Below are 56,269 nucleotides of genomic sequence, written 5' to 3'. Positions count from 1 at the left end.
CCCGGGCACCACGACGACCACGAGCGTCTGGTTCCCGCCGGGCAATGACTGGACCGACTACTTCACCGGCAAGACCTACCGGGGCGGCACCACCGCGCAGATCACCACCGGTCTGGACACGATGCCGGTGTTCCTGCGCTCCGGCGGAATCATGGTCACCCGCAGCGGAAACGTCGCCGGTGATGCGCATGATCCGCTTACCGCCGCGACGGCCACGGTGGCGGGCGGCCACAACGGTGCCTTCACTCTCTCCGAGCAGGGCAGCACGACTTCCTTGCGCTACACCGAAAACGCCCACTCATCGATGCTCTCGATTGGCAGCACGCAGCGGGCGTGGACCGTCCGGTTCACCAACGCGACCGCACCGTCTGCGGTGTACGTGGACGGTCGTCGCAGCGGAGCCTGGACCTGGGACGCCGCGAGCCGGACGGTAACCGTGCAGGCACCGCCGACGCCGCACCCGCTGAACGTGCGGCTCGTGCGGTAGGCGGCCTCGTGAGTGTTGATCACGGTTCTAACCGCGATCAACACTCACGAGAGCCTCAGTCCAGCGGACGCGCGCCGAGGTGGTCGGAGAGGAGTTTGCGCGCGATCTGCTCCGGGTCCTCCTCCGCGGGCGGCGGCGGAGGCGGCGGGACCGGGCTGGAGTCCTCGGAGTAGATGTCGTCGTCCTCGTCCGAGGGTTCGGGCGGGAGCGGGATGTCCGGCTCGCTCGTCGTGACGCGGGGACGGCTCGGCGCTTCCGCCGCGGGCTTCGGCGGGGCCGGAGGCGCAGCGGCGGCCGCCGGGGGCTGCGCGGACGCGGACGGACGGGTGAACGACCGTTCCGGAGCCGGTGCCGCCGGTTGCTGCCGGGGAGCCTGCCGAGCCGGAGCGGCGGCCGGGGCCGCGCCGTGCACGCAGCGGACCTGCCATTCGCCGCCGAGCACCTCGCTCAGCCCGGCCGCGATCTTGCTCGCGTTGCCCTGATCGCTCAGCCGCCGGGCGAGCGGTTCGGACTTGTGCGTCAACGTGACCGCGGAACCGTCGACCTCGGCGACCGCGGCCTGCGTGAGCATGGCTTCGAGCGCGCGACCGCCGGTGAACTTCCGCAGCGACGCCAGCAGTTGCGGCCATTTCTCGCGCACCTTGGCCGCGTCGATCCCACCCGCCGCCGGGGCTTCCTCAGGAGCAGCCGGAGCGGTCGGGGCCTCCGGCTCGGGAGCAGGCGCGGCAGCAGCCGGAGCAGGCGTTTCCACGGGAGCCGGACGGCTGACCTCCGGCCGAGCCGGGCGCGCGGGTTCCTCCGCAGCCGGACGGGCCGGTGCCGGGGTCGGTGCGGCGGGAGCTTCCTGAGCCGGACGCTGCGAAGGCCGCTGGAACCGAGCCGGAGCCTCCGCCGGGGCAGCGGAAGCAGCCGGAGCGGACGCGGGACCGGCATTCGGTGCGGGAGCAGGCCCAGGAGCAACAGCGGGACCAGCCGGAGCGGGCGCACCAGCCGGACGCCGCTCGAGCCGTTCGATCCGCGCCAGCAAGGCTTTCTCCGCCTCGGTGACCGACGGCAGCAGCATCCGCGCGCAGAGCAGTTCGAGCACGAGCCGCGGCGACGTCGCGCCGCGCATCTCGAGAAGTCCACTGTGGACAATGTCGGCGTAGCGGGACAGCGTGGCCGGGCCGAGCTTCTCGGCCTGCTCGGTCATCCGCTTCAGCTCGTCGTCCGGCGCGGCGACCAGTCCGCGGTCGGCCGCTTCCGGGACCGCGCGCATCAGCAGCAGGTCGCGCAGCCGGTCGAGGAGGTCAGTGGCGAAGCGGCGCGGGTCGTGTCCGGCGTCGGCGAGTTTCTCGACGGTGCCGAACACTTCGGCGGGGTTATCGTTCGCGAGCCCGTCGACCACCGCGTCGATCAGCGCGGTGTCCGTGACGCCGAGCAGCGACACCGCACGCGGGTACGTGACGCCTTCCGGACCGGCACCGGCGAGCAGCTGGTCCAGCACCGATTGCGTGTCGCGCGCGGAACCGCCGCCGGCGCGGATCACCAGCGGGTACACCGCCGGTTCGACCGTCGCGCCCTCGGCGGCGACGTTGCGCTCCAGCAGTTCCCGCATCGAGCTCGGCGGGATCAGCCGGAACGGGTAGTGGTGCGTCCGCGAGCGGATGGTGGTGAGCACCTTGTCCGGCTCGGTGGTCGCGAAGATGAAGATGAGGTGCTCTGGCGGTTCCTCGACGATCTTCAGCAGGGCGTTGAAGCCCTGCGTGGTGACCATGTGCGCCTCGTCGATGATGAACACGCGGTAGCGCGATTCGGCGGGCGCGTAGAACGCCTTGTCCCGCAGTTCGCGGGCGTCGTCCACGCCGCCGTGGCTGGCCGCGTCGAGTTCGGTGACGTCGACGCTGCCGGGGCCTTCCGGCGCGAGCGCGCGGCACGAGTTGCACTCGCCGCACGGATCCGGGGTCGGGCCTTGGGCGCAGTTGAGCGAGCGGGCCATGATCCGCGCGCTCGACGTCTTGCCGCAGCCGCGCGGCCCGGAGAACAGGTACGCGTGGTTGATGCGCCCGGCGGCCAGCGCCGTGCGCAGCGGTTCGGTCACATGCTCCTGGCCGACGACCTCGGCGAAGGTCGCCGGACGGTACTTCCGGTACAGCGCGAGAGCCACGTGCCCGAGACTACAGTGAGCACGGTGAGCCCCTCCCGTTCCGGTCGCGGCCGTGCGCCGAGCGGCCCGCGACCGGGCAGTTACCCGGTGCGGTTCGGGACCGCCGAGCTGCTGCGCGACGCCGATCGGCCCAACGCCTGGATGCTTTCGGTGGACGGGGTGGCGCAGTCTTACGTCGATCTGGACGACCCGACGAACCTGGAGTTCGACTATGTACGCCGGCTCGGCGATCTGGTCGACTTCCTTCCGCCCGGACCGCTCGACGCGCTGCACGTCGGCGGCGCGGGCTGTTCCCTGCCGCGCTACGTCGCCGCGACGCGACCGGGTTCGCGACAGCTGGTGTTCGACGCTGACGAGCCCCTGATCAACCTGGTCCGCGAACAACTCGACCTGCGCAGCGTCCCGAAGCTGCGAGTACGGATCGAGGACGGCCGCGCGGGCGTGCGCAGCAGGCACGACGCGACGGCGGACTTGATCGTGATCGACGCCTTCGAACGCGCGACGCTGGCTGGCGGCCTGGCGACCGTCGAATTCGTGACGGACGTCGCCCGCGTGCTGCGACCGGGAGCCACGATGCTGGCGAACATCTCCGACGGGCCTGGGTTGCGGTTCGCGCGCCGGTTCATCGCGACGCTGGCGGAGGTGTTTCCGCACGTCGTCCTGCTCGCCGAACCCAGCGTGCTGCGCGGCCGGCGATTCGGCAATCTCGTGCTGGCCGCCTCGCGGCTCGAACTGCCGACGGCGGATCTGACCCGGCGCGCGGCGTCTTCGCCGTATCCGGCGCGGGTGGTGCACGGGGATGAGCTGCGTCAGCTTAGGGGGAAGGCCGCATCGGTGTCCGACGCGGAAGAGCTGCCCTCGCCGGTGCCGCCGGATGACGTCCTCGGCCTGTTCTAGGCATAAAAAAAGCGGGTTCCCCCCGTACCCGCCAGAGCCCGCTTATCCTTGCTGCCTTCCGGCCCTGGGGAAGTTCACAGGGTGGACGCCACGGGGGGTCCCCGCAGACGACTATAGCGGACTCGGTTGCGGCACCTCCGACCCCCGCGCCACCCCGGCCCCGACGAGGTCGAGCACCTCCCGCACGGACGCCGGGTCGCGGGCGTCGAACGGATGCACCGGGACGCCGTCGCGCACGGTCAGCGCCCAGCGCACGTCGTGCAGCGGCCGGGTGAGCAGGCCGTCGAAGCAGTTCACCCCGACCACGAACGGCAGCCGCATGCCTTCGACCGCGTCGAGCACCGGGTAGGCGTCGGCGATCCGGCGCGGGTCGACCACCACGAGCACGGCATCCGCGCCCCGCAGGAGGTCCGGCCAGCGGAACCAGAACCGGGCCTGCCCGGGGGCGCCGAACAGGTACCGCCGCCGCTCGCCTTCGCCGAGCCTGCCGAAGTCGAGCGCCGCGGTGGTGTCGCCGGCGTCGGTGCGCACCGGCGCGATCTCCGAAACGGCGTGCACCGCTGTCGTTTTCCCGGCTCCGGCCGGGCCAAGCACGAGAATCTTCACGGGTCAGGCGAACGCGGTGTTCTTCAACTCCTCGACCAGCGCGGGGGTAAGGACTTCGGACGCGCGGTTGGCGAACATCGCCATCTCGTAGGCGATCGTGCCGAGGCTGGCCTGCTTGTTGGCCAGCACGCCGAGCGAGCAGCCGATGCTGATGGTGCAGACCACCAGGTAGCCGCGTTCCAGTTCGACCACGACCTTGTCCGGATCGCCGAGCGGATGGCTTTCGGACACGCTCTGGGCCAGCGCGAGCATCGCCGAGCAGGTCGCCGCGAGCCGGTCGGCGTCCGCGCGGTCGAGGTCCTGCGACGCGGCGATCAGCAGCCCGTCCGCGGACACGGCGAGTGCGGCGATCGCGCCCGCGGTGTGCAGCGCGAAGCGGTTGACCAGCCAGTTGAAGTTCTGCGCGGCGGCGGGAACGGTCATGATCCTCCTTGATCGGCCTGCTGAGCGGTGACTTGCTGTGCTTTGGCGACGCCGTCGGAAAACGAGTCGAAGGTGGCCCGTTCGGCGGCCGGATCGCGCAATTCGCGACGCGGCAACGGGGTGCGGACGATCTGCGGCAGTTTGAGCCCGGGGGCCAGCTGGGCACCGGGAACGCGGCGGTAGACGCCGTCTCGGGATTCCGGTGGCACCACGGTGAACTGGTGCGTCGGGGACGGGTCCGCGACGTCCTGCGCTTCCGAAGTGTCCTTTTCGGACTCTTCAGCTTCTTCGGTCTCTTCGGTTTCTTCGGGGAGTTCCAGTGTTCCGGCGCGCGAGGCGAATTCCGGTTCCGCCTCCGGCCATTGCGGCGTCTCGGCCTGCTCCGGCTCTTCGGTTTCGAGTTCCGGCGGGTCGATGAACCACCGGAATCCGGCCGGAGTCGGCGCGGACAGCGCGGCGATCGCGGGCGCGGGCAGCAGCACCGGACGCGGGTCCGGCACCTGTCCCGGTTCGAAAAGCCCTGGCCCGCGACGGAAATCGACGTCGCGGGTGAACAGCGCCTGCGGCACCGAAACCCGGGCCGTCACGCCACCGTCCGGAGTGGACTCCAGCTCGACGCGCAGCGAATGCCGCTGGGCGAGCCGTCCGACCACGGCCAGTCCGAGCTGCTGCCCGGACGCCGCGTCGACCGGTTCGGCGAGCCGCCGGTTCTCCTGCGCCAGCCGGTCCGCGGACAGCCCGACGCCGTGATCGGCGATGCGCACCAGCAGATCGCCGGACGGCTGGAACTCCGTCGAAATCTCCACCGCGGATTCCGGCGGCGAGAAGGCAGCGGCGTTTTCCAGCAGTTCGGCGAACAGCAGCACCAGGTCGATCCCCAGCGACGGCGCGAGCAGCGCCTCCGCCGGTTCGTCGAGCCGGATCCGGGATTCGTCGTCGATTTCCGCAGCGGCCGAGCGCAACGCGGTAGCCAGTTCGATCGGACCGCCGACCCGGGTTTCGTCCCGATTTCCGGTCACCACAAGCAGATCGTCGGCAGTGCGGCGCAGCCGGAGCGCGGCGTGCTCCACGCGGTGCAGCCCGGCGAGCAACACCGGATCGTCCGCGCTGCGCGTCAATTCCTCGACCACCGTGCGCTGGCCCGCGACCAGGTTCTGCGTACGCTTGGCCGCTCCGACGAGCAACTGGACTCCGGCGCGGCGCGCGTTCGCCTGCTCGGTCACCGCATCAACGCCAGCGCTGCGGAGCCGGTTGAACGCGGCGGCCAGCTCGGCCAGTTCACCGCCGGTTCCGGCTTCGAGAGCGGGCAGCGACGGTTGCGGCGGCCCCGATCCCGGCTCGGCGACCTGAACCAATTCAGCGGCAGCCAGGTCGGCGGTCGAGCGCGCTTGCGTGCTCAGCCTGCGCAGCGGCCGGACGACGGATCGTGCGGCCAGCACGGACAAAGCGGCAACGAGTCCGAAAAGGACAATCGCGGCACCGCCGATGATGGACGCCGTCCGGGTCGCGCTGGACGACTGCGCGGAGACAGCGTCGGCGATCGCCCCGGAAAGCCGGGCTTCGACCGCACCGCGCTGATCGGCGAGTTGAGTACCGGCAGTGACCACATCGGACACAAACTGTCGATCTTGCCTCGGCGCGGCAGCCAGCCGGTCGAACTGTTGAGCCGTCGCGCCAGTCTCGACCGCCGCGAGCTGCGCCGCGTCCTGGCTTCCGGCCAGCCGGGCAAACTGTTCTCCGTAGACGGCGGCGCGCTGACCTGCGCGGTCAGGGCCGGTGGACGCGATCAGCGCGGTCGCCCGGGCCGCGCGCTGTTCGTCCGCGCGCAGCAGGGCGTCGAGGGCGTTGAGCTGCCGGGCACCAGTACCGTCCGAAGTGGCCAGTCCCAGTGCGTCGATCACGCCGACGGACAAGGAATCGTAGCCAGACGCCACGTCAGCTACGGAAACCTGACGATTGAGCACGTTCTGCCGCAGTTTCGACAGCGCCCCGCCCGGGCTGATCAGGCTGTCCGCGACGCCGTGCGCAGCGCTGTCCACCGCTTGCCGCTGCCGGACGAGCGCCGTAGTGGTGGCCGACGGGTCGGTGACAAAAGCGGCCGTGAGCAGGCTTTCCTGCTGCAACTGTCCGATCAGGCCGCCCGCTCGCTGCGCCCGGGCCGCGGCGTCCGAAGCGGTCGCGGCCGTCGACACGGCTGTGACCTGGGCAAAGACGAGCGGAACCGCCGCCGCTACGACCAGGACCAGCGGAGCTACGACCAACACGGTCACTCGCGCTTGCACAGTGCGGAGTCCGAGGCGGTCGAGCAGCCGCGCAGCGGATTCAGGCGACCGGGCCGAGCCGTCGCGCATCCACGTCACCTTCCGTTCCCGAGGAGTCCCGACGAGACCGAGGCGTGGAGTGCACCGAACGGGGACACCCGCAGAAAGCTACTACTCTCAGTAGTACTCGTCGCGGTACGCACATGGTCGGACACCCCACGTCTGCGCAGAGCTTAGCGAGATCCGCAAGATCTAGACAATGCCCTCTTGTACCGTGTCGCGCCCTGACACGCTGGGGTTTTCCCGGCGAGCGGCACGCACGCGAGTACGCCAGGGAGGAGAATGGCCGATATGCGCACCCCGCCTGTCGCCGCCGACGTCGCCGCTGCCCATCTCCGCCTCCGGCCACACGTCCGGTGGACGCCGCTGTTACGCACCGAAATCGACGGGCGTCCGCTCGTCCTCAAGCTGGAGCACCTCCAGCGGTCTGGTTCGTTCAAGCTCCGCGGCGCGGTAAACGCCCTGCTCACCGGCGCTAAGCCGAAGCGAGTGGTCACGGCGTCGGGTGGCAATCACGGCCTCGGCGTCGCCACCGCCGCGCAGGCGCTGGGCATTCCCGCCGTCGTCTACGTGCCGGAGTCCGTGCCCGAAGCGAAGGCCGCGGGCATCGAAGCGGCGGGCGCGAAGCTCATCCGGCATGGCACGGCCTACGCCGAAGCCGCGGCAGCCGCGCTGGCGGTCGCCGCGGAACCTGGCACCCGCTATCTGCACGCGTACGACGACGCCGACGTGATCGCCGGCCAAGGGACCGCGACCGCGGAGATCGTGGCCGACGCACCGGACGTCGACGCCGTCGCCGTCGCGGTGGGCGGCGGCGGGCTGGCGTCCGGTGCGACGCTGGCGTCCGGCGGCCGTCAGGTGTTCGCGGTGGAGCCGGAGCACTGCCAAGCGCTGCATGCCGCCCTCGCCGCGGGCGAGCCGGTGGACGTCACCATCGACTCGGTCGCCGCTTCCGCGCTCGGCGCGACCCGCGTCAGCGAGCTGGCGTTCGGCATCCTCAACTCGCCGTCGGTCACCTCCGTGCTGGTCTCCGACGCCGAGATCCTCGCCGCGCGCGACCTGCTGTGGCGCGACTTCCGGCTCGCCGTCGAACCCGCCGCCGCGGCACCGCTGGCCGCCTGGCTCGCCGGGCGCATCCCGGCCGAGCTGCCGTGTTTTGTCTTGTGCGGAGCCAATATCTCGGTCAGCTTTGCGTGAGGTCGTACACCTTCGCGCCGCCGACCGTGGTGGCGGGGAAGTGCTGCTCGACCCAGCTCGTGATCTTCCCCGAGGTGCCGCGGCTGCCGCCAAAGCCGCCAGGGCCGCCACGGCCGTTGCGCGCGGCCACGACGAAGTAGTGGATGTCGCCGCTTGCCACGTACTGCTGGAATTGCGCGAGCGTCGGCGCGGGGTCGCTGCCGCTGAAGCCGCCGACCGCGAGCACCGGTTTGCCGCTGTTCAACGCCAGGCCAGCGGCCTGCATCGCACCGGTTTCGGCGGCGGCCCACTTCGTTGTCGTGGTCTCCAGCAGCCGGTTAAGCTCCACATTGGACTGTTGCGGCCCGCCGAAACTGACGCGGCCCTTGCGCTCACTTTGCGGCCCGGATGCCGGACTTCCACCGGTATGCGCCGTCGCAGCGGTAGCCACGGTGAAAGACGCCATCCCCAGCAACGCAGCCACGATCGCCAGCCCCGCGACGACTCGGCGCGCAGTCCCGATCAGCAACGCGACCACGCCTAGGACGCCGAGCACCAGCACGGTGTACCGCACCCACGGCTGCCAGTTCGGCGTCCGGTGCAGCAGCACGAAAGTCCACGCGACGGTCGCCGCCAGCATCACCGCAAGCACCACTCGCGGGGCCAGGTAAGCGCGGCCGCGCCACAGTTCGGTCGCGGAAATCGCTACTGTGGCGGCGATTCCCGGCGCGAGCGCGACCGTGTAGTACGGGTGGATGATCCCGCTCATGTAGCTGAACACAAGAGCGCTGACCACCGTCCAGGCACCCCAGAGCAGCAATGCTGCCCGCGTGCGATCAGTGCGCGGCGCTCGGCGGCTGAACCACAGCCCGGCCACGAGCCCGATCAAGGCGGCGGGCAACAGCCAGGACGCCTCGCCGCCGAATTGCTGAGTGAACAACCGAGTCAAGCCAGCTTGGCCGCCAAAGCCATGCTCAGCGCCGGGAAACTCCGGCAATTTGGGTCGCGCGTCCCCACCGTGCGACTGGCCGAAAATCCGGCCGAGTCCGTTGTACCCGAAGGCCAATTCCAGCACGCTGTTGTTCGTCGACCCGCTGATGTACGGCCGGTCGGCCACCGGCCACAACGCCACCGCGAGCACCCACCAGCCCGCGGAAACCACCACCGCACCGGCAGCGGCGAGCAGTTGCCACACCCGCCGTCCCAGCGAAGTCGGCGCAGCCACCGCGTACGCGAGCACGAAGGCGGGCAACACCAGGAACGCCTGCAGCATCTTGTCGAGGAATCCGAAGCCGATCGCGACGCCCGCCAGCAGCAACCACTTCGTGCTCGCGTTTTCCAGCGCTCGCACCAGGAAATACCCGCCAGCCACCAGGAGCAGCACGAGGAACGCGTCCGGATTGTTGAACCGGAACATCAACGCGGCCACCGGAGTGAGCGCGAGCAACGCCCCGGCCAGTAGCCCGGCCACAGGACTGGAAAGCCGCCGCACCGCCAAATACAGCAGCCCGACCGAGCCGACGCCCGCCAGCGCGTCCGGCACCAGCATGCTCCAGTTGGAGAATCCGAAGATCCGCCCGGACAATCCCATCATCCACAGGGAAAGCGGCGGTTTGTCGACGGTGACCACGTTGCCCGGATCGAGCGAGCCGAAGAACCACGCTTTCCAGTCCCACGTGCCCGCCTGCACGGCCATCGCGTAGAAATCGTTGCCCCAACCGGAAATCGCGATATTGGTGAGGTACAGCGCGGCAGTGCCGAGCAGCAACACCGCGACCGCGGGCCGGACCCAGCGTGGCGTGCCCACCAGGACGGGCGCGTCGACAGTCGTCATGCCCGCAATTCTCACGGCCCGTGCTGTGCGCGGGCTGTGAATCACTCACGAAGGAGTGTTGCCACCGTCACGCAATTGCGGGAACGCGGCAACGAATTCGGTCCGCCCCGGCCCGCTGGTGACCATCACCCGTCCGGAATGCGCGGCTACGACCGCGGCGACAATCGCCAGCCCAAGCCCGGTACTCCCAGCGGCGCGCGAACGAGAATTGTCGCCACGGGCGAACCGCTCGAATACCTCGGGCAGGATTTCCGGCGGAATTCCCGGCCCATCGTCCACAACGGACAAAGTGACCCATCCGTCTCGTGTGGACAGTGCGGTCGTGACCGTGGTGCCCGCGGGCGTGTGCGTTCGGGCGTTGCCGAGGAGGTTCAGCACCACCTGGTGCAGTTGCCCGGAATCGCCCAGCACCGCGATGGGTTCGCCCGGAAGCTCTAGCAGCCACTTGTGGTCCGGTCCGGCGACGTGTGAATCGGCGACCGCGTCCGCGACCAGCCGGGACAAATCGACCGGCTGGTGCACCACCGGACGTCCGGAGTCGAGCCGGGCGAGCAGCAGCAGGTCTTCCACGAGCGTCGTCATCCGCGCCGATTCGGATTCCACCCGGCTCATCGCGAACGCGATGTCCGGCGGCACCTGTTCGCCGCTGCGCCGGGTCAATTCCGCGTACCCGCGAATCGCGGCGAGCGGAGTGCGCAATTCGTGGCTCGCGTCCGCGACGAACCGCCGCACCCGGCTTTCGCTGGCTTGGCGGGCGGCGAGCGCCTCAGCGATGTGGCCCAGCATCCGGTTGATCGCCGAGCCGACCTTGCCGACCTCGGTTCGCGGATCAGTGTCCACTTCGGGCACTCGCTCGGACAGCGCGACCTCGCCGCGGTCCAGCGGCAGTTCGGAAACCCGGGAAGCGGTGGCGGCGAGCCGGTCGAGCGGAGCCATCGTGCGCCGGATCGTGACCGCACCGGCGAATCCGGCAACGAGAATGCCGCCGAGCGCGACGCCGCCGAAGATGAATCCCAGCCGCCACAACGTTTCCGCGACCCGGCTCATCGGCAAGCCGATCACGGTGAACTCGCCGCGCGGCGAATACGTCGACACCACCCGGTATTTTCCGAGGTTCCCGGGCATCTCGACCGTGCGACGCTGGCCGTTCGGCGCGAGCACGAGCAGGACCCGTTCCTGCTCCGACGACAGCGGGACGAGACCGAACGGACCGATCACCTGTCCGTTGACCGCTCCATTGTGGACGACCAGGCTGAGCGTCCCCTCGGGCTGGCCGAGCACGCGCAACGGATCCGGCGGCGCCTTGCCGGTGCCGTTGATGGGCGGCCGCGGCACACCGTGCCGGAACCCGCGGTCGCTCGCCGCCGCCAGCTGCTGATCGAGCTGCCCGACGAGAAAGCTGTTCAACGCGAGTTCGGTGACCACGCCGACCACGACGCAGACCAGCGCGAGCAGCGCCGCCAGCTGCATGATCAGCCGGCGGCGCAACGACCACGGACGGCGGCGCTCAGCCCGCGGCGGGTTTGAGGACATACCCGGCGCCGCGCATGGTGTGGATCATCGGTTCCCGATCGGCGTCGATTTTCTTGCGGAGATAGGAAATGTACAGCTCGACGATATTGGCCTGGCCGCCGAAATCGTAGCTCCACACGCGGTCGAGGATCTGCGCCTTCGACAGCACCCGGCGCGGATTGCGCATCAGGTAGCGCAGCAATTCGAACTCGGTCGCGGTGAGCGGCACCAGATCGCCGCCGCGGTGCACCTCGCGGCTGTCCTCGTCCAGCGTCAAATCGCCGACCACCAGCTGCGATCCGGTCGAACCGGAAACGCCGCCCGCCCGGCGCAGCAGCGCGCGCAGCCGCAACGCCACCTCTTCGAGACTGAACGGCTTGGTCACGTAATCGTCGCCGCCCGCGGTGAGCCCGGCGATCCGGTCTTCCACCGCGTCTTTCGCGGTCAGGAAAAGAACGGGCAGATAAGGCGTTTCGGCGCGCATCCGGCGCAGCACCTCGAGCCCGTCGAAATCGGGCAGCATCACGTCGAGCACCACGGCGTCCGGCCGGAAATCGCGGCCGACGCGCACCGCCTCGGCTCCGGTGCCCGCGCTGCGCACCTCCCAGCCCTCCATCCGCAGGGCCATCGACACGAGTTCGGCCAGCGTCGATTCGTCGTCGACGACCAGCACGCGGACCGGGCTGCCGTCCGCGCGGCGCAGTTCGGCCTTGCCCCGGCCGGCAGATGCGGCGTTCACACTGCTCATGGTGCCATCTTCAGGGCCCGCCTTCAGGTCGAGCTGTGCCCCGGCTGTGCGTTTCCTGTGCGGTTCCCCCGCCTGGGTGCACAGGTGTCCCCCACGTCCGGCACAGCTTCCGCACAGCGCGCGCCCCGACGCTCGGGAACAACCAGCTCGAACGTTCCGGAGGAGACCATGACGACCGATCCAGCACAGGGCGCGACCTGGGGAGAGCAGCCTGCTCCCGCATCCGGCGGCAGCGGTCCCGGGAAGACGTGGTCCGGCCGGAAGACCGCGATCGCGGCGGGCGTCGCGGTCGTGATCGCGGTGGGCGGCGGACTGGCGATCTGGGCGGGCACCAGCGGCAACAACGCGACCGCGCAGCAAGGTCAGGGTCCCGGCGGCTTCGGCGGTCCGGGCGGACCCGGCGGGCAGGGCGGTTTCGCCGGTCGCGGAGGAATGGGCGGAATGGCCGCGCTGCGGGACGCGCTGCACGGCGACTTCGTGGTGGCCGATCCGGCCGGCGGGTATGTGACCGAACGCCTGCAGACCGGGACGATCACCGAACTCAGCGCCACCTCGGTGACCCTGACGAGCAAGGACGGCTACAAGCAGAGCTACACGCTGGATTCGTCGACCGCCAAGACCGGTTCGCCCAAGTCCGGCGACAACGTCACCGTGATCGCGAAGGTCCAGGGCACCACGGCCACCGCGACCTCGCTCGGCGAAGCCCAGCAGTTCGGCAACGGACAGCCTCGCCGCCGCGGTTAGTCGCCTGAAGGGAACCTTGAGAGACTTCCTCGAGGTTCCCTTCCGAGCGAGGAGGCTGTCGTGAAGCGGTGGATCACGCTGGCGTGCGGTGTGGTGCTGGTGCTCGTCGGCGCGGTGTGGGTGCTGCAGGGCGTCGGCGTGCTGACCGGGAGTTTTATGACCGGCCAGAAGCTGTGGTTCCTGATCGGGCTGGTCGCGTTCCTGGTCGGCGTGGTCCTCGTCGCGGCCACGACGTTCCGGAAACGCACGCACTGACTCACCTGGTGAAGACCTCGAACACCGGGTAGCCCGGCGCGATCTCCAGCAGCTTCTCCTCCGGTGCCTTCGCGTCCACGCCGTCGAAGAACACGCCGACCTCGAACGCCCAGCGCTTGAGGTACGAGCGCAGGATGACGGGCTTCTCCTCGTTCGCCAGCTCGCGGTAGGTGAACGTCTCGGTGCGCCGCCCGACGGTCAGCTGGCCCTCGCCCGCGGCGCGGAGGTTCCGCACCCACTGGGTTTCGCCGCGCGCGGCCACCAGGTACTGCTTGCCCTCGAACGGCAGCAGGTTCACCGGGATCTCGCGCAGCTCGCCGGACTTGCGACCGCGAACGCCCAGCACCCGGCTGCCCCACACACTGACGCCGCGCTTGGTGAGCCAGCGGACGACGCCGTTGAACGCCGCGGTCGCCTTGCCCGGTTCGACGTAACGAGTGCTGGTCATGGGGTCCTCCTCGGTTTTCGAGAGCGGTGCTCTCTGTTGTGAACAGTGAACACCGGCGGTTGTCGGCTGTCAAGAGCAGTGCTCTCGGTTTTGCACAGCGCTCTCAATCGAGGCACACTGATCGCATGACTGCCGCACCCCGGACCGCCCGCGAACGCGTCCGCGCCGAGCTGACCCGCGAGATCAAGGACGAGGCCCGCCGCCAGCTGGCCGAGGTCGGCGCGCTCGGACTTTCCCTGCGCGCGGTCGCCCGTGAACTCGGGATGGTCTCGTCGGCGCTGTACCGGTACTTCCCGAGCCGAGATCACCTGCTCACCGCACTGATCGTCGACGCGTACAACGCCGTCGGAGAGGCCGCCGAGCAGGCCGATCCGCGCACCGGCGACCCGCGCACGCGCTGGCGAGCCATCTGGCGCGCGACCCGCGAGTGGGCCCGCGCGAACCCGCACGAGTACGCGCTCATCTACGGCTCGCCGATCCCCGGTTACCAAGCTCCGCAGGACACCGTCGGGCCCGCCGGGCGAGTGGCGTTCGCGCTGGTCGCGGTGCTGCGCGACGCCCATCCGCACGAGCCAGCGGTCACCGCGCCGATGTCGGAGGAACTGCGCGCGCAGGCCGATCAGCTCACCCGGATCCTGGAGATCGACGCGCCCGCCGAGGTCGTCATGCGTGCCATCGGGGCCTGGACGCAGCTGTTCGGCGCGCTCAACTTCGAGCTGTTCGGCCAGTACGTCGGCAGTGTCGACCCCACCGACGCGTACTTCGAGCACCTCATCGGGCAGATGGCGGACTTCGTCGGCCTGTAGTCCGGGGTAAGTTCGCCGTGGCGCCAAAGCGAAAGGTGGGTTCGACGTGACGGGATGGGCCGGACGGGTCGGCAGGATCCGGGTGATCGGCACCGGCGTGATGGGACGAGGCATCGTCCAGCTCGCCGCGACCGGCGGAGCCACCGTGGAACTCGCGGACGCAGCACCGGACGCGGTCAACGCGGCGATCGAGCACGTCGGCGCGATGGTCGACCGGCTGGTCGCCAAGAGCAAACTGGCCGAAGACGCCGGCCGCGCGGCGAAGGACCGCCTGGTCCCGGTCGACGGCCCGCTCGCCCCCGCCGAGGGCGTGGATCTGGTGATCGAAGCCGTCCGCGAAGATCTGGAAACGAAGCAAACCCTCTTCGCCGGTCTGGAGAAGGTCTGCGGCCCGGACACCATCTTCGCGACCAACACCAGCTCGCTGTCCGTCACCGAAATCGCCGCCGGGATCACTGACCCCGCGCGCATGATCGGCCTGCACTTCTTCAACCCGGTCCCGCTGATGCGCCTGGTCGAGGTCATCCCCGGCGCCCGCACCGCCGATTGGCTGCCGGGCGAAGCGCTCGAACTGGTCCGCGGCTGGGGCCACGAACCCGTACTGGCGAAGGACGCCCCCGGCTTCCTCGTCAACCACGCAGGGCGCGGCCTGAACACCGAAGCCCTGCAGATTCTTTCGGAGTCTCTCGCTTCTCCCGCCGAGATCGACCGCATCGCGCGCGACGTCCTCGGTCTCAAGCTGGGCCCGTTCGAGCTGCTGGACCTCACCGGCCTGGATGTCTCGCATGCGGTGCTGGAAAGCATCTGGAGCGGCTTCCACGCCGAACCACGCCTGCGCCCGTCGTGGCTCACCCGCCCGCGCGTCGCCGCCGGACTCTTCGGCCGCAAAACCGGCGAAGGCTTCTACCGCTACACCGACGGAAAACAAGAACTCCCCGCCGAGGTTCCGGCCCCGCCCGCTCCCTCGATGCCGGTCTACGCCGCCGACGAACGCCTTGGCCGCCTCCTGTCCGCAGCAGGCGTCGACGTCGTCCCAGATGCCTACCCCGACACGGTTCTCCTGGTGACCCTGCGCGGAGAGTCCACTGTGGAGGCAGCCCGGCAGTTGGAATTGCCTGCCGCACGCGTCTGCGGAATCGACGCCCTGGGCTACGAATCGCGCTTCACGCTGTCTGTCCACCCTGGACTGGACCCGCAGTACGGCCGCGCCGCCTGGGGCGCCCTGGCCGCCACCGGGACTCCCGTAACGGTCGTCCGCGACGGTGCCGCGCCCATCGCACAACGCCTTCTGGCTTCGATCATCAACACGGCCTGCTACATCGCCGACCAGGGTCTGGCAGCTCCCGCGGATATCGACACCGCCGTACGGCTGGGCCTTGGCTATCCCCGAGGCCCGCTGGAATGGGGCGATCTGGTCGGTCCGGAGAAGGTCCTGCGGATTCTGAATGGCCTGCTGCGAGCCACCGGGGATCCTCGCTACCGTCCCAGCGGGTGGCTGACTGAACGGGTCGCGCTGGGTCTGCCGCTCGCCTCCACCGGCACCCGGCCCGCTGATCTGGTCTGAGTTTTTGTCGGTGGTGGGCAGTAGCTTTAGGGGATGGCTGCGGTGATGGCGGATCCGGAGGGGAAGGAGTTCTGCGCCGCGTCTGCTTCGGCTTAGCTCGCTCGGCTGGGGCGGACGCAACTGTCCCCCGCGCCCCGGAGAAACCGTCAAAACTTGTGCCCAGAACCCGCCCCGACCCAGCTGCGGTAGGCGGCCGCGTCGACGTTGCTGCCGCAGACAATCGTGACCACATGCCGCCCAGCGAAGCGGTCTCGGTTTTCGAGGATCGCCGCGATGCCGAGCGCGGCTGAGGGTTCGACGACCAGCCCGGCGCGATCGAGCAAGATCCGCATGCCGTTGATGATCGACGCCTCTTGGACCAGGACGGCGTCATCCGCGACGAGGAGGAGGTCGTTCAGGACAGCCGGGATGGGAAAGCGGCCGGCGACGCCGTCGGCGATGGTGTCGGTCGAGTCGGTCGGGATGACTCGCCGCGCGCGCCAGGAGTGTGTCATCGCCGGTGCGCCCAGCGGCTGGACGCAGATCACCTCGGTCTCGGGCGCGCGCTCCTTGAACACGTGCCCCACCCCGGTGGCCAGCGCCCCTCCTCCCAGCGCGACCAGCACGGCATCGAACGAAGGCACGGTGTCCGCCAGTTCCAGGCCGATAGTCGCCGCGCCCTCGCAGGTCTCGAGGTCCAGGCTGTCTTCGACCAGCCGGATGCCGTCGTGCCGCGCGATGGCCGCCGCTCGTTCGCGTGCTGTTTCGATGTCGCCGTCCACCAGTTCGAGCCTGGCGTCCAGCGCGCGGATGCGCTCGAGCTTGGCCGCGGGGGCGAAGCGGGAGGCCACCACGGTGACGTCGATGCCTCGGCTGCGGCCGGACCAAGCGAGGGCTTGGCCAAGGTTTCCCGCGCTCGCGCACACAACAGCGGAGGCACGGTTGTCGGCGAGCGCATTGGCGACCACTTCGGTGCCGCGTGCTTTGAAGCTGCGGACCGGATTCGCTGTCTCGAGCTTGATGCTCACCGCGCACCCGAGGTCGCTCTCCAGCGCCTCGCAGCGATACAGCGGAGTGTCAAGAAAAACAGGGTCGATCCGCTGGCGAGCGGTTCGGATCCGAGCGGTGTCGAGGCGCGTCATCGGCTGGCTCCGGGGTATTGGTCCAAAGCGGAGAGAACAGTGAGCGCGTCGCGAAGCGCGGCGACGTCGTGAGTCCGGATGAAATCGACGCTGTGGCTGGCGGCGTACAGCTCCGCGGCCAGGCTGGCAGGTCCGATCTCCGCCAGAGCACGTCCGGTGACCGCGCGGAGAAACGACTTCCGGGACGGCGAGACCATGATCGGGACACCGAACCGAGTCCTGATCTCCCGGAGTGCGGCCAGCACTGCCAGCGACGGTTCCGGGGTGGAGCCGAGAAAGTATCCGAGCCCGGGATCGATGATCAGCCTCTCGCGGTCGATGCCCGCGGCCTGGAGCGCGGCCAGCCGCTGGTCGAAGAACTGCTCCAGCGCCGTCAGCACCGTTCGCGGGTCAGTGCGCACCTTGGTCGCGGGTCCCCGCCGCTGAACCGAGTGCATGACAACGAGGCGACATCCGGCACCCGCCAGCTCCGCATACCGTTCAGGGTCCGGAAATCCCTGGATGTCGTTGAGAAACGCGGCGCCACGAGCGGCGGCGAAAAGATGGGTCCGGGGCTGGAACGAATCGACCGATACGGGGATGCCCTCGGCGACCAACCGGTCCAGGACCAGGTCCAGCCGCCGGACCTCCTCGTCGGCGGTCACCGGTTCAGCGCCTGGATGGCTGGCCGCGGGGCCGAGTTCGACGACGTCCGCGCCTGCCGCCAGCAAGCGGCGAGCGTGCGCGAGCGCGTTCGCCGGAGACAGGAATCTGCCGCCGTCGGAGAACGAATCCGCGCTGACGTTGACAATTCCCACCAGCCGAGGCCGGTGCCAGGACTCTCCCGAAAAGGCCAGAGGATGAACCATCGCCGTGTCTCCCGGATCTCGATCCCTAAGAGCCCAGGCGTACGGCATGACGTCACGTGGACGAGGCCGCTCCCCGATGGTGATCCATCTTCACACGCCAGTCACGGCCTGCCGACACAGTAACAAGAAATTCGAGTGCGAAGCTACCGCCGCCCGAGCAGGCCCGGCCGCGGTGGCGGCCGTCGGCAGCTGGTGCGCCGACGGCCGCCGCTCGCCCGGTTCACCACCGGTAATCCGTCGCGGCCCCATTCCGGTAAATAATGTAGCCACCCTGGAAATCGCTGCGAGCGCCCCCGCTGATCGGGTATTCATCCGAGGTCGGCAACCTCAAATACCCGTTCTCCCAACCGAGCGCGGCCCATCGCTTGCGAATCTCCCCTTGCACCATGTGCGCCCCGGTGCTCGCACTCCAGTAAATCGAGCCACCGCCGGTGAAGTGGTTGTACCGCGCGGTCCCGTTAGGAGTCCCGGTTTCGTCGGTGGTCGGATACCCCATCCCGCGCTCCCAACCCAGAGAAGCCCACTTGTCCCGGATCGCCCCGCCAATCTGGTGCGCCCCAGTAGAAGGGGTCCAATAGATCGAGCCGCCGACCGTGAAGTGGTTGTACCGCCCCACTCCGTCCGGCGTCCCGGACTCGTCTGTAGCCGGGTAGCCAAGACCCCGCTCCCAGCCCAGCGAAGCCCACTTGTCCCGAATAGCCCCGCCGATCTGATGCGCCCCACCGGCAGGCGTCCAATAAACCGATCCACCAGTGAAGTGGTTATACCGCCCGACCCCGTCGGGAGTACCGGACTCGTCAGTGGTCGGATACCCCACCCCGCGTTCCCAGCCGAGAGCAGCCCACTTGGCCCGGATCTGCCCCTGCACCGAATGCGCCCCCGTGGACGCGGTCCAGTAAATAGAAGCAGCCTGGCTGCCGGGCGTACCCAGCAAATGGTTATACCGGCCCACTCCGTCCGGAGTCCGAGTCTCGTCGGTCACCGGCGGCCCATAAATCTGATGCCCGCCGATCGCGAGATAGCGGGCCAGGATCTGCCCGCCGATCTCCCGCACCCCGGTAGCCGCCGACCAGTACAACCGGCCGTTCGCGTAAACGCGGTGCCGCACCGGGCCGTCCACCACCTCAGGACCCGTTGGCGCACCAAGCAAACTCCGCAATCCCGGCTCAGCCGCATACCGCTGGTCAATCGCCGTCACGTAGTTGGCAGTGAGCGTCATATCACCAGCCCCCACGGTGATCGACCACGAAGAGGTAGCCGGACCGCCCTGCCAACCGGTGAACTTGGAGACCCCGTCGGTGCCAACCAACGCCGCGGTCACGTCAAACGTCGCACCCTCCGTGACCATCGCACTGCTGACGCCACCCTCGCTCGGGATGCTCAACGCGGCGGGCTGCGTCCCCACCAACGTCAACCGATGCTGGCGCGGGTAAGCAACATACGTCTTACTGGCCTGCACTCCCGCACTATCGGTGACAGTCGCGGTGAACTCCATCCGCGAGTCAGTGTGATCAGTAAACGGAACCGTCAACGTAGGCCCAGTAGCCCCGTCCCCGGGATGCACGTGACAAGCCCCAAGATCCGGACAATGCCGAATCAACGACGTCCACGTAACGGGAAGCGCTCCATCCTCAACGTCCGTGGCCGTGGCGGACAACGAAACCGGCTCACCCACCGCGAAATTCTTGTCCGGCGCGGTCAAAGTCAACACCGGCGAGTGGTTACCCGGCGCGACAGCGATCTTCGCCGTCCCAACCCCGCCAAGCGGATCCGTCACCGTCAAAGTCGCGGTGAACGAAGCACCGTCCCCGTACTGATGGCTGGCCTGAATCCCGGTACCGGTACTGCCATCGCCGAAGTCCCAGGCGTATGTGAGCGAGTCCCCGTCAGCATCAGTAGAACCACTGGCGTCAAAGGAAACGGTGCGAGTATCCGGATCTGTCGAAGACGTGGCCTTGGCCACCGGCGGAGCGTTGTTCGTCGAGTAACTCAACCGCCGAAGCACCCCGGAGTTGAGGTCGCTGAAGACGATGTCCCCGTTAGGCGCGGCGGAAATCCGAGTAACCCCACCGATATTCTGAAACGGCGGCGGACTCGTCGGTGCCTGCGTGAGCTTGCCCTGAGCGTCATACCGCAACGTCCAGATCTTCTGCCCCGCGTAGTCGCCGAAGAAATACGCGCCCTGGTAAGCAGCCGGATAGGTAGTGCCCCCATACACAATTCCGCCAGTGACACTGTTGCCCTGCGCGGGACCAGTCCCGTGCTGGTAATCCCACAACGGCGGAGTGTTCACCACCGAAGCACAACGCGCGTCCGTCGAATAACCCGGCGTGGGATGGTTCCCCTCGTAACAAGGCCACGCGAGATTCGCGCCAGGCTGCACGACGTCCAGCTCTTCCCAGGTGTACCAGCCGACGTCGCCGACCACCGGCAGCCCGCTCTTCGGGTCGAGACTGAACCGGAACGGGTTGCGGAAACCGCTCGCGAACACCTTGCTGCGAGCGGAATCCGGCGCGGAAGCGTTGTAGTACGGGTTGCTCGGCACGCCCTTGCCATCCGCGGTGATATGCAGGATCTTGCCGAACGGCGAATCGAGGTCCTGCGCGACGAAAGCGACCGGATTGGTCTTGCCCGCGTCGCCGTTGTCGCCGACGGAGTACCAGAGGGTGCCGTCCGGCGCGGGGTAGACCGTGTCGAGGCCGTGGATGTAATACGGGCTGCCGGGCAGGTCGAAAATCACCTGCTCGCCGGTCAGTCCGGACGGATGGCCCGCGCCGTCGAGCTGCACGGTGAATTTGGCGGCGCGCAGCGTGTACTGGCCATTGCCCAGCGACACCGAGCGGTTCAGGTAGATCTGGTGCGAGGTGGCGTAGTCCGGCGCGAGCGCGATGCTCGTGAGGCCCATGTCGCCCTGCGTCTCGACCGGGAAGGTCGCGATCCGCTGCGGCGCGCCGGTGCCCGCGGCCGGGACCCAGTTGACGACGCCGGACTTGCCGAGGGCAAGCACGCTGTCGTCGGGCAGCCAGGCGAAGTCGGTGAACTCGTACTGCCCGAGCCCGGTGGGCAGGTCCCGCAAGACGAACCCCGGCGGCAGCGCCGGAGTGTCGGCAGCTGCCGCCGGGGCGACCGCGATGGGAACCGCGACCGCCGCGAGTGCGGCCACGAGCAGGGAACGGAGCTTGCGCCAGGCCATCCAAGGCCCCCTTTCTGAGCGTTCGGTAATCGCTCAAAAGGGGGACGAAGTTGCCTCTATCGGGTGATATTTATCTGAACGTGACGCTCTGGGTCAGGGCACGACCTGGACCACGTCGCCGACGTGCAGGGTGTTGAAGAACCGCAGCGACGACGCCGCCGACAGGTGGATGCAGCCGTGCGAGTACACCTTCAGGCTGCCGGTGTGGAACGCGTCGCCCGGGTAGAAGAAGACCGAGTTCGGCATCGGCGCGTTGTCGAACTGCTTGCTCAGGTGCAGCTTTTCCTTGGACAGCACGTGGAAGGTGCCGGTCGGGGTCGCGTGCCCCTTGCGCCCGGGCAGCATCGAGACGGGGCCGTAGATCACCTTGCCGTCCTGCAGCAGCCACGCGCGGTGTCCGGAAATGTCGACACAGGCGCTGGTGCCGGAAGCGGCGGCGGCCGCCGCGCACGGAACGTCGGCGCTCGGCTCCGGGTCGGCCTTCGGCTGCGGCTTGGGCGCGGGTTTCGGAGTCGGCTTCGGCGTCGGAGTCGCGCTGGTGCTCGCCGGGCTGCTGCTGGTCGCCGGGGCGGAACTGCTGGCCGGCACGCTGGACGAGGTGGGCACGCTCGCCGCCGCGGGAACCGCCCCGCCGCCGGAAGCCGACCCGGCCGTGCCGCCGGAGCACGCCACGAGCCCGAAAGCCGCGGCCAGCGCCGCCATCCCCACCAGAACCCTTTTCACGATCCGGTACCCCCGCGTTCGGTCGGGTCACATTCGGTAGGACCCGTATCACCCGAATAGACGACCATCACCCCCACGTGGTTGCTCGGCAATGGTCACGATCCGGCCTCTCCACCTCCGGGTTGAGCCGCGGATCCACCCGGCGCCAGCCCGTACGCCGACGAAAACCGCACCGATCCCGGCGAGGCTGGAAGCACGCCGGGCAGCCTCCCGGCACCCGCCGCCGGCCGGGCGTAGCCGACCACCTCCGAAGGAGCACCGTGAACCTCGGCCCGCTCACCATCGTTCTCTACGTCGCGATCGCGGCGCTCGTCCTCTACCGGGTCGTCTACCGGCAGTGGCGCGGCACGCTGCTCAGCCGCAAGCGGTTGCTGACGCTGCCGTTCATCCTGACCGCGATCGGCGTGTTCTCCGCCGCCACCACACTGCAAAGCGCGACCGCGACGGAATACGCGCTGCTGGCTGGCGACGTCGTAGTCCTAGGCCTGCTGGGCGTCCTGCGCAGCTCCACTTCGGTCCTCAGCGCCCGCGAAGGCACGACGTTCGTGAAGGGCACTCCGCTCACGCTGGTGCTGTGGTTCGCCACCATCGGCGTACGCGTCGGGTTCTCCTTCATCGGAGCCGCGCTCGGCGTCAGCAACACCGTGACGTCCTCGACGATCATGCTCACCATCGGTATCAGCATCGGCGTACAGAACGCCTTCACTTACTACCGCATCCAGCAGCGCGGCCTGCCGCTGTCGGAGCAGACGCCGACGAGCATCAACGCTCGCCGCTAAGCCCCACCATGCGCGCGTACATCCGCGAAGGGCTCAGCACCGTTGCCGGGTGCAGGAATCCCGGCAACGGTGGCAAGTCCCGCGCGAAAGGCACGAGATGCGCGTACAGCACTTCTGCCCCAGACGGTCGCGCCGAAGGATCCTTCGCGAGCGTCGCGGCGAGAAGCGCGTTCAACTCCCGCGGTACGCCGGGAACGACCGGCGCGGTTTCCTTCACCTGCTTGTCGAACACCGCGTACGCCGTAGGCCCGGTGAAGACCGGACGGCCAGTCAGCATCTCGTGCAGTACGCAACCGAGCGCGTACAGGTCGCTTCGCGGCTCCGCGTGCCCACGCTGGATCTGCTCCGGAGCCATGTACGACGGCGTTCCCAGCAGCTGTCCCGCGCGCGTGAAGCGAGCAGTATCGGCTTCGCGCAACACAGCGAGCCCGAAGTCCATCACCTTCACGCTGCCGTCCGGGCAGAGCATCAGGTTGGCTGGTTTGAGGTCACGGTGACAGACCGCGCGAGCGTGCGCCGCCGACAGCACCGCGGCTGCTTGCGCCGCGATCGCCGCAGCCCACGACACCGGCAGCGGACCGTGTTCGGCGAGCAGATCGTCCAGCGTCACGCCTTCGACGAACTGCATGACCTGGAACAGCCGGTCGTCATGCGCGCCGAAGTCGTACAGCGTGGGCGCGCCGGGATGATCGAGCGTCGCGAGAATCCGCGCTTCGCGGGCGAAGCGTTCCTCCAGCTCTTCGTCACCGCCGGGCAGCCGCAGCAGCTTGATCGCGACGTGCCGGCCCAGCCGCCGGTCGAGTCCGCGGTGCACCGAACCCATGCCGCCCCGTCCGAGCGGCAGATCGTCGACCTCGTAGCGGTCCGCGATCAGCATGGGCCCCCTCACAGCGCTCACCCGCCACCGGGCTTCAGCCGTCCTTCGGCGAGTGCGGCAAAGCCTAGCCGCACCAGGTCGCGGCCGATTTCCGCGGTTTGCCGCAGCGCCCGGTCGAAGTCCGCGAGCGCGCGGAAAGCGACGCCGTACGCACGCTGCGTTTCGAGCGGATGCCGAGGCACCTTCAACCGGCGCGCGTCGATCCGGGTCGACGCGCTGTGCACCGGGAAGTCCGCGGCGCGCAGGCAGCCGGCGAGGAACTGCGCGTCGAGCAGCTCCGGATCCACGCGATAACGGGAAAGCGCGGGCCCGAGCCGCACCGGCGCTCCACTGTGGACGATCACCGCGCCGGTGACCGACGCGACCACATCGCCTTCGTGGGCGAAAACCGCCGCCGGATCGGGCGCGGCGTGCCCGGTCGGCGGACCGCCGAGGAGGACGTCGTCGGTGGTCAGCACGGGTTCGTCGCCGTCGGCGGTCCGCGGCGGCGCGTGCGTGATCCGCAGCGCGCCCGCCTTCACCAGCTCGCCGACGGTCGTGTGCGCCGGTTCGCCGGAAGCCGGTTCCAGCTTCGGCAGCTCGATCCCGATCTGTCCGAAAAGCCGTTGCGCGGCAAGGAAAGCCTCGCCCGAGTCACTCTCGCCGGGGCGGCCCGACGGCGTGAGGTCGACGTCGTCGTCGAGCACGTCGATGATGCGTTCGCCGGTATCCGGATCGGCCAGAAAGTCCAGCCACACCTGCTCGACGTGCTCCGCGGTGGTGTCGGCGATCAGCACGGTCGCCGGCGCGCGCTGCTCCGGCTCCGGTCGCGTGAGCAGCCAAAGATCGGTGCCGGCCGCGAGCGTGCACACCGCACGCAACGCGCCAGCGCGCAGCAGATTCGCCCGGATGCGTTTCCCGCTCCGCCGCCCGGCCGCCGCCCCCGGCATCAGCACCGCGACCGCTCCGCCGGGCTTCACGTGCGCCAGGCAGTGCTGCACCCATGCCAGCTCCGACTCGCCGCGCGGTGGCAAGCCGTACTCCCAGCGCGCGTCGCCGACGAGTTCCTCGTGCCCCCAGCCGCGCTCGTTGAACGGCGGGTCGCACAGGACGACGTCCGCCAACCGATCGGCGAAAGCGTCCGCGCGCAACGCATCCGCGGCGTGCACCTCGGTGTCCGCGCCGTGCAGCCGCAACCGGATGCCAGCGATCCGCGCGGTGTCCGGGTCGACGTCCTGCCCCCGCGCCCGGGTCGCCGCGGCGGCCAGCAGCAACGACCCGAACCCGCACGCCGGGTCGAGCACCGTGGCCCCCTTCGCACCGGTCAGCCGCACCATCAGATCGGCGTACGCGGTCGGCGTGGTGGAGAGCCGGCGGGCGTGGGCTTCGAAGAAGCGGTCGCAGAGCTGCTCGAACGTCTCCGCCGCGCCTTCGCTCGAGGCGAGCTGGGAGATCAGCGCCAGCAACTCCGGATCGTCGGGCCCCTCGGCATCGTCCGCGAGGTACTCGCCGACCGCCGCCAGCCGCGCGCCGAGGTCGAGGTCGTCGCCAAGGGCACGCAGCCGTTGCCACGCCTCGTCGATCGGCGCGAGTTCGAACGGACGACCGCGTCCGCGCAGCCACGCCTGCACCTCCGGCAGCGAAAACAACGGGCTGGACGCCGTGCCGCCCACGGGTTTGGGAAAATCGTCGTGGCGCCGCCGCCAGTTGCTCACCGCCGCCCGGCGCACGCCCGCCAGGCGCGCGATGTCGGCCGCACTCACCGCCGCGTCGTCTGCCATGACGAGCACGATAGCCGACGACAGCGGTTTCCATCGTTTTGCTTGTTAACTCAGTCAACCAATGGTTTCATGGGGACATGGCCACCGAGCAGACCCGGTTCACCCTGCGCTACTCCGCGGGATCGGATCAAGGGCGACGACGCACCAACAACGAGGACTCCGTGTACGCCAGCGGGCGGATGCTCGTGGTGGCCGACGGCATCGGCGGCCAGCCGCACGGCGAAGTGGCCAGCTCGACCGCGGTCAGCGTGCTGGCCTCGCTCGACGCGGAGCTGCGCACGCTGGACCTCACCGCGCACAACCTGTCGAACCTGCTCTCCGACGGCGTCCACCGGATCGCCGGCCAGCTCGCCCAGGTGGCCGAGGAAACCCCCGCCACGCAAGGCATGGGCACCACCCTCACCACCCTGCTGTTCGACGGCACCCACTTCGCCGCGGCCCACGTCGGCGACTCGCGCGGCTACCTCCTGCGCGACGGCGAACTGCAGCGCATCACGCGCGACCACACCCTGGCACAGGCCCTGGTCGAAGACGGCACCATCAGCGCCGCCGACGCCGACCACCACCCGCGCGGCTCGATGCTGATGAAAGCACTCCTGAGCACCGGCTCGGCCGAACCGGACGTCTGGGAATTCACGCCGCGGGCCGGCGACCGCTACCTGCTCTGCTCCGACGGCCTCACCGCGGGCGCCAGCGAACCGGCCATCCAGGATGTCCTCGCCGACGGCACCCCGGAGGAAATCGTCCCGCGTCTCATCGCCCTCGCCAACGAGGGCGGCGGCCCGGACAACATCACCATCGTGGTCGCCGACGTCGTCCCGGCCTGAACCGGTTCGCGCAGGTCGGACCACCTGCGGAAGGCGAAAGGGCCATCCGGTATTCTTCCCCACGGAGGATTGGCCGAGCGGCCTAAGGCGCACGCTTGGAAAGCGTGTTGGGTTCACGCCCTCGCAGGTTCGAATCCTGTATCCTCCGCTGCAACACCACGAAGGTCCCAGCTTCGCAGAGGCTGGGACCTTCGTCGTTTCCCCGTAAATCCCTTGCCTGGCAACGATATTCCGCTGGCAGAATTCGTTCATGAACCACAGCGCAGCTCAAGAGTTCGCCGACCGCTGGGCCAAGGCTTGGAACGCCCACGATCTCGACGCACTGCTGGCCCACTTCGCCGACGACGTCACCTTCCGATCCCCGGTCGCGGTCCAGGTGATCGGCGGCGACGGCGTGATCCGCGGCAAGGCGGCGCTGCGCGCGTACTGGGCCGAGGGGCTGCGCCGGATTCCCGATCTCCGCTTCGAGGTCGTCGGCGTCTACGTCGGGCTCGGCGCGCTCGTCATCAACTACCGCAACCAGAAGGGCGGACTGGTCAACGAGGTCCTGGTCTTCGACGGCGATCTCGTCGTCGAGGGTTACGGCACCTACCTCGGCGACGACCCGAATCCGGCCGGCGCTCGCTGAACCGGGCGGCGGGCCGTCGCTGTCCGCAACCGGGGCAGGGGCTGGGATCGGCCGAACGGTCCTACCCGCTAGGCTTCGCCGCAGACTTCATCGCAGCCGTCTGGAGAGGTTTCCCGGTGTCACGAATACCGTTTTGACCTGGGCGTTGGCCGTCGCACACACACCGAGAACCCGCAGGTCAGAAGGCTGAAACGCGGGTTTCGGGCCCCGCGTGCGAACCCGAGAAGCCGACGCCCGACTGGCCCCGGATGCCCGACCGCGTCCGGGGCTTTGTCGATTCTCCCGTTCCCACTTACTTACCGAAGACACCTGATCACGCTAAGTTTGTATGTGGTCGTTTCAGCCCATGACGCACCGAGGAGCCCGCCCCCATGGCCGGAGTGGAAGAGATCCGCGCTGGTATCGCGCTCGCGAACGAGAAGGCGTCCGCGAGCATCGCCGCGCTGCAGCAGGCAGCGCAGGCACTCGAAGAAGCACAGCTGTCGCTGTCCCAAGCCACCCAGGGCAGCAGCCAGCACGAGGTGAACCAGGCGCACGGCCTGCTCGCCGAAGCGCTGCAAGGGATCACCGGCATGCAGAGCACCATCCAGGCCGGCATCTCGTCGGCCGATTCCTACTCGGCGCGGCTTTAACGCCGATGTCGGGGCTCGCCGAAATCCACCAGTTGCTCACCGCCGCGCGAGCGGGGGTCGGCGACGGGCGGGCGCACGCCGAGCGGGCGATGGCTCTGCTCGGCGACGCCCGGCGCGCACTCGTCGACGCGCAGGCCAAGGCAGATCCGTGGCTGCCGGGCCAGTTCGCGCAGGCCGACGAGGCGCTCGAACACCTCCTCACCCGTTTAGCCGCCGCCGACGATTTAGTGGGCGGATACCAGTCACGCCTGTAGGGATGAGATGGCCAGCAAGTCAGCCGAGCAACGCAACCGTGTGCAAACCGCTCTCGACCGGGTCCGGCACCAGATCGGGCTCGTGCTCGGGGCCGCGGCCGGCGCGCGCGAAATGGCCGAGGCCGAGGTGGCGCGGCTGACGCTGGAACAGGAGATCGTCCGGGTCGGCATGGACCACGCCGATCCGGCCCAGCAGACGGAGTGGGCGCGGCATCCGGCCGCGCACGAGGTGTTCGCCGCGCTCGGCGGCACCCGCACCGCCTTCTACACCGACTGGAGCGCCGGTCCCGGCGAACTGCGCGACCTCGTCGCCGCGCACGCGCCGGGTCCGGCCGGGCGGCCGCCGAGCGAATGGCTCGGCCGCGTCGGCACGAATTCCGGCGTCACCGCTCCCGGGTTGTGGCGAGTCGGTTCGGCCACCGCGGCCGGACGCGACATCTCGCGCACGTTCGACGTCGCCGTGCCGCTGCTGGACGAATCGCACCTGGCCATCACGTCCGCGCCGAAAACCCGGCCGGTGGTGGACGGGATCGTGCAGGGCCTGCTGATGCGCGTGCTGTCGGCGTTCGAGCCCGGCGCGGTGAAAATCCACCTGTGGGACGTCGGCCAGCTCACCGCGATCCTGCCGGACCTGTACCCGCTCAGCCGCACGAGCGCGCTGTCGCTGTACGACCCGACGCGGCTGGAGGATCTGCTCGACGAGCTCGCCGGGCACATCCGCCGGATCCACGCCACCGGCATGCAAGCGGGCCACACCTCGTTGCGGGAACTGCGAAAAGCCACCGGCCAGCGCTTGGAGCCGTACCGGATCGCCGTGCTGTACGGCAACGGCGAAACCCTCGACGCGGAACGCGCGCGCGACCTCAAACGCGTGGCCAGCGGCGCGCTCGCGGCCGGGATCTGCCTGATCCTGGTGGACGTGCCCACCGCGGTCAGCGCGTCGATCGAAACGCTCAGCCTGCTGGACGAACGCCGTGCGGTCAGCAGCATGACCGGCAGCGACCTGGTCGTGGACCTGGATCCGCCGATGCCGTCCGGTCAGGTGATCCGCGCGGCGAACCGCATCGCCGAAGCACTGATTTCGAAACAGGGCGGCCCACGGTCGTTCGCCGACCTGATGCCGGCCGAGATCGGCCAGGAGAGTTCCGCGCGGGAACTGCGCGCGCCGATCGGGTTCCACGAGGGCGAAGCCGTCGAAGTGGTGATCGGCGACGCCAGCCCGCACGCGCTCATCGGCGGCCCGAGCGGTTCGGGTAAAACGAACTTCCTGTACGCGCTGCTGGGAAGTCTCGCCGCGCGATACACGCCCGACGAGCTGGCGTTGTACCTGCTGGACTTCAAGGAAGGCGTCTCGTTCGCCGGTCTCGCTCCCGGTCGCAAAGACTCCAGTTGGCTGCCGCACGCGAAGCTGGTCGGCGTCAACGTCAATACCGACCGCGAATTCGGGTTGGCGCTGCTGCGCTTCCTCGCCGACGAATTGCGCCGCCGCTCCGCCGCGGCGAAGGAGCACGAGGTCACGAACCTGGCTGACCTGCGCGAACAGGATCCGAGCGGACACTGGCCGCGGATCGTCGCGGTGATCGACGAATTCCAGTACCTCTTCGCCGGACGCGACCAGGTCACCGCGCAAGCCACGCAACTGCTCGAAGACATTGCCCGCCGTGGCCGTTCGCAAGGCATCCATCTGGTGCTGGCCAGCCAGGACGTCGCAGGCATCGAAGCCTTCTGGGGCAAACCTGCGGTCTTCGAGCAGTGCACGCTGCGCATCGCCATGCCGAAGGCACGCCGCGTTCTCGCGGAAACGAACAACGCGGCGGTCTCCGCACCCAAGTGGCACGCGGTGATCAACCACGATTCCGGTGTCGCACACGGGAACCAGCTCGCGCACGTGCCGGATGCGAGCACTCGCAACGTTTTCGTGAACCTGCAGCAAAAGCTGTGGGAACTCTACGCTGGCCGATTCTCTCGGCCGCGCCTGTTCGACGGTGCGCATTCGCCGGTGCTGGAACAGTTCCCGGCGTTCCTGGAACTCAAGCCGAGCCCTCAGCCGAGGGCGATCCTGGGTCAGTCGATCGACGTCACCGAGGCCGCTTGCGGCGTCGAACTGCCTCGGGTACCGGGCCGGAACATCGCGGTACTCGGCGGGGCGACCGCGGAGGCCTTGTCCATTATGGACTCCGCCGCGCGATCGCTTTCCCGGCAACTCGAACTCGGGCAGGTCGAATTCCTGCTCCACTGCCCCATTGTGGCCAGCTCCCCGGCGGTCCTGGATTTGAAGAGCCGCCTGGAAGCTGAAGGCCACCTCGCAACGCTCACTGAAGACCTTTCCACCGAGCTGGGGTCGATCGTCGAATCGCTCTCCACGACGACGCCGCGCATCCTGCTGCTGTACGGAGTCGACGCCGCTTTGCCCTCGCTGGAGGCGAAGGCGGTCGGACAGCTGAAGAGCGGCCTCGACCACCTGCGTACGTTGCTGAAAAACGGCCCCGCGCACGGTGTGCACACCATCGGCTGGTGGCGCAGCATCGCGCGACTCAAGGACACGCTCGGCTTCGGGGGCACGGACGACATCGGAACCTGGGCCGCACTGGACGTCCAGGGCAACGAGCTGTCGCCGTTCGCCGCGGGTCAGGTCGTGCACTGGTCGCCGCGGCCGGGCCGGGCATTGTTCTTCGACCGCACCACGCACGGGGCGCCGGAAGTCATCATCCCGTTCCAGCGCCCAGAAACCGAGCCGACCGCGGGAGGCACGCCGTGACCGAGGGAACCCCCAGCCCCGCCATGCGGTACAAGGAAATCGTCGGCCTGGCCAGGGGTTCGGCGGACAGCCTGCGCGCGTGGGAACTGGCGCGAGCGGACGAAATCGAACGCCAACTGGCTGATGCGCATGCCGCGGTTGCTGCTGCGCAGGATCGCGAGGAGAAGACCCGGGAGCGCGCCAGCCGGTGGTGGAAAATGGCGCTGCACAATGTTTCGCGGCTGAATTTCGTTGAGGCGCTGGACGATCCGCAGCCGATTACTACGGCTCGGCCGCAGTATTTGGATCGGTATTTGGAAGAGGTTAAGCCTAGTTATCAGGAGCTGGTCCAGGCTGTGTTGGGGCTTGGCTGGCGGGCGAAGCGCTAGAGACAGCCCAAACCCGAACGGGTGAAAATTTCACTCTTTCGGGACGATCTGAAACGATACACCTCGCGTCAGTCCGTCTACCTGCAGTGATTACATTCAGTGATCACTTTGCTACAAACACCGACGGAGCACTTCGGGCATAATTCATACGTGACACAAGGCACAGTAGAGGCCCCTCAAGAGGACGCAGGGCAACGAGCCGAGATCGTGGAAGTTACGCCTCAGCTCGCCGAAAAATGGCTAAATAACATGGCACCAAACCGAGTGATCTCACGCGGTCGTGTCAAACACTACGCTGAACTAATGACGCAAGACCGGTTTCCGCTTAACGGCGAAACCATCAAGTTCGACAAAGATGGAAAGCTTCTCGATGGGCAACACCGGCTCGCCGCCATCGTGATGTCTGGAGTCACCAAGCTCATCTACGTTGCGTATAATGTTCCGCGCAGCGCGATTATTACTATCGACACAGGACGCAACCGCTCTTTCTCGGATCAGTTGCGAGTTGCGTATGAGTACCACCACAGTGCCCAGCTCAGTTCCCTGATCCGACTGATCTTCGAGTGGAACGAGACCGGATGGATCTCTCACAAGACCTTTCGGCAAATAGAGCCAGACGAAGCCAACGACTACATAAAAAGCAATCCAGACGTAGCAGACCTGCCTCAACGCATCAACGATTTCAATGGGTCAATGATTCATAGGATCATGGCTCGAAATCATTTCGGATTTCTTCTGTGGCTGTTCTCTCGAGTCAGCCCCGAGGATGCAAAAATATATCTGAGTTGTCTTGTTGATTGCATCGAACACTACCCCGGTGATCCTGCCCTAGTTCTTCGAAAACAGCTTCTCCTGATGCGAAGTGATCGCTACCGAAGGGTTAAGCGGAACATCGTCATCGGCCTAGTGATTCAGAACTGGGGAAAGTGGCGTGCACACCAGGAAGTCAAGCTCGTCCGCGTGCCTCCTGCCACCCAGCCTTGGGACGCGGGAACGTACCCGAAACCGCATTAGCAAATAGATTCGGATGGGTGTCAAGGACGATCCACGACACCCATCCGGAAACTTTTCGCGTTCTCAACATTAGGCGGTGGCGTGGCACCCGAAAACGGGGGACCCGGACTCTCGCCGGAATCACTGGAAAAGTATTCCCCAGAAGATTTCCGAGCTTACCTTTCCGAAATAAATGACAGACATCCAGAGAACTCCCGGGAAGTACTTCTGGCACTGGAACATCTGCCACCAGAGGACTTTGTTAATCATCACCTCTTAGGCCGACTTCCCTGGCTCTTTCAAACCTGGACACTTTATCGAAATTGGAAAACCGAACTAGCCAGAGGGCTGCAAGTTGACCCGCACGACATTATCGTCGTAGGGAGCTCAGCATTGGGTTTCAGCTTATCGCCAGACAAAAATTTCTCGGCTTTTCACAACGAATCCGATGTTGATGTAGCAGTGATCAGTATGCGTCATTTCAACCTGGCCTGGCAAGAGCTTCGCGACCTTGATCCGGCAGCTCGGCTACACCCGAGCATGCCCGAAACTGGCTATCTCAAGAAACATCGAGAAAGCTTAGTTTTCGATGGTTCGATTGCTACTGACAAAATCTTACCATTCATATCATTTGGTTATCAGTGGACGACTGAGCTGGCGCGTACAGCGAACCGCAAGCCGACCACTGGGCGTGATGTTCGTTGTCGAATCTACCAGGACAGCTCTTCACTGCGAAATTACCACGTCAAAAACGTGCAGAACCTGCGCCAGGAGATCTCTTCTGCGCATATTCGAGGTAGTAGCCTATAATGAAGAACACAGCCGATCTGTACCCGCAACGTTTTCTTGAAGTGACACATTACACCGTGTCATGGTTTTGGCGCAGGCTAAATGATGACGAACTGGATATGCGACCGCCCTTTCAGCGTAATCCAGTTTGGCAAGACCGCCAAAAATCTTACTTGATCGACTCCATTCTTCGAGGTTTTCCAGTCCCGGAGATCTACCTGCAGACAAGCGTCAGCGGAGATGGCGAGGAAATTCATGTAATCGTAGACGGACAACAGAGGATTCGCGCATGCCTGGAGTTCCTGACCAATAAGTTCGCGCTTGGAGATGAGTCCGACCACCTATCCGGATTAAAGTTCGACCAACTCACCAAGGAAGACCGGCAACGCGTCTACGAGTACAAATTTGTCGTTCGCGTACTACCGACTCTGCCACACGAACAGATTCGCGAAGTATTCGAGCGACTGAACCGGAACAACATTGCACTAAACCGGCAGGAAATACGTCACGCCACCTACTGGGGTGATTTTATCTCCTGCATGGAAGAAGTCAGCAGAAAGACATTCTGGGTAAATTCCGGTCTTTTTAGCAGCAATGATATTCGTCGCATGAAAGACGTCGAGTACGTCAGCGGCCTCGCCATCGGGATGTTATTCGGTCCCCAGAATAAGCAATCTGCATTGGATAGCTACTATGCCTCCTACGAACAGGAATTCCCGGATCGGAATCGAGTCGAGGACACTTTCAACTCCGTGATCGGCGAATTGGAACAACTTATCAACTGGCCCAATAAGCTGCGCTGGTCACGGAAGGTGGACTTCTACACACTTTTCCTGGCGCTCGCGAACAGGAGCTCCGAACTGCCGTTTGACAGAACCGAGCGTGAACTTATATCGACTCGCCTTAAGGAGTTCTCTGACCTTGTCAATAACCTAGTATCATTGAGCGACGATCATCTTTCCAAGATAGATGAAGTTGACGAACGAGCGAGGCTCTACGCCCGCAGCGTTCGCAACTCAAGTGACCTCAGCAGCAGACGGGCACGTATAGCTACGCTGGACGCCTACCTCCGAGGAAGGAAAGTTTCGTTTGAACCTCCACCGGCACGAAACCGCGATCCTTTGCTTTCGCTTCCTCCGACGGAGATTCTGATGTCACGCGGGACACCCGCTGATGAAGAGATCACCGAATGACCCAGGCATAGCATAGTACGGGTAGACCCGGGAAATGTGACGCGTCCGGCTCTACCCGTACTCGTAATCAAAGATAACTACGCCGTCCGGTGCAGCAACCGATCCAGCTGGTCGAGCACGTCGTTGGCGAAGTCGGCGAACGGATTCCCCGCCGAAGGCCGGAACCGGACCACCTGCGGATCATGGTCACTGGCCTGATCCGCGAACTCAGCATTCACATGCACCACGTCATAATCCACACCGCGCGGAGCAGCAGAAGCGAGGATGTGGTCCAACACCTGCGACTGTCCCTCGAACACATAGCTGTACCGCTCAGCCGGAGGCAGCGTCGCGATCAGGTCCGTCAACAACCCACCCGAAGTCAGCTTCGCCAACGCAGGCGAGAACTGGTAGTCGTTCAGGTCACCAGCCACCACGACGTTCGCTCGCGGGTCCGCGCCAAGCAGTTGCGCCACGAAGCCCTGCAGAACCGTCGCCTGCTTCTGTCGCTGCACCTCCGAGCTCCGCGTCGGCGGCTGGTAGCGGCCATGCGTCGGCTGGTCGCCGCCCTTGGAGTTGAAGTGGTTGGCCAGCACGAAAACTGTCCGGCCGCGGAACACGAACTCGCCGGCCAGCGGCTTGCGGCTGTCCTCCCACGCTTCATTGCCCGGGTCGACCCGGCCCGGCGACTGCGTCAGATGCGCCTTGCCGTGGTCGGAAACCACGCCCACCGAAGAAGTCGGGCTGCCACCGGGACGATCCACAAAGGAGACTCGCGACGGGTTGAACAGGAAGCCGACCCGGATGTTGCCGCCCGGTTGTCCGCCGTCCTCGTCGTTCACCGGGTTGATCTGCCGCCACTGGTACTGCGGGCCACCGGCGGCGACGATCGCGTCGGTGAACTTCTTCAGCGTCTCGTCCGCATCGACAGTGCCGTCGTCGGTCGCACCGCTGTTGTCCTGGATTTCTTCCAGGGTAACGATATCCGGCGTCGCGAGGTTGTCGACGATGCCGTGTGCGAGCTGCGCGTACTTGGTGTCCGAATCGGACGGTGCGAGGTTCTCGACGTTGTACGTCGCCACCGAAAGCTCACCCGGACGCTGCTTGCGCGTGGTTTCCCGCTGCAGCTTGTTGTCCTTCGCCGCACCCAGCTTCGACGCGAACAGCGTGTACCCGCCGAAGTTGCTGTACTCCACCGGACCGGACGTGACGCCGGTAAGCACGTCGCCGGTGTTGACCTTCGGAGCCGCCTGCTGCGAGGACGGGATGATCGACTGGACCTTCAGCACCCCGGTGTTGATCTTGTCGTACCCAAGGTACACAGTCCCGCCGCGCGGCGTCGGGTTCTGCTGCGGCTTCGTGGTCACGTAAAGCTCGCCGTACTTGTTGCTCGGGCCGACCACCCGCGCGTCAGAAACCTGGACGATCTCGCTTTCGTGCGATTCCCAGAAATCCAGTGCGTACTTCGATGGCTCGAGCGGCAGCGATTCGATGTTGCCGCCCGCGTTGGGAGCCAGCACATCCGGCACTTGGTCGGCCGTCAACACAGTGGGCGCAGGCAGCGGGTTGCCCGAAGAGTCGACCGTCCACTGTGCACTGGTCAGCTCGGTGAGCGACTGGTAGTTCGAGGTCGCGGGCGCGTCCGGGTAGTACTCCTTGACCTTGCCCTGCGCGGTGATCGCGTCGCCGACCGCCACCGCGGGAGTGGTCGATCCGGTGAACACGAACAGGCCCTCGCTGGTGCGCGGGTCGCTGTCCGGATGCGGGTCGGTGATCCAGAACCCGCGCGCCGAGCCGAAGCCGCGCACCGCGGTGACGATGCCGGTGACGTCCTCGACCTGCTTGTCCTTGAACGGCGAAATCCGCGTGGTGCCCTGGATGTCGTGGATCTTCGCCGGAACACCCGGCTCGCCCGGCTGAGTGCCGGTGGTCTCGCCCTTGGTGTTGGTGGGCGTCGGGTCGCCGACGGCGAAGTCCACGCTGTTGTTGTCGGTGTCGGCGAGCGTCGCCGCCCGAGCGACCGAGGTCGTGTTGGACGGCGCGGCGGCCGGTTCTCCTTCGCGGACAACGGCATCGCCGAAGCCGACGAGGTCCTTGACCCGGCTGTCCGCCGCGCAATCGGCAGCGGTCTTGCAGGTCAGCGGCGCGCTGTCGGACACGAGCGCGACCGTCCCGGCGGTCGCGGACATCGCGATGGCCCCGGTCGCGTCAGGCGTCGGCAGCGCGACCGTGCCGCCGCTCCCCTTCCCCTCCGCGACGAGGTAACGGCCCTTCGGCGCGACAGCTCCGGCGAGCGGCGTGACCTGCCACTTGCTCGACGCGCTCGCCGAACCTGGCAGGTACTGGACGCTGTAGCCGTCGAGCGAGACGGGCGCGCCGCCGTGGTTGGCCAGCTCGATGAAGTCGTTGGTCAGCGTGGCGCCGGAATTGCCGCCACCGCCGTAGACCTCGGCGATCAGGGCGTCCGCGCTGGGGGCCGCCGAAGCGGGCGCGGCCAGTCCGCCGAGCACGAGAGCTGCGGCGGAGACGGCAACCGCGCCTCTGGTCAGTCTTGCCCCACCGGCGCTGCGGCCCCCGGCGGGACGACGGGATATGGTCACCCTGAGTCCCCTCTGCATGTCAACGGTCGAGGCATCGTCCCCCGAACAAGCGAAGCAGAGGAAGACGAAAGGGCAACGATTCGTAACGAGCTGGAGGGATTTCCTCCTTTGGACGGGTTGACGCAATGATCACGCTCGTACTCGGCGGAGACGTCAACCTGCAGGGCCGCGCGAACCCGGAAACGGCGCTGGCCCCGTTGACCTCGCTGCTCACCGGCGCCGATGTGCGGTTCGTGAATCTCGAAGGACCGCTGTCCGGCTCGACCGGCATGGACATCCCGCACAAGCCGAACTGGCGGCATTCGCCGCCGGAGATGGTCGCCGCGCTGACCGCCGCCGAGATCGACGTGGTGTCCGTCGCCAACAACGTCACTTACCCGCCAGCCGCGGCGATGGCGAGCCTCGCTGTGCTGGACCGCGCCGGAATCGCGCACTGCGGCGCGGGCGCGAACCTCGCCGAAGCGCACGCGCCGGCGATCCTCGAACGACCCGGCGGCCGGATCGCGTTTCTCGCCTACACCTCGTTGTGCTGGCCGGTCGGGCAGGAAGCGACGGAAGACTCGCCTGGCGTCGCCGCGGCGGGCGCTTACACGTCGTACCAACCGGATCCGCGCGTCCTGGACGTCCCCGGCCGCCCGCCGATCGTGCACACCACGCCGGTCCGCCGCGACCTGGAGCTGCTGCTCGCCGACATCCGCCGCGCCCGCGCCGAGGCCGACCACGTCGTGGTGTCGATGCATTGGGGCATCCCCGGCGAAGAACTGACCGAGTACCAGGTGACCTATGCGCACGCGATCATCGACGCCGGCGCCGACCTGGTCGTCGGCCATGGACCGCACACCGTGCAGCCGGTCGAGGTCTACCGCGGCTGCCCGATCCTCTACAGCCTCGGCAACCTCGTCTTCGACTGGCCCGCCATGCGCGACCGGCACCGCGACGGACTGCTCGCCGGCTGCGTCGTCGGCGAGCAGATGCGGGTTGAATTGGTGCCAATCCGCCGCGACGAAGACAACGAATGCGTACCGTTGACGGGAGCGGACGCCGACGACGCGCTGCGGCGGTTTGTCGAACTGTCCGCGCGGCGCGGGACGAACGTGACGGTCAGTGATGGCTTCGCGACCGTCGAAGGACTTCGCGGCTAGACCGCTGGTCCCGTCGTCACCCGGACGGCGCATCTGCCTTAAATGCAGCTCAAGCCCGGGGTCGACCGGTACCGGGCGGGAGTACCTTACCGATGAGCACGGAAACTGTGGCCCAGACCACTTTCAGGCCGCACTCCGAGCTTACGGGTAGCACCCCGCGGGGGAGGCGACACGGTCACGTGGGGGTTGACCGTCGTCGAGTGCGCGGGTGCCACCACCGGAGGAAAACAGCCGCGGGCGCGGGACTTTCCGCTTCGCCCGCGACCGCGGCTCCACGGATTTGCCCCGGGGAAGCCTCGCGAGTGGCGAGGCGCCGCCTTGACCGCGCGGGGGAGCGCGGAAGGGGAGGAAGGCGGCCTGCCTCGCCACTCGTGAGCACTAGCCGTCCGGTCTCGTGAGCGGTTACGCCGGTGCTAACCGGTCCCGCCACTCACGAGCTCCGTCCACCACCCGCGCGCACATCTCGCCGTGGGTAAGCGGCAGGTAGTGCCCGGCCCCAGGCACGATCTGCAGCGCTCCGTCCTGGCAGGCAGCCAAAAACCGGCGTTCGCCAATGCGGAAGTGGTCGTGGCGGCCGTTGAGCAGAAGTACCCGCCCCGGGTACCGCGCGAGGTCGGCGACCGGATCCATCCCGGCGGCCGCTTCCATCACGTCGGGAATGACCTCGGACGCGATCCCCGCAGCGATCACCGGTTCGGCGACTTCCGCCGGAAGAACCCGGCGGAGCAGCCACGCACTGAAGGACGCACCGTCGTCCGCTGCCGTCGCCAAGCCGCGGCGCGCGAACCGGAAACCGCCGCGCAGCACCGAACTCGGCACGAGCGAACATCCGGCTCCCACCAGGGAAGCGACCCGATCCGGATGGCGCGCCGCGGTCGCGATCGAGACGTAGCCGCCAAGGGAATGCCCGACCAGAACCGCCCGGCCGCCGACCTCGTCGATGGCCTTGACGACCGCGTCCACCGCGCCATCGAGGGTGAACCGTTCCCCGCGTCGCGTCCCGTGTCCAGGCAGGTCGGGCGTGGCGATTCGGCCGCGGGCCAGGCGTTTCTGCTGTTGCCAACACGCCCCGGACAGCCGGATGCCGTGCACGAAAACCACCGGCAGAACGTCGCTCATGTCTCCACCTTCCCGCCGAATGCAACGGACCGTTGCATTCGCAGGTCTACCACGGCGACGAGACCAAATGCAACGCACCGTTGCAAACCTGGCTAGGATCAGGCCATGGACCGGACCGCCTCCCGCCCGCGCAAGGCGGACGCCATCTTCTCCGCGACCCTCGCGCTGCTGGCCGACCGCGGTTACGACGCACTGACGATCGAAGCGGTAGCGGCGCAGGCCGGAGTGCACAAAACGACGATCTACCGCACGTGGGCGACCAAAGACGAAGTCCTCGCCGACGCCCTGGTCCAGGCCCCGGAATTGACCTTCGCGATCCCCGACACCGGCTCCCTGCGCGGGGATCTCCTCGAACTGGCGAAGCAGATCCACCGGCTGCTGTCCGATCCCGCGAACCGGCGCATCATCACGGCCGTCGTCTCCGCGCTGCCGGACCGTCCCGCCACCGCCGCGGCAGCCGGACGCTTCTTCGCCGACCGCCTCGGCCGCGAGCAGGCCGTCTTCGATCGAGCCCACGACCGAGGCGAACTAGCCGACACAGCGGATTCCGAGATGGTCATGGATCTACTGGGCGGGAACCTCTGGTTCCACACCCTGATCCGCGCGAAATCCGCCGACGACGCCTACCTCGAACGACTTGTCGACACCGTCCTCACCGGCGTCACCCGCTGATCAGTACGGCCGATCCCCGACGATCGCGACGCGCTCCGCGATCCGGACGTGCGGGTGGTAGTCGTTGACGGCGTAGTGCTGGGTCGCGCGGTTGTCCCAGAACGCCACCGAATCCGGCTCCCACCGGAACCGCACCTGGAACTCCGGCGTGTGCGCCTGCAGGAACAAATACCGCAGCAGCCGGTCGCTTTCGGCGCGGTCCAGGCCGACGATGTGCGTGGTGAAGGCCTGATTCACGAACAACGTCCGCCGTCCAGTCTCCGGATGGGTCCGCACCACCGGGTGCTCGACCGGCGGGTACGCGTCCTGCCACTGGGCCAGCAGATCCGGGTCGGTGAAGCGGTCGAAGCCGGGGATGAAGTCGTGCACCGCGGTGAGGCCGTCGATCCGCTCGCGCACGTCGGCGGGCAGGTTGTCGTAGGCGGCGGCCATGTCGGCCCACATCGTGTCGCCGCCGATCGGCGGGACCTCGACCAGGCGCAGCACCGAGCCGAGCGCCGGATTCGGCCGCCAGGTGACGTCGGTGTGCCAGATGTTCTCGTACCCGGGCATTCCGGCGGTGCGGGTGAACCGCACGACCTGGTCGGAATCTCCCCGCGGGATGAACGGGTTCGTTTCCAGTTCGCCCCAGTTCGCGGCGAACGCGCGCTGCTGCTGCGACGTGATGTGCTGGTCGCGGAAGAACAGCACCTTCCACTCCAGCAAGGCGCGGTTCAGCTCGGCGCGCAGCTGCGGCGAAACCGGCGCGCCGAGGTCCACTCCGGATATTTCAGCGCCGATCACCCGTCCGAGGGGACGCAAGGTGAACAGCTCGTACGGAGCTTCGGCACCGGAAAGCCGGTGCAGCACGCGCGGGCCTTCGAGGATTCCGTCGTCCGGCGTAACGGACGAGCGCAGGCGGGCAGGCAGGTCTACAGACATGGCGGTACTCCCGGAAGAATAGGTGAATTCGGCTGTGGCAGCGGAAAATCGCCTACGCGGGAGGAGAGCCGAGACGACCGCGACGCTTGAGGAGAGCGGCCACTCCCTCGCCGTCCGTCCGTGCCGGGGCACGGCCGGCTAGCGGCACTTCCCGGTTCTCTGGCATGACTCCAATTCTGGCGGTGCGGGGAACGCCCGGTCAAGGATCCCCACGATGTGGAATCGTCGCACGCCCGGCCGAGTGACCCGGGCCGCCTCGATGGGGTTAGATCTGTCCAGAGGGTGGCGGGCCGCGGTTCGCGCTCTCCCGGAAGCGGAGGTCCCGATGGCAGGTTCGACGAGCGAGCGGCTCAACGCCGCCGCGGACGCGCTCGATCGAGCGGCTGCCGACGCGGACCGCGCGGCGGGCCGGTTCGCCGAAGCCCGCCTCGAATCGACGCCATGGGGGATTTCCGCGCCCGCACGGGAAATCGCCGCCCGGTGGGAGGCCGCGCTCGCCGCGCGGGACGTCGACGCGCGCATCCTGGGCGACGCGACGTCCGACCTCGCCGGCCAGCTGCGGATGGCCGCCCGCGGCCACCACCACCGCCCGACGATCGCGACGGCGCTGCTGAGTTGATGCCGTTCCTCCACCCGGCGCTGGACAACGCGGCCGCCGGGCTTGCTTCATTGGGCGCCGCGGCCGCCGTGATCGGCGCACCGGACCCGGTCACCGCGCTGCGGCAGATCGACTGTTCCCCGCAGACGATCCGCGAATCGGCGCGCACGCTGTCGGGCGGCCGCGACGTTCTGGTCATGGCCCGCCTGGAGTTCGAACGCGGGGCGCACAGCGCGGAACGCAAATGGGGCGGCGAACCGGCCGCGCAATTCCGGGGCAGCGCCGACGAACTGGATGCGCACTACCGCCAGGCCGCCGAAGCCGCCGCACGCACCGCGTCCGTTGGCTTGGATCTGGCGGATCTCCTTGACCGGCTGGCGGATCAGACCGCGGCGCGGGTCATGCTGATCGCGGAAGGCGTGTCTTCGGCAGCTGTCGCGCTGCTGGCCGGAGACCGATCCGCGGAACCGGCGGTCCGAGAGGCGTGCGGAACGATCGCCGAAGCGGTCGCTCGCGGCGTCGCGACCATAGGAGAGGCAACGACTTTCCTCGACGCCTTCGGAACACCGGTGCTGCAGGAAGAAAACTAGCGAGTCGCGGTCACGAATCCGCCGCGCGTGCTGTCCAACGGCTCGCGTCCGTACTGGACGGCAAGTTCCGCTATAGTAACGGTTTCCGGCCGCCAGCCGTGCTCGGCGAGCCACTCCGGAGCGTCTCCGGCAAGACCGCCGAGCCAGAGCGCCGTGACCTCGCCGCCGACGTTGCGCGCCTGATCCAGCAACCCGTCCCGTTCGCCGTCCGGCCGATGCTCGAACGAAATCCGGCTGCCGGGCGCGGACAACTCGGTGACGGTCGTCAGCAGCCGCTCCGCCTCGTCCCGGCTGAGGTAAATCAGCAGACCCTCGGCGAGCCAGACCGTCGGCTGTTCCGGGTCGAATCCCTCGTTTTTCAAGGCAGCGGCCCAGTTATCCCGCAGATCCACCGGGACGGCCGTGCGCTCGCACCGGGGCCGCGCACCTTGTTCGGCCAGCACTGCTTCCTTGAACGCGAGCACATCCGGCAGGTCGACCTCGAACACCCGCGCGCCGTCCGGCCAGTCGAGCCGGAACGCACGAGCGTCGAGACCGGCCGCCAGAAGGACCGTCTGCGTCCCGCCGGAAACGAAGTCGTCGAAGAACCGGGTGCGGATCGCGACCTGTTGCGCGAACACCATCCCGAGCCGCGAATCCCGCTCTTTGCCTTCGAAGATCGCGCGCCCGGCATGGAAGAACGCGCCCGCGTAAGGATCCTCGAACAGCCGGTCCGGCCGCCCGCTCTCCAACGCACGAAGCCCAGCCACCCCAACCGCGGTCTTGCCGACCGGCGGAAGCTCTTCGCTCATGAGCCCACGCTACTTCGGCATCAGCGCTTGGATCTCCTCGACCAGCTGCCGCACCTTCTTTTTGTCGGACGAACTGTAGTAAAAGGTGCACAGATCGGCCTTGTCGCCACCCGACGCAGGGTTCTCGATCACCGCCGTCGACGCCCCGGTCACCTTGAACTTGAGACACCCCGGGCTGAACGCGCGGGGTTCGATGTTGCTGACCCCGCTGATCCTGCTGACCCTGAAACTGTGCGTCTTGTTCGCTCCGAACAGCCCGTCCTTGATCGCGGCCTTGATCGTGACCTGCTTGCCGCTGAACGTGAGCGACCGACGCCGGGCATAGATGTACAACGCGCCACCTCCGGTACGGGGACCAGCTACCGGAAGGTCAAACGAACGAACCCCGGCCGGAGTGCCCGGTCGGGGTTCGTTCGTTCAAGAGCGGTGGCGGTGGGATTTGAACCCACGGACGGGATTAACCGTCACACGATTTCGAGTCGTGCTCCTTCGGCCGCTCGGACACGCCACCGCCGAGAACAATACCGGACCCCCTTCGCGGGGTGCGGCGGGGGTTACTCGGCCCCGGGCCGGCGGTCCGCGAAGTACGCCTCGAGCAGGGCGGCGCAGTCGTTTTCGAGCACTCCGCCGAGGACTTCCGGCCGGTGGTTGAGGCGGCGGTCGCGCACGACGTCCCACAGCGACGACACCGCGCCCGTCTTGGGCTCCCAGGCCCCGAACACCAGCCGGGCGACGCGGGCGAGCACGAGCGCGCCGGCGCACATCGTGCAGGGCTCCAGGGTGACCGCGAGCGTGCAGCCCTCGAGCCGCCAGCCGTCGCCGAATTCGCGGGCCGCCGCGCGCAGTGCGAGGACCTCCGCGTGCGCGGTGGGGTCAGCCAGCTCGACGCGCGCGTTGCGGGCCGCGGCCAGCGGACGTCCGTCCGGATCGAAGACGACCGCGCCGATCGGCACGTCGGCACCAGGAGCGCGGGCCGCGTCCAGCGCTGCCCGCACGGCCTCGATGTCGTCCGGCCGTCTCAGAGCTGGTCCAGCAGTTTCGAGAACTCGGCCTCGAAGCCGCACCGCTGGGCGATCATCTGGAGCTGCTCGTCCGGGTAGAGGTCGACCTCGCCGACGATCACCTCCAGCTCGCCGCCGGGAAGGCCGAGGTCGGCCAGGATGTCGAGATCGCCCTCGGGCCAGACGGCGTCGTCGTCCTCGTCGGGCGGGTCGACGCGCAGCACGTCGAGGACGTCCGCCGCGATGTCGTAGTCGAGCGCCGCGGCGGCGTCCGACAGCAGCAGCGACGGTCCCCTCGGGCTCGGCCGGACGATCACGAAGAACTCGTCGTCGACGGCCAGCAGGCCGAACGCCGCCCCGGTCGACCGGAGCTTGCCCAGCTCGGTGATCGCCGCGTCCAACTCTGTGAGCGCCGAGGAATCGAGCGCACTGCACCGCCACCGACCGTCTTCACGGACCACAGCTATCGCGAAGCCCGTGACCGGCTCTTGCACCGCCATGCGCACACCGTATTCCGCCTCGCTGGCGAACGCACGCACGGTGCGCCCGAAGCGTGCGAGGTGCCACTATCGAGCCATGACCGGACCCACCGACCTCCCCACCCTGCCCGGCAACCGGCACGCCGGGCTGCTCGACGCCGCACGGCAGCTGCAGGACCGCACTGTCGAGCTCCGCCGCGCTGTGCACCGGCACCCTGAACAGGGCTTGCAGCTGCCGCGCACCCAGGCGGCGATCCGCGCCGCGCTGGCCGACCTGCCGATCGAACTCACCGACGGCCGCTCCACGACGTCGCTCACCGGCGTGCTGCGCGGGGCCCGTCCCGGACCGGCCATTCTGCTGCGGGCCGACATGGACGCGTTGCCGCTGACCGAGGACACCGGCCTGGAGTTCTCGTCCGAGATCGACGGTTCGATGCACGCCTGCGGGCACGACACGCACGTCGCGATGCTCGCCTCCGCGGCGCGGCTGTTGTCGGAGCGCGTCGACGACCTGGCGGGCTCGGTGGTGTTCATGTTCCAGCCGGGCGAGGAGGGCCTGCACGGCGCGCGGCACATGATCCACGAGGGCGTGCTGGACGCGGCCGGCACGCGCGTCACGCGAGCCTTCGGCCTGCACACGATCGCCAACAGCCCGAGCGGCGTCCTGCAGGTGCGCGGCGGGCCGATGATGGCCTCAGCCGACACGTTCAGCGTCGAGGTCACCGGCCGCGGCGGCCACGGTTCGGCTCCGCACGACGCCATCGACCCAGTCCCAGCCGCGGCCGCGATGGTCAGCGCGCTGCAGACGATGGTCACGCGCCGGATCAGCGTCTTTGACCCGGCAGTGGTCTCGGTGACCCGCATCGTGGCCGGAACGACGACGAACATCATCCCCGAGACGGCGGTGCTCGAGGGGACCATTCGCACCCTGTCGGAGACGACGCGGTCCTTCGTTCGCGAGGAACTGCCGAAGGTGTGCGAGGCGGTCGGAGCGGCCCACGGATGTCGCGTGTCGGCCGGAGTGGACCCGGGCTACCCGACGACGGTCAACGACCCGGAGGTCGCGGCTGAGGTGTTGTCGCTGGGTGCCGACGTGCTGGGCGCGGAGAACGTCGAGGAGCTGACCACGCCGATCATGGGCGCGGAGGACTTCTCGTATGTGCTGCAACGGGTTCCGGGCACGTTCGCGTTCATCGGGGCGCGGGAGCCGGGGGCGGATCCGGCGACCACGGAGGACAACCACTCGAACCGGGTGAAGTTCCACGAACCAGCGATGGCCGCTGGGGTCGCTATGTACACCGCGTTCGCGTTGGACGCCCTGCGCTGAGGGTTCCGGCACGCCCCTTCCGCCGGGGCGTGCCGACTCGCCCGGCTTGCGCGCAACGCGTCGGCCATCCGCCCGCGGCACCTAGTTCTGCCAGGTCGGACCGCCCTTCAGCGCGGATCTAGGACGCACATCCCAAAGATCAGGACGATTGTCCTGGCTACCCTCGTGTTACCCTCCGACTGTCGAGACATCATATATCAGATCGGATCTGCTCGTGGCGTTCGAGAAACAGCGACAGCGACTCGCTGGTGTGGTGGCGATCCCGGTGACCCCGTTCACCGCGGCCGGAGATGTGGACGCCGAGACGTACGAGCGGTTAGTCGAACGGCTCGTGCTGAGCGGCGTCGAGGTCGTCACGCCGAACGGCAACACCGGCGAGTTCTACGCGCTCGACGAGCAAGAAACGCGACAGTGCCTCGAAGTCACCACGAAGGCCGCGCGCGAGGCGAGCGTCCTCGCTGGCGTCGGCCATGACGTGCGTACAGCCGTGAAGGCCGCGAAGCACGCGCGCGCTTCCGGAGCGGACATGGTGATGATCCATCAGCCCGTGCATCCGTACGTCTCGCGCGCGGGCTGGATCGACTACCACCGCGCCATCGCGAACGAAGTGCCCGAGCTCGGGGTTGTCCTGTACGTGCGCAACCCCGCCATCGAAGGTTCAGACCTGGCACAGCTCGCCGACGCCGCGCCGAACGTGCTCGGCGTGAAGTACGCCGTGCCGGACCCAGTGCGCTTCCGCACCGTCGCGCGCGACGCGGGGTACGAGCGCTTCGTGTGGATCGCGGGCCTCGCCGAACTGTCCGCCCCTGGGTACTTCGCAGTCGGCGCGACGGGCTTCACCTCCGGCCTGGTGAACGTCGCGCCGCAAATCTCGCTCGACCTGTTCCGCCACCTGCGCAACCACGACTTCGCCGGAGCGATGGAGATCTGGGACCGCATCCGCCCGTTCGAGCAGATGCGCGCCGCGGAGGGCAACGCCAACAACGTCAGCGTGGTCAAGGACGCCCTCTCCCAGCTCGGCCTGTGCCGCCCCGACGTGCGGCCGCCGAGCAGGCTGCTGACGGCCGCGGAACGGGACCAGCTGTTCGAAATCCTGTCCTCGTGGGGGCTTTCGTAACGCGTCAGGCAAACACCGGCGGGAGGTCGAAAGCCGGGAAGACTTCCGGACCGAAGGTGGTCACCTCCGCGACGCGGCCGCCGTCCAGACGCAGCGTCACCAGTCCGAAGGCCCGGAACTCTCCGACTGCGCGCGCGTACGTGGCGAGCGCAGGGAGACCGTTCGCGCGCGTCTCGACAACGCGGAACTCGGCAGCGTCGCCGCCATGCAACGCCGGTGCCCAGCCTTCGAGCACTTCGGCGCGTCCCGCGTACCACGTCGGCTCCGGTCCCATATGCCCGCCAGCGCCAGGCGCGTGGCTGCAACGCACGTCTTCGCGCAACAGTTCAGCGAAGGCCGCTTCGTCGTGCTCTACGAGCGCCTTCACGTACTTCGCGACGACGGCGCGTTCCTCGTCGCTTGCGGACGCCGATGCCCACTCCGTACGTCGCGTAGGCAAGTGCTCCTGCAACTCGGCCCGCGCGCGCAACACGTTGCTGTTCACCGACGCAGGCGTCGCACCGAGCGCTGAAGCCGTTTCGCGCGCAGACCAGCCGAGTACGTCGCGAAGCACCAACGCAGCCCGCTGTCGCGGCGAAAGATGCTGGATGGCTGCGAGGAACGCCAACTCCACCGTCTCGAGTGCGACGACGACAGCGTCCGGCTGAAGCGCGCTGTCCGGCGCAGGCTGCAACCACGGCACCGCGACATCGGGGCGCGGCGCGAGGTCGGAGTCGTGCGTGACCGGAAGATCGAGTGTCGGCAGCTCGCGCGGGTGTGCGTCGAGGTGGTCGAGACACGCGTTAGTCGCGATCCGGTACAACCACGCCCGCAGGCTCGCGCGGCCCGCGTACGTCGAACGGCCGCGCCACGCGCGCAGCAGAGTCTCCTGGACCAGGTCTTCCGCCTCGTCGAACGAGCCCAGCATCCGGTAGCAGTGCACCCGCAGCTCGTGCCGGTACGGCTCGGTCTCGCTCGCGAAGTCGGTCATCTGTTCAACCATGTCCGATAAGACGGCCGGGCACCGGAAAACTCAGCAAACCCCAGCTCAACCAGGGTGTGGCGGAGGTTACTCGCGCGTTAAAAGCGCGTCAGCACGACCGGCCGGACCGTCAGGGGCCCGTTTCCGGGACGTTCCGGCGCGGGGTCGGCGCAGTGTGCTGGCGATGTTCGCCGCGATCGACATCGACCGGAGGTAACCGTGACGCTCAGCGAGCTGCTCCCGAGTCTCGGCTGCGAGGCCGCCGACCACCTAGAACCGGGGCTCTGGCCGCAAGGCACGAGGCTCGGCGAAGGCGGTGAGCTGCTCTTCGCCGGCGCGCCGGTCAGTCACCTGGCCGCGCGCTTCGGTACGCCCGCCTATCTCCTCGACGAGGAACAGGTGCGCGACACGGCCCGCGCGTACCGCCGTGCGCTGCCGGAGGCCGACGTCGCCTTCGCGAGCAAGGCGCTCTGTACGCGGGCAGTGTTGCGTTGGGTCGCCGAAGAAGGACTGTCGCTCGACACGTGCTCCGCCGGTGAGATCGCTGTCGCGCGCGCTGTCGGCTTTCCTGCAGAGCGCATTCTGTTGCACGGCAACGCGAAAACGCCCGAAGACCTGAAAGCCGCGCTGCAGTACGGGGTCGGCCGCATCGTTCTCGACTCCCTCGACGAAGTAGAACAACTCGGCACCCTCGCACACGGCGCGCAACGCGTCCTCATCCGCGTTACGCCCGGCGTCAGCGGCGACACACACGCTGCGATCACGACCGGCACCGAAGGACAGAAGTTCGGCTTCTCGCTACGCCCCGACGTACGAGACAACGTCGATCGCGCTGTCGCAGCAGTACTTTCGCAGCCGAGCCTGCAACTGACCGGACTGCACTGCCACATCGGCTCGCAAGTGTCCCGCGTGGACCGTTACGAAGAAGCCGCGCGAAAGATGGTCGAAGTGCTCGTCCGCATTCGCGACCAATACGGAATCACCTTGCGCGACTTGGATCTCGGCGGCGGACACGCGGTGCCGTACGCCGACCGCGAAGCGTCCTTCGACCTCGACGGCTACGCACGCCGCCTCCGCGTCGCCCTGGGCTACGAGTGCTCGTCACGCGACTTCCCGCTGCCACGCCTGACAATCGAGCCCGGACGCGCGATCGTCGGACCGGCGGGAATCACGGTGTACCGCGTGTGCGCCGTGAAACGCGGCGCGCGCACCTTCGTCGCTGTCGACGGCGGCATGAGCGACAACCCGCGCCCCGCACTGTACGGCGCGCGCTACACCGCGCGTCTCGTCGGCCGTCGCACGAAGGCCGCGCGTACGCCGATGACGGTTGTCGGACGACACTGCGAGTCCGGTGACGTACTGGCGGACGTCTGCCTGCCCGACGACATCCACGTCGGCGATCTGCTGGCCGTACCGTGCACCGGCGCGTACCACCACTCGCTGGCGTCGAACTACAACCTCGTCGGCCGCCCACCACTCGTCGGCGTACGCGACGGACACGCGACGCTCCTCGTACGCCGCGAAACCGAAGAAGACCTGCTTCGCCGCTGCTAGCTCTCGATGGTCTGACCGTCGCGGGCAACGGCGCCGCGCGTCAGACGTCGCCCGGCGAAGAAGTCACGGCAGGCACGTTGCACGGCAAACATCAACGGGAAACCCACGAGGATCGCTACGACGCCAATCACCGCGACACCGCCGATGCCGAACACAGTGGTCTCTCCGGCGTCAGGCTTCGCGTACGCGATCGCCGCGAGCACGAGTACCGCCAGGAAGAACACGCCGCCAACGAACGGCAGTAAGCCGCGAAGCAGGAAGTTGCGCACGCTCGACAACAGCGTCCGGCGAAACACGCACACGCACGCAAGCGCCGTCACCGTGAACTCGATCGCGATCGTGAGCCCGACCGCGTCGACCGAATCCGCGAGCACGTTGCGGCTCCACAACGCCAGCAGCACATACAAAGCGAGCGACACCAACCCAAACGCCCAAGTCGTCACCGACGGCGTCTGATACTTCGGATGCACGCGGCCGAACACCTTCGGCAACGCGCCGTGGCTCGCCATCGACAACGTCGTGCGCGCGGCGGGCATGATCGTCGCCTGACTCGTGGCGGCACCGCTGGTCAGCACCGACACGATCAGCAGCACCCCCATGACCTTCCCGAAACCGGACGTTCCGAACACCGCTCCGCCCAACCCGGCGAGCACGTCCTCGGCGTTCGCCTCGTTGGCCAGCCCGATCCCGTGCTCGCCGACGCCCGCGAAAGCCAGCGCGGCGACGGTCACCAGCAGGTAGTTGAGCACCAGCAGCACGGTCGACAGAATCGCCGCCCGACCCGGAGCGTGCCGCGGATCCGCCGATTCCTCGTTCACCGAAAGCGAACTCTCCCAGCCCCAGTAGATGAAGACCGCGAGCAGCACCGCCGACACCGCCGTCCCGACACTGACCCCGCTCGGCCACAGCCAATCCCACTGCGGCGTCGTCGCCTGCGGGCCCGCAGTGCCGCTGTAGACGCGCGTAAGCGCTACGACGGAGAAGATCACCAGGACGGCGAGTTCGATGCCGAGGAGGACCCACTGCGCCCGCGCGGACACCTCGATGCCGCGGTAGCACAGCCAGCACAACGCGAGCAGCCACGCGCAGCCGATCGCCGTCGTCACCGCGCGGTTGTTCGCGAGGTCGTCTAGACCAAACAGCAGCAGCGTGTACCGGCCGGTCAGCGCCGACTGACTGCTCATCACCAGCAGCTGTTCCACGAGGACGACCCAGCCGGTCATCCAGCCGACTCGACTGCCGAACGCGCGGGTGGCCCACGTGAAGTTGGTGCCGCAATCGGGTTCGGCCGCATTGAGTTCCCGGAAGGCAAAGGCGACGAACAGCACCGGGACGAACGACAGCAGCACGAACGCGGCGGCCTTGAACCCCGTTCCGGCGAGCACGATGAACCCGAGCGTCGCCGCGATCGAATAAGCCGGGGCGGTCGACGACAAACCGATCACCGTCGAAGACACCATGCCCAGCGCGTTCGAGCGGAGCCCCTTGGCCGGCACCACAGGCGCGGCGACGGCTTCAGTCATTGGAATATTCCTCCTCAAGATCGGCGGTCCGCGACCGTACCCGGCGTTTGCCCGAGCCAGAACGGCGGCGTGCGGAGCGCGCATGTCCGCCATCTGGAGAAGAAAACGGGAAAGGGTCTCCTGCTCTCCGGCTCCTGCCGATACGCTGCGCGTCTGACGAATCACATGCCGAAACACAGGGAGGGACGGCATGGGTGACGAAAACCGTACGAAAATCGAGGAACCGCGTGCTCCGAGAGCGCTAGACGCGACCGACCGGACGCTCATCACGCTGTTACAGGAAGACGGCAGGGCGTCGTTCACCGCGCTGGCCAAGGCGGTGGGTCTTTCGGAAGGCGCGGTGCGGCAGCGAGTACAGCGGCTGCTGCGAGAGGAAATGGTGCAGATAGTCGCCGTGACCTCGCCGGAGCACGTCGACCTGACCCGAAGGGCCATGGTCGGCATCACGGTGGACGGAGACGCCCGCGAAGTGGCCCAGCAACTGGCCAAGGTCGCCGACGTACACCAGGTGGCACTCTGCTCGGGCCGCTTCGACCTGCTGGCGGAACTGCTGTGCCGCGACGACGACCACCTGCTGTCCGTACTCGGCGACGAGGTACGGCCAATCGCGGGAGTCGTCGCGACGGAGCTGTTCGTGTACCTGAAGCTCGCGAAACAGGACTACTCGTGGGGAAGGCTGACTGCCTGACCCGCGGGCCGGTTTCGCGGCCGGGCCCATGGCTGGCTTCGCGGCTGGGTTGCGGCTGAGTGCATGGCTGGCGTGCTCAGGCTGGGTTCTCGGTGGGGTTCTCGGTCTGAGATGCGCGGCGGCCCGGGTTCTTCCACCTGGCGCGGACGGACTGTGGTTTGGCCGGGTTTCTTCGGCTGGGCGAGGGCCTGGCCGGGTTCCTGAGCTGGGCTTGTGGTCTTGGTCCATGGGTTGGAGCACTCGGTTTGGCTGGGCTTTCGGTCCCTGGTCCCCGGACTGAAGCACTCGGCTTGGGACATGCCCTCAGGCTGACGGTGTCGGTCCGGACAGGACTGATGCCCCGGCTGCGTCGGCTTGGCTTCGCGGACTGGATCGGGCCGGTCCCCGGAGCTGGCTCCGTCTGGTTCCTGAACTGGACTGGACCACCGGGCACGGTCCCCGGACTGCCGCCCCGGCTGGCGCTACTGACGTGCCTTGACTGGCCCAATGGGCCGGACCAAGGCACGGTCCTCGGACCGCCGATCCCAGCTGGTGTCCACGAGCTGGATCAGCCGAGTTCGGGTTCGGACCGGGCGGGGATCGGTCCAAGCGCGGGTCCGGGCTTCGGGGCTCCGGCACTGGCTTCGGAACTCCGGTTCCAGCATCAGCGCTGGTTGCGGCTTCGAGAGTCGGACATGAGTGCTGGCCCCGGCAACGGGCTCCGGCCCACACGCGAGTTCCAGCACGGATCCCAGCCCCACTGCTGGTCCAGCAACGACGCTGGCCAGCACGGGTTCCCCCACCCCGACGACCGTTTCCAGCAACGACGCTGGCGCGGCACCCGGCCTGGCCAGTGGCAGCAGGCTCAGCCGCCAGTTCCAGCAACGAGGCCAAACCGTCGACGAAGCAGGTTCAGCCCCATTTCCGGCAACGACGCCGGTCCCGGCATCACCCGACGTCGCCCGTCGAAGACGTCGACCCCGGCACCACCCGACGTCGCCCGTCGAAAACGGAGACGTCGACCCCGGCAACGGGCGTCAGCCCGAGCCACCGGCATCCGTGCCGACCAGGCACGGGACTCCGGCCCAAGCACCGGTTCCAGCAACGGCCCCGGAATCCCGCCCAGCATCGACGCTGGCCCGCCTCCGGTCGCACACCGACGTTCCCGGCCCCAGTCCCCGGCACGGGAACGCTCGCCGATTTCCGCACGGCAGCCTTGTCCCACTCACCGGGACGGCACCGGTCTCCAAAAAATGCACCCGAGACCGGCGCTCACCCCCGACCGAATTCGGTACCACCCACTGCGAAGCTCCGAGCCGATACCTATTACACCCTCTTCCCCGATTAGACCGACTGGCCGAAGCCATCAGTTTCGCTAATGCCCCCGAACGGCCGCACGAGTCGAATTTGCCTACTGCGCAATCGGAATAACGCGCCCTGGATTCCGTATCGACCTTCGGCCAACAAGTCGGTTCCACAATCTCCAGTCGCCATGCCTGTCTTCCGCAATCCCCGAGCCGCGGCGACCTTCCGCGAACCCGAGCCACAGGTCCGCCTTCCGCAATCCCACAGCCACCGCAGCCCGCCTTCCACAACTCCAAGTCACGGCGTCCGCCTCCCGTCACCTCCAGCCACGGCGTCCGCCGCCCGCAACCCCCTCAGCGACCGCGTTCGCCTTCCACAGCGCCCATCCCCTGCGTCCGCCTCCTGCAATCCATCAGCCACCGCGGCCGCCTCCCGCAACCCCCAGCCACCGCGGCCGCCTCCCGCAACCCCGAGCCGCCGCGGCCGCCTTTCGCAATCCGTGAGTCGCCGCGGCCGCCTCCCGCGTCGCTCAGCCGCCGTGTCAGCCTTCCGCGAACCGCGGTCGCCAGCCGCAATTGCCGAGCAGCCAACCGGCGCGGCCTATCCGCCCAGCAGAAATTCCCGCGGAGCCAGTGCCCGATCGACCACCCGCGCCTCGCCGATCTCGCCGTAGAAGCTGCGTTCCACCTTGCCCCGGTACGACGACGCGCCGACCAGCCAGCCGCCGCCCGGGTTGGCCAGGCCGATCGCCGGCGTCTTGGGGTTGCGCAGCAGCGGGCAGCCATCGACGTACAGCGTGCTGCGCCACCCGTCGTTGACGACCGCGACGTGCCACCACTTCGCCAGCGGCAGCTCGTGCCCCCAGTTGGTCGAGATCCCGTTCTGGTTCAACGGGAACACCGCCCACTGCAGCTCCGCGCCGTCCGAGACGCTGAACGTCGCGGCCGATTCGTTCGGGTCGTCGCCGGACTTTCCGGCCGCGCCGCCGTTGCCGAGGCGCGCGAAGATGCCGCACCAGCCGTGGGTGCCGTCGCGGAAGTCGTCGGGCAGGCGGATGAACGCTTCGACGGTGTAGCCGCGCTGGAAGGCCAGGGTGTTCATCGGTGCGTTGTCGACGGTCTGGAGGTACGCGCCACGACCGGGATTGCGCGCACCGTCGAAGCGAAGGCTCGCCCGCGACGGTTGGCGAGGCGCGAAATCCGCCGAGTAAGTCAACGCCGTCGGCCCGCTGCCCGGCACGGTCATGCGGCGCAGATCGTTGCCGCGGCCGGTGAGGTCCTTGATCACCGCGTTGTCCGGCACCGGAGCGCCCGCGCGACCTCCCTCGAATCGCCAGTACGCGACGGTTCCCGGCACGAGCTGCGGCTTCACCGGACGGGCCGGCGGCACCGGAACGGGCGCGAAACCGGCGAACCGCTTGTCGAAGTCGATGTCGATGCTGAAGTAGTCGACATCGGTGCTGCGCTCGGCCTCGATGCGCTCGAGTTCGGTGAGGTCGCGCTTGCCGTCGAGCCACGGCGAGAAGGTGCGGACGTCGATCACCCCGCGGGCGACGTCGAACTGGTACAGCCGGATCATGCCGCTGCCGCCGTAGTAGCGATCCTGGTAGTTCGTGAGGTGCAGGTGCACGTCGTGGCCGGCGGCGTTGCGCTTCACCAGCCGGCTCGGCGGCCAGTAGTGGCCGTTGAGGGTCAGGAAGATCTGGTCGCTTTCGTTGACGAACTCGTCCCAGACCTGCTGGCCGAAGTCCGACAGGAACGCCTTGCCCTGCTCGTCGGAGTTGACCAGCTCGTGGATCGTGAGGATGGCGGGCATCCGCGGGTGCTGCGCGAGGACCTGCTTCGCCCAGGCGAAACCGCCCGCTGACGGACGCCAATCCATCGCGAGCACCAGCCACTCCCGACCGGCGGCGCGGAACACGTGGTAGGTGTTGTAGCCGTCCTTCGAGGCACCGCGGAACGTCGGCGAGTTGCGCTGCCGCTGCGGCCCGAACGCGTCAAGGTACGGCGTGCGGCCGCGCTGGTCGTCGGTGGAGCCGTTGATGTCGTGGTTGCCCGCGAGCGTGCTGTACGGGAAGCGGAACCGGTCGAGCGCCTGGAACGACCGGCTGATGCCAGCGAACTCCCGCACCTGCCCGTTCTGCGTCAGGTCGCCGAGGTGCGCGAGGAAGACAACGTTGTCGTCGTGCGCGTGGCGCAGCACGTACGACAACGACGCGTCCACCGGCGTCGAGTCGCCCCGGTCCTCGTCGAACAGGTACTGGGTGTCCGGCATGACCGCGATTGTGAACCGCGGACTGTCACCGTCCGGCCGACGAGCGACGCTGGGATCAGCCGCGGCGATCCCGTTCAGACCAGGAAGCGCGGACACCGCCGCGCCGGCACCGAGGATTCCGGCACCGCGCAGGAAGTTCCGCCGTGAAGAGTCAGTCACGAGCAGGAAGCTACGGGCCAGCCCCAACCGCTACGGCAACAATTGCCGACGGCTCGATGAACAGCTCCGTTTCTGTCCAGTGCAGGACAAACCCGGCGCGCACTGACGCCGCTCAGTGACCGTCGCGTCGCCTTTGGTCGCCGACGAGCATGCCCGGCACCGCAAACCACAGCAGCCCGAACAGCAAGACCGCCATCCCGCCGACGAGCCCCATCGCAACCGGTCCGAAGGAGACCTTCGCGATCAACGCCACGGTCACCGTGATCGCCGCGGCAAGACACCCGAAGCCAACAAGCACGACCCGGTTGCCGACCCGCAGGATCTCCTCCCGCCGCCCAGTCCGGAACAGCATGCGATGCCACGCCGCAGGCGCGATCAGCAACGCCGTCGCCGCGACGGTGAGCAGCACCGCGAGCAGGTGCAGCGTCTTCTCGAACCCGCTGGCGTCGTGGAACCGGCCCGTGAAGACCACCGACAGCAGGAACCCGAAGAGGATCTGCACGCCCGCCTGCGCGACCCGCAGCTCCTGCAACAGCTCGCCGACGTTCCGCTGCAGCATCTGGTTCCGCGTCTCGCCAGTGTGCTCGACGTCGTCGCCAACTTCCGCCGATCCAGTGTCCTGCGCCGACCCGCCGGGCTCAGCGAACCCGCCGCCCTCCGACGATCCGGTGCGTTGCGCCGCCCCTATGGATGGCGCTGGTGCGGCGGATTGTGCCGGTCCGGGGACCTGCGTCGACCCGCCGGATTGAGCCGATCCGCTCCCGGCGGATTGCGCCGGTCCGGGCACCTGCGACGACCCGCTGGCGTCCGCCAGTCCACTTGACTGCCTCGGCCCGTTGTCGCGCGGCGACCCGCCGGATCGAGGCGATCCGCTGGCCTGTGCCGACCCGGTGGATCGCGACGGTCCGCCACCACCGGCCAGCCCGCCTTCGGGCAATCCACCGCCGCTGGCCCGCCCGCCGATATCCGCCGGTTCGTGCCTGTCCGACGGCCCGCCAGACTCGACCGGTCCGCTGGCACCTGCTGGTCCGTCGGGGTCCGCACGACGGCCGTCAAACCCCATGGCGCTGTTCGGGTCGTCAGGCATTTCAGGCTCCACCGGTGCTGGCCGAAGCATCGCCGGGCAAGTCCGACGCTGCCACGCTGCCAAGTACCCAACCCGTCAACGCCCGAAAACTCGCCCAGGCCAGTCGCGCGACCTTCACCTCCGCCGCAGCCGCCACCCGAGCCGTATCCGGCCCGTCGGCACGCTCCTGTACGCAGAGCATGCGACGGAACGCACCAGGGCTCCGTCACTGCTCCACGACCAGCACCAGTGCCAGTACCACCAGGCGTGGCCCACACCCTGCATCCCGCCAGGGACCCACGCGCGCACCCGAGCCTGGCCGCCTGACCTACCTACCGGCACGGCAATCGCCACGTCGGAATCTGGCTGATCCCGACGCCGTCACCATCCGGTGCCTCAGCGCACCCCCGGCGCGGAAAGCCGTCCCGACATCCGGGCGACCTCCACACGTTCGAGTGGAGAACATGGCACGGCACGCGCCGACTGGTTAGAGAAGTTTCATGCGTTTCCTCCCTAAGTTCCTTTCCGCGGCCCTCGCCGCCGGTCTCACCGTCACGAGCCTCTCGGCCACCACCGTCGCAGCAGCTCCGGCCGAGGCCTCACCACTGCGCTTCACCGCCGCCCACGGCACATTCGCGGCATACGCACCGGGCGGCCAAGCCGTCACCTACCGCCCGGATCTCGTGCCCGCCGGGGCCAGGGCGCACGTCTCCG

51 protein-coding genes, 2 tRNA genes, 1 other RNA gene, 1 pseudogene and 1 riboswitch (2 of these 56 running past the window's edge) are annotated in these 56,269 nt (G+C 68.0%); of the genes and pseudogenes, 28 read left to right on the top strand and 27 right to left on the bottom strand.

Annotation, left to right across the window (positions count from 1 at the left end; translation table 11 throughout):
• Window positions 1-487, top strand: partial view of a TIM-barrel domain-containing protein gene (locus ACWDNU_RS06840; protein WP_449668068.1) — the final stretch only. The gene continues 2,618 nt to the left of window position 1, outside the view; 487 of the gene's 3,105 nt are visible here — the last part of the coding sequence; its start codon lies beyond the left edge, outside the window; the stop codon is at window positions 485-487.
• Window positions 488-542: 55 nt separating this feature from the next.
• On the opposite strand, the gene ACWDNU_RS06835 is transcribed toward ACWDNU_RS06840, so the two are convergent.
• A complete protein-coding gene (locus tag ACWDNU_RS06835; protein ID WP_449668067.1) occupies window positions 543-2,633 on the bottom strand; it encodes a DNA polymerase III subunit gamma and tau in 2,091 nt (696 codons plus the stop codon).
• Between the two features lie 24 nt (window positions 2,634-2,657).
• Here ACWDNU_RS06835 and ACWDNU_RS06830 point away from each other — a divergent pair, with 24 nt between their 5' ends.
• On the top strand, window positions 2,658-3,530 hold the full coding sequence (locus ACWDNU_RS06830; protein WP_449668066.1) for a spermidine synthase: 873 nt from the start codon (window positions 2,658-2,660) through the stop codon (window positions 3,528-3,530).
• Window positions 3,531-3,536: 6 nt separating this feature from the next.
• On the opposite strand, the gene ffs is transcribed toward ACWDNU_RS06830, so the two are convergent.
• From ffs to ACWDNU_RS06810, 4 genes are all read right to left on the bottom strand, one after another.
• Window positions 3,537-3,636, bottom strand: an RNA gene (gene ffs / locus ACWDNU_RS06825) — signal recognition particle sRNA small type.
• Between the two features lie 5 nt (window positions 3,637-3,641).
• Window positions 3,642-4,136 (bottom strand): GTP-binding protein, encoded by a 495-nt coding sequence (locus ACWDNU_RS06820; RefSeq protein WP_449668065.1) that lies wholly within the window; start codon window positions 4,134-4,136, stop codon window positions 3,642-3,644.
• Between the two features lie 3 nt (window positions 4,137-4,139).
• Window positions 4,140-4,559, bottom strand: a complete 420-nt coding sequence (locus tag ACWDNU_RS06815; protein WP_009084595.1) for a roadblock/LC7 domain-containing protein — start codon at window positions 4,557-4,559, stop codon at window positions 4,140-4,142.
• Window positions 4,556-6,910 carry a sensor histidine kinase gene (locus tag ACWDNU_RS06810; protein ID WP_449668064.1) on the bottom strand — a complete coding sequence of 785 codons (2,355 nt, stop codon included), beginning with the start codon at window positions 6,908-6,910 and terminating at the stop codon, window positions 4,556-4,558. Before ACWDNU_RS06810 ends, ACWDNU_RS06815 begins: the two co-directional genes overlap by 4 nt.
• 261 nt (window positions 6,911-7,171) lie before the next feature.
• Here ACWDNU_RS06810 and ACWDNU_RS06805 point away from each other — a divergent pair, with 261 nt between their 5' ends.
• Window positions 7,172-8,077, top strand: coding sequence for a serine/threonine dehydratase (locus ACWDNU_RS06805; RefSeq protein ID WP_449668063.1), 906 nt, complete (start codon window positions 7,172-7,174; stop codon window positions 8,075-8,077).
• Here the strand turns inward: ACWDNU_RS06805 and ACWDNU_RS06800 are convergent.
• The 3 genes from ACWDNU_RS06800 to ACWDNU_RS06790 are packed head-to-tail and all read right to left on the bottom strand — an operon-like array spanning window position 8,064 to window position 12,150.
• Window positions 8,064-9,890, bottom strand: a complete 1,827-nt coding sequence (locus ACWDNU_RS06800) for a glycosyltransferase family 39 protein (RefSeq protein ID WP_449668062.1) — start codon at window positions 9,888-9,890, stop codon at window positions 8,064-8,066. The genes ACWDNU_RS06805 and ACWDNU_RS06800 overlap by 14 nt on opposite strands.
• Before the next feature lie 45 nt (window positions 9,891-9,935).
• Complete coding sequence (locus ACWDNU_RS06795) at window positions 9,936-11,423, bottom strand: sensor histidine kinase (RefSeq protein ID WP_449668061.1); 1,488 nt, start codon at window positions 11,421-11,423, stop codon at window positions 9,936-9,938.
• Window positions 11,398-12,150, bottom strand: a complete 753-nt coding sequence (locus tag ACWDNU_RS06790) for a response regulator transcription factor (RefSeq protein WP_043834561.1) — start codon at window positions 12,148-12,150, stop codon at window positions 11,398-11,400. Before ACWDNU_RS06790 ends, ACWDNU_RS06795 begins: the two co-directional genes overlap by 26 nt.
• Before the next feature lie 168 nt (window positions 12,151-12,318).
• Between ACWDNU_RS06790 and ACWDNU_RS06785 the strand changes: the two genes are divergently transcribed.
• Both ACWDNU_RS06785 and ACWDNU_RS06780 read left to right on the top strand, forming a co-directional pair.
• Window positions 12,319-12,894, top strand: a complete 576-nt coding sequence (locus tag ACWDNU_RS06785) for a hypothetical protein (RefSeq protein ID WP_449668060.1) — start codon at window positions 12,319-12,321, stop codon at window positions 12,892-12,894.
• Window positions 12,895-12,954: 60 nt separating this feature from the next.
• On the top strand, window positions 12,955-13,149 hold the full coding sequence (locus ACWDNU_RS06780) for a hypothetical protein (protein WP_354748708.1): 195 nt from the start codon (window positions 12,955-12,957) through the stop codon (window positions 13,147-13,149).
• Between the two features lies 1 nt (window position 13,150).
• Here the strand turns inward: ACWDNU_RS06780 and ACWDNU_RS06775 are convergent, their stop codons facing one another.
• The gene (locus tag ACWDNU_RS06775) at window positions 13,151-13,597 is read right to left on the bottom strand and encodes a nitroreductase family deazaflavin-dependent oxidoreductase (protein WP_449668059.1); all 447 of its coding nucleotides are present in this window, start codon (window positions 13,595-13,597) and stop codon (window positions 13,151-13,153) included.
• A gap of 125 nt (window positions 13,598-13,722) precedes the next feature.
• Between ACWDNU_RS06775 and ACWDNU_RS06770 the strand changes: the two genes are divergently transcribed.
• Together ACWDNU_RS06770 and ACWDNU_RS06765 are read left to right on the top strand one after the other, a co-directional pair.
• Window positions 13,723-14,403, top strand: coding sequence for a TetR/AcrR family transcriptional regulator (locus tag ACWDNU_RS06770; protein WP_370933374.1), 681 nt, complete (start codon window positions 13,723-13,725; stop codon window positions 14,401-14,403).
• 46 nt (window positions 14,404-14,449) lie between these two features.
• Window positions 14,450-15,967: a 3-hydroxyacyl-CoA dehydrogenase gene (locus ACWDNU_RS06765; protein WP_449668058.1), complete on the top strand. Its 1,518-nt coding sequence runs from the start codon at window positions 14,450-14,452 to the stop codon at window positions 15,965-15,967.
• Between the two features lie 146 nt (window positions 15,968-16,113).
• Here the strand turns inward: ACWDNU_RS06765 and ACWDNU_RS06760 are convergent, their stop codons facing one another.
• From ACWDNU_RS06760 to ACWDNU_RS06745, 4 genes are all read right to left on the bottom strand, one after another.
• Window positions 16,114-17,088 carry a threonine ammonia-lyase gene (locus ACWDNU_RS06760; protein ID WP_449668057.1) on the bottom strand — a complete coding sequence of 325 codons (975 nt, stop codon included), beginning with the start codon at window positions 17,086-17,088 and terminating at the stop codon, window positions 16,114-16,116.
• Window positions 17,085-17,936: a dihydropteroate synthase gene (gene folP / locus ACWDNU_RS06755; protein WP_449668056.1), complete on the bottom strand. Its 852-nt coding sequence runs from the start codon at window positions 17,934-17,936 to the stop codon at window positions 17,085-17,087. Before folP ends, ACWDNU_RS06760 begins: the two co-directional genes overlap by 4 nt.
• Window positions 17,937-17,960: 24 nt before the next feature.
• Window positions 17,961-18,051: riboswitch (ZMP/ZTP riboswitch) on the bottom strand.
• 105 nt (window positions 18,052-18,156) lie between these two features.
• Entirely contained in the window at window positions 18,157-21,129 is a 2,973-nt protein-coding gene (locus ACWDNU_RS06750) for a PQQ-dependent sugar dehydrogenase (RefSeq protein ID WP_449668055.1), read from the bottom strand.
• Window positions 21,130-21,222: 93 nt separating this feature from the next.
• A complete protein-coding gene (locus ACWDNU_RS06745) occupies window positions 21,223-21,495 on the bottom strand; it encodes a L,D-transpeptidase family protein (RefSeq protein WP_370933368.1) in 273 nt (90 codons plus the stop codon).
• A gap of 37 nt (window positions 21,496-21,532) precedes the next feature.
• Between ACWDNU_RS06745 and ACWDNU_RS06740 the strand changes: the two genes are divergently transcribed.
• A complete protein-coding gene (locus ACWDNU_RS06740; protein WP_449668054.1) occupies window positions 21,533-21,892 on the top strand; it encodes a hypothetical protein in 360 nt (119 codons plus the stop codon).
• 220 nt (window positions 21,893-22,112) lie between these two features.
• Window positions 22,113-22,631 carry a hypothetical protein gene (locus tag ACWDNU_RS06735; protein ID WP_370933366.1) on the top strand — a complete coding sequence of 173 codons (519 nt, stop codon included), beginning with the start codon at window positions 22,113-22,115 and terminating at the stop codon, window positions 22,629-22,631.
• On the opposite strand, the gene ACWDNU_RS06730 is transcribed toward ACWDNU_RS06735, so the two are convergent.
• Both ACWDNU_RS06730 and ACWDNU_RS06725 read right to left on the bottom strand, forming a co-directional pair.
• On the bottom strand, window positions 22,615-23,508 hold the full coding sequence (locus tag ACWDNU_RS06730; protein WP_370933364.1) for a serine/threonine-protein kinase: 894 nt from the start codon (window positions 23,506-23,508) through the stop codon (window positions 22,615-22,617). The genes ACWDNU_RS06735 and ACWDNU_RS06730 overlap by 17 nt on opposite strands.
• A gap of 17 nt (window positions 23,509-23,525) precedes the next feature.
• Window positions 23,526-25,268, bottom strand: coding sequence for an HsdM family class I SAM-dependent methyltransferase (locus ACWDNU_RS06725; RefSeq protein ID WP_449668053.1), 1,743 nt, complete (start codon window positions 25,266-25,268; stop codon window positions 23,526-23,528).
• Window positions 25,269-25,345: 77 nt separating this feature from the next.
• Here ACWDNU_RS06725 and ACWDNU_RS06720 point away from each other — a divergent pair, with 77 nt between their 5' ends.
• The 10 genes from ACWDNU_RS06720 (at window position 25,346) to ACWDNU_RS06675 (ending at window position 33,710) form a co-directional block, all read left to right on the top strand.
• A complete protein-coding gene (locus ACWDNU_RS06720) occupies window positions 25,346-26,095 on the top strand; it encodes a PP2C family protein-serine/threonine phosphatase (RefSeq protein ID WP_370933360.1) in 750 nt (249 codons plus the stop codon).
• Between the two features lie 63 nt (window positions 26,096-26,158).
• Window positions 26,159-26,243: transfer RNA gene (locus ACWDNU_RS06715), tRNA-Ser, on the top strand.
• Window positions 26,244-26,345: 102 nt separating this feature from the next.
• Window positions 26,346-26,723, top strand: coding sequence for a nuclear transport factor 2 family protein (locus ACWDNU_RS06710; protein ID WP_449668052.1), 378 nt, complete (start codon window positions 26,346-26,348; stop codon window positions 26,721-26,723).
• 371 nt (window positions 26,724-27,094) lie between these two features.
• Window positions 27,095-27,355, top strand: a complete 261-nt coding sequence (locus tag ACWDNU_RS06705; protein ID WP_009084635.1) for a hypothetical protein — start codon at window positions 27,095-27,097, stop codon at window positions 27,353-27,355.
• 5 nt (window positions 27,356-27,360) lie between these two features.
• Entirely contained in the window at window positions 27,361-27,609 is a 249-nt protein-coding gene (locus ACWDNU_RS06700) for a hypothetical protein (protein WP_370933357.1), read from the top strand.
• Window positions 27,610-27,616: 7 nt separating this feature from the next.
• A complete protein-coding gene (locus tag ACWDNU_RS06695) occupies window positions 27,617-30,367 on the top strand; it encodes an FtsK/SpoIIIE domain-containing protein (protein WP_449668051.1) in 2,751 nt (916 codons plus the stop codon).
• A 23-nt stretch (window positions 30,368-30,390) separates the two neighbouring features.
• A complete protein-coding gene (locus ACWDNU_RS06690; protein ID WP_370940627.1) occupies window positions 30,391-30,735 on the top strand; it encodes a hypothetical protein in 345 nt (114 codons plus the stop codon).
• 150 nt (window positions 30,736-30,885) lie between these two features.
• The gene (locus ACWDNU_RS06685) at window positions 30,886-31,749 is read left to right on the top strand and encodes a hypothetical protein (protein ID WP_449668050.1); all 864 of its coding nucleotides are present in this window, start codon (window positions 30,886-30,888) and stop codon (window positions 31,747-31,749) included.
• An 81-nt stretch (window positions 31,750-31,830) separates the two neighbouring features.
• Window positions 31,831-32,538 (top strand): hypothetical protein, encoded by a 708-nt coding sequence (locus ACWDNU_RS06680; RefSeq protein WP_449668049.1) that lies wholly within the window; start codon window positions 31,831-31,833, stop codon window positions 32,536-32,538.
• Window positions 32,538-33,710, top strand: coding sequence for a DUF262 domain-containing protein (locus ACWDNU_RS06675; RefSeq protein ID WP_449668048.1), 1,173 nt, complete (start codon window positions 32,538-32,540; stop codon window positions 33,708-33,710). Before ACWDNU_RS06680 ends, ACWDNU_RS06675 begins: the two co-directional genes overlap by 1 nt.
• A gap of 77 nt (window positions 33,711-33,787) precedes the next feature.
• Here the strand turns inward: ACWDNU_RS06675 and ACWDNU_RS06670 are convergent, their stop codons facing one another.
• Window positions 33,788-36,289 (bottom strand): endonuclease/exonuclease/phosphatase family protein, encoded by a 2,502-nt coding sequence (locus ACWDNU_RS06670; protein ID WP_449668047.1) that lies wholly within the window; start codon window positions 36,287-36,289, stop codon window positions 33,788-33,790.
• 125 nt (window positions 36,290-36,414) lie between these two features.
• Here ACWDNU_RS06670 and ACWDNU_RS06665 point away from each other — a divergent pair, with 125 nt between their 5' ends.
• Window positions 36,415-37,431: a CapA family protein gene (locus ACWDNU_RS06665; RefSeq protein ID WP_370933351.1), complete on the top strand. Its 1,017-nt coding sequence runs from the start codon at window positions 36,415-36,417 to the stop codon at window positions 37,429-37,431.
• Window positions 37,432-37,833: 402 nt separating this feature from the next.
• Here ACWDNU_RS06665 and ACWDNU_RS06660 read toward each other — a convergent pair whose 3' ends face one another.
• A complete protein-coding gene (locus ACWDNU_RS06660) occupies window positions 37,834-38,550 on the bottom strand; it encodes an alpha/beta fold hydrolase (RefSeq protein WP_449668046.1) in 717 nt (238 codons plus the stop codon).
• A 105-nt stretch (window positions 38,551-38,655) separates the two neighbouring features.
• Between ACWDNU_RS06660 and ACWDNU_RS06655 the strand changes: the two genes are divergently transcribed.
• Entirely contained in the window at window positions 38,656-39,222 is a 567-nt protein-coding gene (locus ACWDNU_RS06655; RefSeq protein ID WP_370933348.1) for a TetR/AcrR family transcriptional regulator, read from the top strand.
• Here ACWDNU_RS06655 and ACWDNU_RS06650 read toward each other — a convergent pair whose 3' ends face one another.
• On the bottom strand, window positions 39,223-40,143 hold the full coding sequence (locus ACWDNU_RS06650) for a TauD/TfdA dioxygenase family protein (protein WP_449668045.1): 921 nt from the start codon (window positions 40,141-40,143) through the stop codon (window positions 39,223-39,225).
• A gap of 325 nt (window positions 40,144-40,468) precedes the next feature.
• On the opposite strand from ACWDNU_RS06650, the gene ACWDNU_RS06645 reads away from it, so the two are divergent.
• Together ACWDNU_RS06645 and ACWDNU_RS06640 are read left to right on the top strand one after the other, a co-directional pair.
• Window positions 40,469-40,762, top strand: coding sequence for a hypothetical protein (locus ACWDNU_RS06645; protein WP_449668044.1), 294 nt, complete (start codon window positions 40,469-40,471; stop codon window positions 40,760-40,762).
• Window positions 40,762-41,331: a hypothetical protein gene (locus ACWDNU_RS06640; RefSeq protein WP_449668043.1), complete on the top strand. Its 570-nt coding sequence runs from the start codon at window positions 40,762-40,764 to the stop codon at window positions 41,329-41,331. Before ACWDNU_RS06645 ends, ACWDNU_RS06640 begins: the two co-directional genes overlap by 1 nt.
• On the opposite strand, the gene ACWDNU_RS06635 is transcribed toward ACWDNU_RS06640, so the two are convergent.
• The 5 genes from ACWDNU_RS06635 to ACWDNU_RS06615 form a co-directional block, all read right to left on the bottom strand.
• Window positions 41,328-42,122 (bottom strand): SAM-dependent methyltransferase, encoded by a 795-nt coding sequence (locus ACWDNU_RS06635; protein WP_449668042.1) that lies wholly within the window; start codon window positions 42,120-42,122, stop codon window positions 41,328-41,330. The two genes, ACWDNU_RS06640 and ACWDNU_RS06635, sit on opposite strands and share 4 nt — an antisense overlap.
• Window positions 42,123-42,131: 9 nt before the next feature.
• Window positions 42,132-42,455 carry a hypothetical protein gene (locus ACWDNU_RS06630; RefSeq protein ID WP_449668041.1) on the bottom strand — a complete coding sequence of 108 codons (324 nt, stop codon included), beginning with the start codon at window positions 42,453-42,455 and terminating at the stop codon, window positions 42,132-42,134.
• A gap of 91 nt (window positions 42,456-42,546) precedes the next feature.
• Window positions 42,547-42,633: transfer RNA gene (locus tag ACWDNU_RS06625), tRNA-Ser, on the bottom strand.
• A 43-nt stretch (window positions 42,634-42,676) separates the two neighbouring features.
• A complete protein-coding gene (locus ACWDNU_RS06620) occupies window positions 42,677-43,117 on the bottom strand; it encodes a nucleoside deaminase (RefSeq protein WP_370933339.1) in 441 nt (146 codons plus the stop codon).
• A gap of 23 nt (window positions 43,118-43,140) precedes the next feature.
• Entirely contained in the window at window positions 43,141-43,623 is a 483-nt protein-coding gene (locus ACWDNU_RS06615) for a tRNA adenosine deaminase-associated protein (RefSeq protein WP_344266077.1), read from the bottom strand.
• Between the two features lie 76 nt (window positions 43,624-43,699).
• Between ACWDNU_RS06615 and ACWDNU_RS06610 the strand changes: the two genes are divergently transcribed.
• Window positions 43,700-44,929, top strand: coding sequence for a M20 metallopeptidase family protein (locus tag ACWDNU_RS06610; RefSeq protein WP_370933337.1), 1,230 nt, complete (start codon window positions 43,700-43,702; stop codon window positions 44,927-44,929).
• Window positions 44,930-45,143: 214 nt separating this feature from the next.
• Window positions 45,144-46,046 (top strand): dihydrodipicolinate synthase family protein, encoded by a 903-nt coding sequence (locus ACWDNU_RS06605; RefSeq protein ID WP_370933335.1) that lies wholly within the window; start codon window positions 45,144-45,146, stop codon window positions 46,044-46,046.
• A gap of 4 nt (window positions 46,047-46,050) precedes the next feature.
• On the opposite strand, the gene ACWDNU_RS06600 is transcribed toward ACWDNU_RS06605, so the two are convergent.
• Window positions 46,051-47,016 (bottom strand): RNA polymerase subunit sigma-70, encoded by a 966-nt coding sequence (locus tag ACWDNU_RS06600; protein ID WP_449668040.1) that lies wholly within the window; start codon window positions 47,014-47,016, stop codon window positions 46,051-46,053.
• Between the two features lie 210 nt (window positions 47,017-47,226).
• Between ACWDNU_RS06600 and lysA the strand changes: the two genes are divergently transcribed.
• Window positions 47,227-48,561 carry a diaminopimelate decarboxylase gene (gene lysA / locus ACWDNU_RS06595; protein ID WP_449668039.1) on the top strand — a complete coding sequence of 445 codons (1,335 nt, stop codon included), beginning with the start codon at window positions 47,227-47,229 and terminating at the stop codon, window positions 48,559-48,561.
• On the opposite strand, the gene ACWDNU_RS06590 is transcribed toward lysA, so the two are convergent.
• The gene (locus tag ACWDNU_RS06590; RefSeq protein ID WP_449668038.1) at window positions 48,558-50,084 is read right to left on the bottom strand and encodes an APC family permease; all 1,527 of its coding nucleotides are present in this window, start codon (window positions 50,082-50,084) and stop codon (window positions 48,558-48,560) included. The two genes, lysA and ACWDNU_RS06590, sit on opposite strands and share 4 nt — an antisense overlap.
• A gap of 190 nt (window positions 50,085-50,274) precedes the next feature.
• Here ACWDNU_RS06590 and ACWDNU_RS06585 point away from each other — a divergent pair, with 190 nt between their 5' ends.
• Window positions 50,275-50,772, top strand: coding sequence for an Lrp/AsnC family transcriptional regulator (locus ACWDNU_RS06585; protein WP_370933328.1), 498 nt, complete (start codon window positions 50,275-50,277; stop codon window positions 50,770-50,772).
• Window positions 50,773-52,656: 1,884 nt separating this feature from the next.
• Here the strand turns inward: ACWDNU_RS06585 and ACWDNU_RS06580 are convergent.
• Window positions 52,657-54,489 (bottom strand): LamG-like jellyroll fold domain-containing protein, encoded by a 1,833-nt coding sequence (locus tag ACWDNU_RS06580; protein WP_449668037.1) that lies wholly within the window; start codon window positions 54,487-54,489, stop codon window positions 52,657-52,659.
• Between the two features lie 112 nt (window positions 54,490-54,601).
• Window positions 54,602-55,075 (bottom strand): annotated as a pseudogene (locus tag ACWDNU_RS06575) (DUF6328 family protein); the annotation flags it as partial.
• Window positions 55,076-56,055: 980 nt separating this feature from the next.
• Between ACWDNU_RS06575 and ACWDNU_RS06570 the strand changes: the two are divergent.
• Window positions 56,056-56,269, top strand: partial view of a superoxide dismutase gene (locus ACWDNU_RS06570; RefSeq protein ID WP_370933325.1) — the 5' portion only. Its footprint extends 374 nt past the window's final position; the window shows 214 of its 588 coding nt (coding positions 1-214); the start codon lies at window positions 56,056-56,058; its stop codon lies beyond the right edge, outside the window.

The organism is Amycolatopsis sp. NPDC003676 (assembly GCF_053587275.1).
The sequence above is the reverse complement of the archived record's forward strand: the minus strand, read 5'-3'. Positions and strand labels throughout refer to the sequence as shown.

Coding starts and splice junctions, on each gene's coding strand:
- ACWDNU_RS06815 (WP_009084595.1), bottom strand. CDS start 4,559: ATGACCGTTCCCGCCGCCGCGCAGAACTTCAACTGGCTGGTCAACCGC.
- ACWDNU_RS06810 (WP_449668064.1), bottom strand. CDS start 6,910: ATGCGCGACGGCTCGGCCCGGTCGCCTGAATCCGCTGCGCGGCTGCTC.
- ACWDNU_RS06805 (WP_449668063.1), top strand. CDS start 7,172: ATGCGCACCCCGCCTGTCGCCGCCGACGTCGCCGCTGCCCATCTCCGC.
- ACWDNU_RS06800 (WP_449668062.1), bottom strand. CDS start 9,890: ATGACGACTGTCGACGCGCCCGTCCTGGTGGGCACGCCACGCTGGGTC.
- ACWDNU_RS06795 (WP_449668061.1), bottom strand. CDS start 11,423: ATGTCCTCAAACCCGCCGCGGGCTGAGCGCCGCCGTCCGTGGTCGTTG.
- ACWDNU_RS06790 (WP_043834561.1), bottom strand. CDS start 12,150: ATGAGCAGTGTGAACGCCGCATCTGCCGGCCGGGGCAAGGCCGAACTG.
- ACWDNU_RS06785 (WP_449668060.1), top strand. CDS start 12,319: ATGACGACCGATCCAGCACAGGGCGCGACCTGGGGAGAGCAGCCTGCT.
- ACWDNU_RS06775 (WP_449668059.1), bottom strand. CDS start 13,597: ATGACCAGCACTCGTTACGTCGAACCGGGCAAGGCGACCGCGGCGTTC.
- ACWDNU_RS06770 (WP_370933374.1), top strand. CDS start 13,723: ATGACTGCCGCACCCCGGACCGCCCGCGAACGCGTCCGCGCCGAGCTG.
- ACWDNU_RS06760 (WP_449668057.1), bottom strand. CDS start 17,088: ATGACGCGCCTCGACACCGCTCGGATCCGAACCGCTCGCCAGCGGATC.
- folP (WP_449668056.1), bottom strand. CDS start 17,936: ATGGTTCATCCTCTGGCCTTTTCGGGAGAGTCCTGGCACCGGCCTCGG.
- ACWDNU_RS06750 (WP_449668055.1), bottom strand. CDS start 21,129: ATGGCCTGGCGCAAGCTCCGTTCCCTGCTCGTGGCCGCACTCGCGGCG.
- ACWDNU_RS06740 (WP_449668054.1), top strand. CDS start 21,533: ATGTCGACACAGGCGCTGGTGCCGGAAGCGGCGGCGGCCGCCGCGCAC.
- ACWDNU_RS06730 (WP_370933364.1), bottom strand. CDS start 23,508: ATGCTGATCGCGGACCGCTACGAGGTCGACGATCTGCCGCTCGGACGG.
- ACWDNU_RS06725 (WP_449668053.1), bottom strand. CDS start 25,268: ATGGCAGACGACGCGGCGGTGAGTGCGGCCGACATCGCGCGCCTGGCG.
- ACWDNU_RS06720 (WP_370933360.1), top strand. CDS start 25,346: ATGGCCACCGAGCAGACCCGGTTCACCCTGCGCTACTCCGCGGGATCG.
- ACWDNU_RS06710 (WP_449668052.1), top strand. CDS start 26,346: ATGAACCACAGCGCAGCTCAAGAGTTCGCCGACCGCTGGGCCAAGGCT.
- ACWDNU_RS06705 (WP_009084635.1), top strand. CDS start 27,095: ATGGCCGGAGTGGAAGAGATCCGCGCTGGTATCGCGCTCGCGAACGAG.
- ACWDNU_RS06700 (WP_370933357.1), top strand. CDS start 27,361: ATGTCGGGGCTCGCCGAAATCCACCAGTTGCTCACCGCCGCGCGAGCG.
- ACWDNU_RS06695 (WP_449668051.1), top strand. CDS start 27,617: ATGGCCAGCAAGTCAGCCGAGCAACGCAACCGTGTGCAAACCGCTCTC.
- ACWDNU_RS06690 (WP_370940627.1), top strand. CDS start 30,391: ATGCGGTACAAGGAAATCGTCGGCCTGGCCAGGGGTTCGGCGGACAGC.
- ACWDNU_RS06675 (WP_449668048.1), top strand. CDS start 32,538: ATGAAGAACACAGCCGATCTGTACCCGCAACGTTTTCTTGAAGTGACA.
- ACWDNU_RS06665 (WP_370933351.1), top strand. CDS start 36,415: ATGATCACGCTCGTACTCGGCGGAGACGTCAACCTGCAGGGCCGCGCG.
- ACWDNU_RS06660 (WP_449668046.1), bottom strand. CDS start 38,550: ATGAGCGACGTTCTGCCGGTGGTTTTCGTGCACGGCATCCGGCTGTCC.
- ACWDNU_RS06655 (WP_370933348.1), top strand. CDS start 38,656: ATGGACCGGACCGCCTCCCGCCCGCGCAAGGCGGACGCCATCTTCTCC.
- ACWDNU_RS06650 (WP_449668045.1), bottom strand. CDS start 40,143: ATGTCTGTAGACCTGCCTGCCCGCCTGCGCTCGTCCGTTACGCCGGAC.
- ACWDNU_RS06645 (WP_449668044.1), top strand. CDS start 40,469: ATGGCAGGTTCGACGAGCGAGCGGCTCAACGCCGCCGCGGACGCGCTC.
- ACWDNU_RS06640 (WP_449668043.1), top strand. CDS start 40,762: ATGCCGTTCCTCCACCCGGCGCTGGACAACGCGGCCGCCGGGCTTGCT.
- ACWDNU_RS06635 (WP_449668042.1), bottom strand. CDS start 42,122: ATGAGCGAAGAGCTTCCGCCGGTCGGCAAGACCGCGGTTGGGGTGGCT.
- ACWDNU_RS06615 (WP_344266077.1), bottom strand. CDS start 43,623: ATGGCGGTGCAAGAGCCGGTCACGGGCTTCGCGATAGCTGTGGTCCGT.
- ACWDNU_RS06610 (WP_370933337.1), top strand. CDS start 43,700: ATGACCGGACCCACCGACCTCCCCACCCTGCCCGGCAACCGGCACGCC.
- ACWDNU_RS06600 (WP_449668040.1), bottom strand. CDS start 47,016: ATGACCGACTTCGCGAGCGAGACCGAGCCGTACCGGCACGAGCTGCGG.
- ACWDNU_RS06590 (WP_449668038.1), bottom strand. CDS start 50,084: ATGACTGAAGCCGTCGCCGCGCCTGTGGTGCCGGCCAAGGGGCTCCGC.
- ACWDNU_RS06585 (WP_370933328.1), top strand. CDS start 50,275: ATGGGTGACGAAAACCGTACGAAAATCGAGGAACCGCGTGCTCCGAGA.